Raw genomic sequence first — 55,416 nt, 5'->3', positions numbered from 1 at the left:
GCGAAACACAGGCGAGGATTTGAGCGCCCAGCAGATCGCAGACGCCGCCGCAGAAGGCGATGAAGCGTGTCTGGCGAGCCTTGAGCGCCACGCCCAGCGCTTCGCCCGCGCGCTGGCCAGCGTGGTCAATATCGTTGATCCGCAAATGATCGTTCTGGGCGGCGGCCTGTCCAACCTGCCCGGTTTCGCGCGGCAGCTGGAAACGCATCTTCATCACTGGGCCTTCACCGATGAGCTGGTGACGCAGGTGCGCCCCGCCCTGCATGGCGACAGCTCCGGCGTACGCGGCGCCGCGTGGTTATGGCCATGACCGCGCCTGCAACCTCTCAGAGCTATTGCCGCAGCTGCCTCAATCCCGCCGCGCCCGGCGCGCAATGCCGGTCATGCGGCGGCGGGCCGGTGCTCAGCCATCCAGAGCTTGACGCCCTGTCGATCGCGCATATCGATTGCGACGCCTTTTTCGCCTCGGTGGAAAAGCGCGACAATCCCGAGCTTGAAGACCAGCCGGTGATCATTGGCGGCGGCCAGCGCGGCGTGGTGTCCACCGCCTGCTATATCGCGCGTCTGTATGGCGTGCGCTCGGCCATGCCCATGTTCAAGGCGCTCAAGGCCTGCCCGGACGCGGTCGTGGTCCGCCCGCGCATGGCGGTCTACGCCGCAGACGGCAAGCGCATCCGCGCCATGATGGAGGATGTCACCCCGCTGGTGGAGCCGCTCTCCATCGACGAAGCCTTTCTGGACCTCTCAGGCACTGACAAACTGCACGGCGCCTCGCCTGCGCAGACCTTGCTGAGGCTGCAGCGCCGCATTCTGAATGAGGTGGGCGTCACGGTTTCAGTGGGGCTCAGCTTTAACAAGTTCCTCGCCAAGACCGCCTCCGATCTCGACAAACCCAACGGCTTCTCGGTGCTGGGCCGGCAGGACGCGACCGCCTTTCTGGCGCAGATGAAAGTGGGTGATGTCTATGGCGTCGGGCCGGTTCTGGGCAAGAAACTCAATGCGGATGGGCTTTACACCCTGTCTGACGTGCTCAAACGTTCGGAAGGCGACCTGGCGCGCAAATATGGCGAGTCCGGATTGCGCCTCGCCCGACTGGCGCGCGGAGAGGATACGCGCAAGGTCAGCCCGGCGCGCGAGCGTAAATCAGTCTCGGCGGAGACAACGTTCAATGACGACGTGTCTGACAAGGCGGTTCTCAAAGACCGGCTCTGGCCGCTGTGCGTGAAGGTCGCCGACCGGATGAAAGCCCAGGGCGTGGCGGGGCGCGTGGTGACCCTGAAAATCAAGACCGACCGCTTCAAGACGATCACCCGGCGGCGCACCCTGACCGACGCGGCCCAGCTCGCGGACACGCTCTATCGCATCAGTTCTGACATGCTGGACAAGGAACCTGAAGGCGTACGCTACCGCCTGATCGGCGCAGGATATTCGGTGCTGGAGACCGCGATCGCGGATGCGGGCGATCTGCTGGACCCCAATGCGCTCAAACGCGCTGCGGCGGAACGCGCCATGGACGCCGCTCGCGCGAAATTCGGCGACGCCGCCATCATCAAGGGCCGCATGTTGAAGAAGGACCGCGATTAGTCTCGGCGTTGCGCCAGATCCGCATCCAGAGACAACCAGCGAAACACTTGCGGCCAGAACACATCCGCCATTTTCGAGCGGAACAGCCCGTCATGGCCCAGGGTGCCGAGTCCGGTATCCTCATGGCGCACCAGCTTCATCTCGGTCGGCGCATTTTCATATCGCTCCAGCAGCCAGCGCACGGTCTGGGGATTGGCGATCGGGTCATCATCCGGCGTCCAGGCGCGCACCGGTGCCGTAAAGCCTTCATAGCGCGAGGTCAGGCCCAGCTCGGCGATGGCGTCCCGGAAGCATTCAGGGTTCACCCCAAACTCGCGCCAGTCTGCGAAAACACGCGGCGGCAGCGGTTCGCCCCGCCAGAGCACGCCCTTGGGAATATGCCCGCGCAGCAACAGATAAGCCGGACCGAACAGGCGCCAGAACGCCCAGGCGAAATATTTCAGCGGCGCGGACTGATCCCCCCAATACCCTGACGAGGCCGAGAGCATGGCCAGTCGGCGCACCGGCAGCGCCGGATCGATCAAGGCTGCGAATTGTCCGCCGATGGAATGGCCGACAATATCCAGCGGCAAGCCGGGAAAGGCCTGACAGGCGGCCTCCGCAGCGGCGGGAATGTCATAGACCGCCCAGTCGAGCATGCGGGCGGTTTCGCGCCTGGGATGGCAGCGCGCGGAGTCTCCCTGTCCGCGATAGTCAAACGTCAACACCGCCCAGCCGTTCTCTGCGGCGGCTTGAGCGAAAGGCGCATAAAAGTCCCTGCGATAGCCCGTGGCTGGGTTCACCACCATGACGGCGCGCGGGTCATCGGGCACGGTGAAACAGGCCGACAGCAATTTGCCGTCCGCCGTCCGCAACCGGACCGGTCTGAGACTTGTCATGCTGGCTGCGTCGCGCGCCATGTGTTCACCTTGTCGCCAATGCGCACCATGCAGGCCGGCCCCACTGAATTCAACCCGCCCGCCTCATTGCCAGACCGGGCCTCAAGCGCCTAACTGACAGTCTGATTTCCCCAACGGAGCGCCCCACATGGCTGATATCGAATCCCGGCTGAAAGACTTGGGTCTGACCCTGCCTGAAGCCGCCGCCCCTGTCGCCAATTACGTCCCCTACGCCCAGAGCGGACAGACCGTGCATATTTCCGGACAGATCTCTCTGGGCCCGGACGGCCTGGTGACCGGGCGGCTCGGCGACGGCGTCTCGCTGGAAGACGGCCAGGCGGCGGCGCGACTGTGTGCGCTGAACCTGATCGCGCAGATCAAGGCGGCCTGCGGCGGCGATCTGGGTAAGGTCAAACGCATCGTCAAGCTGGGTGGTTTCGTCAACGCGCATCCTGACTTTTACGACATTCCCAAAGTCATCAATGGCGCGTCCGACCTGATGGTCGAGGTGTTCGGCGACGCCGGACGGCACGCACGGTCCGCCGTGGGCGTTGCGGTCTTGCCGTTGAACGCTGCGGTCGAAGTGGACGCCGTCGTCGAGATCGCGTGATACGGCTCGAAGATCAGTCCACGCGGCCCTATATCCTGGCTCAGCTGAGACGTCTGGACGGGGCATGACCGACATCACCGTGCGCATGATCAGCCGGATGGCGCAGATTGATCCCGCAAGTTGGGATGCCTGCGCCAATCCGGCGGGTCAGCCTTATGACCCGTTTCTGAGCTGGGATTTTCTCGACGCGCTGGAAACCTCCGGCAGCGCTGTTGAAGAGACCGGCTGGGGGCCGCGTCATCTGATCGCCGAAGATCAGGCCGGTCAGGTCATCGGCGTGCTGCCGCTCTATCTCAAAGGCCATTCCTACGGCGAATACGTCTTCGACCATGCCTGGGCGGATGCGCTGGAGCGGGCGGGCGGACAGTATTATCCCAAGCTGCTGACCGGCGTGCCGTTCACACCAGCGACAGGTCGGCGCGTTCTCTCAAATGATCCCGCTGTCCGTCAGGCGCTGATCAACGCCGCCCGTCACGCCGCGCGAGAGCTGGGCGTCTCGAGCTGGCATGTGCTCTTCCCCGATCCGCAGACCCACTCTGAATTGACAGAAGCGGGTTTGCTCGCACGGCAGGACATCCAGTTCATCTGGGAGGATGACGGGTATGGCGATTATGAGGGCTTCCTCGCCGCCCTCTCCTCTCGCAAGCGCAAGGCGCTACGCAAGGAACGCAAGGCGGCGCAGTCGGGCGTCGTGATCGAACCGCTCACCGGCGAGGCGCTGACCGAGCATCATTGGGACGTGTTCTTCGCCTGTTATCAGGACACGGGAGAGCGAAAATGGGGCACGCCCTATCTCAATCGTGAGTTCTTCGCCCTGATCCACGAACGGATGGCGGACAAGGTCTTGCTGGTGATGGCGAAAGACGGCGACCAGTATATCGCCGCCGCCCTGAACTTCATCGGCTCTGACACGCTCTATGGCCGGTATTGGGGCGCGCTCGCCTTCTCAGACCAGCTTCATTTCGAGCTCTGTTATCATCAGGCGATCGACTATGCGCTGAGCTGCGGGCTCAAACGCGTCGAGGCCGGCGCCCAGGGCGGCCACAAGCTGGCGCGCGGCTACCGGCCCCAACTGGTCTATTCCGCCCATGACATCCTGCATGAAGGCCTGAGCGGCGCGGTGGACCGTTTCCTGCGCTCGGAACGCCGGGCGGTGGAAACCGAACGCCTGGCGCTGGATGCGGAGTCTCCCTATCGCAAGGACGGTTAGCCCTTGGACCCGCTGAAGGTCTGGTCTAGGACTTCTGGGACTTAAAGCTGAGCAGGAGCGCGATCCATGAGCCTTCACGGGACCTATGACGACCAGAACATCTTCGCCAAGATCCTGCGCGGGGAAGCGCCGTGCGTGAAGCTCTATGAAGACGAGCACGTGCTGTCCTTCATGGATATTTTCCCGCAAAGCAAAGGCCACACGCTGGTGATCCCCAAGGAAGCCGCGCGCAATCTGCTGGAAATGTCAGACGCCGGCGCCGCCGAGGCGATCAAGCGCGTCAAGAAAGTCGCGAAAGCCGTTGAAAGCGCGCTCAAGCCTGACGGCGTCACCATCGCCCAGTTCAACGGCGCGCCGGCGGGCCAGACCGTCTACCACATCCATTTTCACATCATTCCCCGCTGGGACGGCCAGGACATCGCCGGCCATGGCAGCGCTGGACAGGCGGACATGGATGAGCTGAATGCGCTGGCGGACAAGATCAAGGCCGCGCTCTAGGCCTTATCCGCACCAGACGCCCGGCATGTCATAGGGACCATGCCGGGCCGCAGGCGCCCCCTCTGGATCACGCTCCAGAATTTCAAACTCCGCCGTATCCACCGGCAGGATCGCGTCGGCGTCTTCAAGCGGCTCATCACCCAGCCCGGCGCTGGTCCGCGGTCCCAGAACGCCGCTTTCATCCACCGTTTCATGGCCGCCGCTGCTCCAGCGCGGATCAAACGGGTAGGTGCGCGCCATGACCTCGCCCTGGCAATCATAGGCGATCCACTCAAGCCGCGAATGCGGCGCGCCCATATCGTCTTCGACATAAAAACGCCGACCGCCGAACGCCTCCACAAGCGCGGGCTCTTGCGTGAAATCGACCGCCACCACACGGCCCGTAACCGCGCTATCAGACGCCGGATGAGCCAACATGGCCGTCAGCACGCTTGCGGTCGTTAAGAGGCTCATCTGAATTCTCCCAGTCTGATCAGCGGTCAATCACTCCAGGATGCAAGCCATGCATAACCTTGGCTTCACGCTCAAGACCAATCGCCCTAGCGTGGAAAAAATTTTCCAATTGAGATTTGACGCATGACCTCCGCCTTCTCGCTCGCAGCCAACTCCACCGCAGCCCTGTTTCCGCGCACCTTCAAGGCGTCCGTGGCCCGTCAGTTCACGCGTCCGCGGGTGAAGCAGCAAACCGATCGCGGTCGGGACTGGCTGGAGAGCCTGGACAAACAAACCTTCACCGGGCCTCAGGGCGAACAGCGGGTCTATCGCGGCGGCGACGGGCCGCTGGTGTTCTTCCAGCATGGCTGGGAGGCAGACAGCGCGGATCTCTCGACGCTGGGGCAAGCGGTGATGGAGGCCGGCTTTTCTGTCGCCATGATCGACGGGCCGGCCCACGGCCAGAGCGAAGGCCGTAAAGCCCATATCCTGCTCTTCGCCGAAGGCCTCGGCGCGGCGGCCGCCCAGCTGGGTCAGCCCCATGCCATACTAGCCCATTCCATGGGCTTACCCGCGACCGTCCTCGCCAAGGCGCGTCACGGGCTGGATCCGGGCCGCGTGATCGGGCTGGGAGCGCCAGACGCCCTGCCCCGCAATGTGGAGTTTCAAAGCCAGGCGATGGGGCTGTCAAAACGCGCCATCCGCCTGATGCTCGAGTCAGTCAGCGAGCAGTTTGGCGAACCCGCGACCAATCTCGACATCAGTCTGGACGCGCCGAATTTTGACACCCCCGCCCTGATCCTGCACGGCGCCAATGACCAGATCGCCCCGCCCGAAGCCGCCGAGCGCATCGCCGCCTCATGGCCAGGCGCCCAATGGGAAGTCTTTGACGGCATCGGCCATCGCGGCGTGTTGCGCGATGACCGAGTGGTCGAGAAAGTGCTGGCGTTCCTGGGCTAGAGGTGTGGCCCCCACATGATCAGCGTCGCGCCGACTGCGCCGAGCGCTGTGACGCCCGCCCCTGCGAAGGTGATGATTGCGCTGGTCCATTTCAGAGACGCAGACCGGCTGGCCTGAGCCAGGAGATACAGCTCAAGCACGGCCAGAGGCAGCAGGTAGGACGCGAAATTCACGGTATAGTCGAACCAGCCGTCCATGCCGCGCGAGACGCCCACCGCCCCAACGCTCAGAAACCAGGCGCTGTAGAAAATCCGCAGATACCACACCGCGCTGGCGGCGATGAACAGACGCATCGCCCAGGGCCGGTGACGGGCGATCTGTCGCTTGAGCGCAAAATTAAGCGTCATGCCGGCGAAAAACAGGATCAGCAGCCCATCCAGCGTGGTCGACAAACCCGTCAGATCACTGATCCGCGAGCCCCGCATCCAGATCATCCAGATCCCGCCAAGCGCCAGATAGACCGCCAGCGCCAAAAACACGCGGCCGCTCATCCGATGAAGCCTTGGCGCCCAATTGCGCAAGGGCGCCGTGAGCTGCATCAGCCCCGCCAGCGTCATGATCGCAGCGAGCAGGACATGGGTGATGAACATCAGATTGCCGAAGCCGTCGCCCGGCACATGCCCGGTGATCAGACCGGTCTCGTCCCAGCGTTCGAACTGGCCGCCAATCGTCCTGGGGATATAAGCCACCAAAATATAATAGATGAACATCAACTGTCCGGCTGCGGCGGTCAGGAACCAGAGCTTGCCGGACAGGCTTTGCACGGTCGTCGCCAGCTTGACCGGCGCGCGTGCGGTTACAGGGGGGACCAGGGTTTGCGTCATCGAACCAACTCCTAACGTCGCCCGATCTTTGCGCCGGGCCGATAAGAGCGATTTGCTGAAATGAAGGCCTTTCGGTCTTGCCGATTTGCATTTCGGCCAGAAAAAGTCGCAGATGGAGGACAGAATTCGTCGCTACCGACGTCACGTGGACCATCGCCATGCTCGCTTTCGGCCTGGGCCTGAAACTTTTTTGCGCTGTCTGGGCGCTCGCCTGGGCGGGCTGGGTGCTGGTGCGTGGCCAGCGCACCGAGCTTCATCTGAGCTGGGGCGTGTTCACCCTGTGCATGGGCGCCTTGCTGGTCGCTGAAGGTCTGGGCGACTCGCTGGGGTCGGCGCGCCTCTGGCTGCTGATGCTCAGCGGCGGAACCTGCTCAGTGTTCTGGCTGTTCACCCGCGCCCTGTTTCGCAAGAGCGCCGCCATCGGCCCGTTCGAACTGATGCTGGTCGCCGGGATCATCGCCCCGTCTATGATCAAACCGGTTTTGATCGTCTCTGGCTTTAACGCGCCGATTGAGAGTCTTGTGAATGCCCAAACCATGCTCAGCTCGACGGCCTTGATGCTGTCGGTCTGGGAAGCCGCGCGCAACTGGCCGAGCGCCGAGCACCTGAATGAGCGACGCCTGCGCATTGGATATCTGACCGTGTTCGTCTCCGGGGTGTTTCTGTGCGCGATTGTGTTCAACACCGGCGCGCCGATTTCCCCTCAACTGGTCACGTTGATTCAAGCCTTGTGCGCAACCGCGATTCTCGCCGTCGGCAGCGTCGCAATTATCTACAGGCGCGCTCACCCCGCACCCGATTGGCGGCCTGCGCCAGAGGCGACCGAGACTGACACGCAACTGGGCCAGCGTCTGATCCGTCTGATTGAGCGTGAGCAGATGTATCTGGATCCCGATTTGAACTTGCGACATCTGGCGCAGGCTCTGGGGGAGCCGCCCAACAAGGTCAGCCGCGCCATTACCGCCGGTCTGAAAGCCGCCAATGTGAACCAGTTGATCAATGCGCGCCGGATCGCGCATGCCCAAAGCTTGCTGCGGGATCCGGATCGGGATTCGCTGACCATTCTTCAGATTGCGCTTGAAAGCGGTTTCAATTCGATCGGCCCGTTCAACCGGGCCTTCAAGGCGATCACCGATCAAACCCCACGCGAGTATCGGCGGGACCGGACCACAGCAGCGCAAGGATTAGCGGCCGAGTAAGCGAGCGCGGCTAGCGCATCTCCACGCCGAGGGCTGCAAACGCCTGCTCAAGCGCCAGATCCTCGCCGTTCGGGCCGCGCCTGTCCGCGCTGTCGAGCACGATGTCGGCGCGATAGGCTTCGCGCGGCGTGCCGTCCACATGATACAGCGTTTCGGTCGGCAGCTTCACCGTCCAGCCGGTTTGCGGCAGGTCATAGTCGTAAATCGCCCCCAGTAGCCCTGCCATCGGTGCGGCGATCGTCACGGCGTCCGCGACGGCGTCAAGGCCCAAGGTCAAGCCTTCGCCCATGGACCCGGTCCAGCGCCCCGCCAGCACCACAACCGGAACGCCCAACAGGCTGTCGCCGCGCGGCAGGACCTCTTCGACCCATTGCCGGGCGACGCCGGTGTCGCGCTCGATCTGGGGCAAGGCATGACGTTGATAGGGTTTGGTCTCATCCACCAGGCGCCCCATCAGGGCGCGGGCGTAGAGCGTATCGCCGCCGCTCGGGGTGTCGCGCAGATCGATGATTAACCCATCCGGGCGTGGGCCGGACAAGGCCTCATCAATGGCGGCGATCAGCCCCTCATCGCCCAGCGAGTCGTTAAACCGCAGCACGCGCACGCCGTCACGATCTGTGACGTTGATCAGGGGGCGTTCCGGTGTCTCGACCTGATAGAGATTGGGCAAGGTCAGCGCTTGCGTCTGGCCCTCAGCGTCAAAAAAGACGAATTCGCGCGCCTGATCGCGCGGTCCCGCCGCGAGCACGCGGGCGGCGAAGCCTTTTGCGGCGTCAGTCTCGAAAGGGCCGCCACAGAGGCCTGTGACCGCCTCATTGATCGGCAAACCCGCGACAGAGCTGATGCGCCATCCTGGCTCAACGCCGGCGACCTGGGCCGGAGAGCCGGCGCGCACATCGGTGACCACATAGGCGCCCTCGCGCACCTCGACCCAGAGATCATTATAGCTGGGCGTCAGCCCGTAAGAGCGCGGCGAAGAGACGCCCAGAATGGCGTGATGGTCTTGCAGCGCGTTCACCGCGCATTCCGCAAACCGTAACAGACTGGCCGCATCGGTGACGCTGTCAGGCTCGACGCCCTGCGCGCCGCGCGCCGGGTTTCGCCCGTCAAAGCGGTGCGCATAGGCGTACTCAGCATCGATCAGCTCCAGCAGATAAATTGCGTCTGCGCGATAATCGGGCGTTTGCGCAGACGCGCTCGCCCCCAGAAAAAACGCGCCGCTGAGAACCAGCGACGCGTTTTGAAAGCTCAGTAGCTTCACTTGACCGGCTCTTCGGTCTTTTTCTTTTTGCGCTTGGGTTTGGCGTCATTGAGACGGTCGCCCGGAATGATCTCGAAATCGAGACGTTCAGGATCCGCCGCATCCACATCCACCTTCACCACGCCGCCCTTTTTGAGCTGACCAAACAGGATCTCTTCCGCCAGCGGCTTCTTGATATGATCCTGGATGACCCGGCCCAGCGGACGGGCGCCGAACTTCTCGTCATAGCCGCGCTCGCCGAGCCAGCGATTGGCGGCCTCGGTCAGCTCGAACGTGACACCGCGATCGGCCAGTTGCGCCTCAAGCTGCAGGACGAACTTCTCGACCACGCGGCCGATCACGTCGAGTTTGAGCCCAGCGAATGGAATGATGGCGTCCAGACGGTTGCGGAATTCCGGCGTGAACAGACGCTCGATCGCGGCCTGGTCCTCGCCGTCGCGCTTGCCGCGGCCAAAGCCGATGGCTTCCTTGGCGGCGTCGGCGGCGCCCGCGTTCGAGGTCATGATCAGGATGACGTTGCGACAGTCCACGGACTTGCCGTTGGCGTCGGTCAGCTGACCATTATCCATCACCTGCAACAGGATGTTGAAGATGTCCGGGTGCGCCTTCTCGATCTCATCAAGCAGCAGCACCGAGTGCGGGTGCTGGTCGATGGCGTCCGTCAGCTGGCCGCCCTGATCATAGCCCACATAGCCCGGAGGCGCGCCCAGAAGGCGGCTCACCGTGTGACGTTCCATGTATTCGGACATGTCAAAGCGCAGCAGCTCCACGCCCAGCGTGTCCGCCAGCTGGCGGGCCACTTCGGTCTTGCCCACCCCGGTCGGGCCGGAGAACAGGTAAGAGCCGATGGGCTTGTTGGGTTCACGCAAGCCGGCGCGCGCCAGCTTGATGGCGCTCGCCAGCTTCTCGATGGCGTCGTCCTGGCCAAACACCACGCGCTTCAATGAGGTTTCAAGATCGCGCAGCACGGACTCATCGGACTTGGAGACCGACTTCGGAGGGATGCGGGCGATTTTGGCGACCACCGCCTCGATCTCTTTGACGCCGATCGTCTTCTTGCGTTTGGACTGCGGCACCAGACGCATGGAGGCGCCCGCCTCGTCGATCACGTCGATGGCTTTATCGGGCAGTTTCCGGTCGCCGATATAGCGGTCTGACAGCTCAACGGCGGTTTTCAGCGCCTCGGCGGTGAAGCGGATATCGTGGAAATCCTCGAAATAAGGCTTCAAACCCGCCAGAATTTTGATGGCGTCAGGAACAGACGGCTCTTTCACGTCGATCTTCTGGAAGCGACGCGCCAGGGCGCGGTCTTTCTCGAAATGCTGACGGTATTCCTTGTAGGTGGTCGAGCCCATGCAGCGCAGGCCGCCTTGTTGAAGGGCCGGCTTCAAAAGATTGGACGCATCCATCGCGCCGCCAGACGTGGCGCCGGCGCCGATGACTGTGTGGATCTCGTCGATGAAGAGCACCGCGTTCGGGCGCGCTTCGAGCGCCTTGACCACCTGTTTGACGCGCTCTTCAAAGTCGCCGCGATAGCGGGTGCCCGCCAGCAGAGCGCCCATGTCGAGCGAATAGATCGTGGCTTCCGCCAGAACCTCAGGCACCTGGTGCTCGACGATCTTGCGCGCCAGACCTTCAGCGATGGCGGTCTTGCCAACGCCGGGATCGCCCACCAGAAGCGGGTTGTTCTTGCGGCGACGGCACAGAACCTGAATGCAGCGCTCGACTTCATGCTCACGCCCGATCAGCGGATCGACGCCGCCCTCGCGAGCCTTTTCGTTCAGATCCACACAATAAGCCGACAGCGCGTCATCCTTCTCCTCGGCGCCCTCGCCCAGCTCGGCGGCGTCCTCGTCCGCGCCCCTGGCGGGTCGCGCTTCGGATTCGCCGGGCTTCTTGGAGATGCCGTGGGAGATGTAATTGACCGCGTCATAGCGGGTCATGTCGCGTTCAGCGAGGAAATAGGCGGCGTGGCTTTCACGCTCGGCGAAGAGCGCGACCAGCACGTTTGCGCCCGTCACTTCATCGCGACCGGAATTCTGGACGTGGATGACCGCGCGCTGGATGACGCGCTGGAAGCCGGCTGTGGGCTTGGCGTCCTCGCCATCGTCCACGATGAGACTCGCCAGTTCTTCGTCCACATACTCGTTGAGCGTGTCGCGAAGTTCGTCCACATCCACGTCGCAGGCGCGCATCACCGCGGACGCATCCACGTCTTCACACAGCGAGAGCAGCAGATGCTCCAGAGTTGCGTATTCGTGCTTGCGTTCGGTCGCGGCCGTCAGGGCGCGATGCAGGGAACGTTCGAGAGTGGGTGAGAAAGAGGGCAAGGCCTAATCCTTTTCCATCGTGCACTGTAACGGGTGCTGAGCACGGCGCGCAGCGTCCATGACCTGGGCCACCTTGGTTTCGGCGACCTCGTATGTGAAAACGCCACACACGCCGACTCCATGTTGGTGCACATGGAGCATGATGCGAGTCGCGTCTTCTTGCCCCTTGTGAAAAATACGCACCAGAACCTCGATGACGAACTCCATGGGGGTGTAGTCGTCATTGAGCAGCAAAACCTTGTACATCGACGGACGCTTGGTCCGAGCGCGCGGCTTTACTGTTACGCCGGTCTCCTGATCGGGCAGGTCTGGCTTGTTCGGCTCACTCATGGGCAGTCTGGCGTCTCGCTAGCGTTACGCCCCAGCTTGATCCGGTTTTTCAGCCGCGGCAATCAGTCTTGATATTAAATAAGCGCAGGAAGGTTACAGAGAACCCCCTCAACTGATCACAAGACAGTTCGCAGCCCAAATGTCCGTGGAAAGCGGACAAAAAAATGGTCCGACGCGGACGCCGGACCAGTCAGGGAGGACTTGGGGCCGGGCGACGCGTCGAGGCGACGCCCGGCGATAAGGTGCGCCTAGCGCTGGGACTGCATCAGTTCCAGGGCGGCGGAGAAGCGCTCGTTGATCGGCTTGAAGGAGTCCTTGAACAGGCTCGACATCAGGTCGGAACTCTTGTTCATCTCAGCCAGCAGAGCGTCCATGGACGACTTGGTGTAGTCGGACTGGATCTCGATCAGTTCCTGAACCGATTTCGCGCCAGCCATGGATTTGGCGGCGGTCATGCCGTCTTCCATGGTTTTCTTGGCGAAAGCCAGATTGGCGGCGTTCAGTTCTTCGATGGATTTGGCGGCGGTGGTGCTCGACGCGATCACGGCGTCAACGCTGTCCTTGTGGAACGCGCTGAATTCGTTCACCGCGTTCATGGACTTTTCAAAGCCGTCTTTCAGGGCTTCGTTGGACGCGGTGGTCATGGTTTCGATCGTGTCTTTGGCGGTGTTTTTGGTTGCGGTCATCGACTTGTCTCCAGAATATTTGCGCGGGGGCGAGGGTTTTCGGGCTTTGCTTTGACCCGTCGTCTTCTTGGCGGCCCGTTTCGCCGGCGCTTTCGCGACCGGTTTTGCGGGTAGAGCCGATTGCTTGGCCGGCTCGGCAGCAGCCACAGACTTCGCTTCCGATTGAGCCGCCTCGCCGGTTTTCGCTGTCTCAGCGTCCGTTTGAAGCGTCTCTGACGCAGTAGAATTCGGAGTCGCGTTCGCCATTTTGGGCTCCATGCGTTTCCTGTTGTGTTAGCAGGTGCAGCATATATGCCTCCTGATCAGCGCCTCGTCAAGCATTTATTGTGCGCTGCACAAAACGCCGCACCCCTGCACAGACAGAGAATCCGGCACAGTTAACGCTCGAGCAAGGGGTTAGCGGCGACACTGCCCCTATGGCACGCATTTTCCTCGTCTTGCTTTGCTTCAGCGCCGTCATCGCCCTCGCCCCCCGCGCCGAGGCGAGCGAGCGTTACGCCGCTTTCGTGGCGGATATGCAGACGGGTGAGATTCTGCACGCCCGGCGGGCGGATGCGTTACGGTATCCCGCCTCGCTGACCAAGATGATGACCCTCTACATGCTGTTTGACGCGCTGGAGCGCGGCGAGCTCGCCCTGGATGACCCGATCACTGCGTCGACTGAAGCCGCCAGCCGTCCGGCCTCCCGGCTGGGCCTGCAGGCGGGGCAGACGCTGACCGTAGAAACCGCGATCCGCGCCCTGATCATCCAGAGCGCCAATGACGTGGCGGTCGCCGTGGCTGAACATCTGGAGGGCGACGAAGCCCAATTCGCCGCAGTGATGACAGCGCGCGCCCGAGAGCTGGGCATGGCGAACACCGTGTTTCGCAACGCATCGGGACTGCCCGATGCGCGACAGCAGACCACGGCGCGCGACATCGCCCGCCTGGCCTATGCGCTTCACCGTGATTTTCCTCAGTATTACGCTTACTTCAGCGAGACCCGGTTCCGATGGAACGGCGTCACCCATCGCACCCACAATACGCTGGTGGGCGACCAACCCGGCGTGGACGGCCTGAAAACCGGCTATATCCGCGCTTCAGGTTTTAATCTCGCCGCCAGCGCCGAGCGTGACGGTCATCGCATCATCGCCGTGGTGATGGGCGGGGCCTCCGCCTCTGTGCGCGACGCTCATGCGCGCGAACTGATCGAAGCCGCCTATTCCGCCATCAACGCCCGCTCCGAAAGCCGGATGCTGGCGGCGTTGAACATGCCGCGGCTCAATCCCGTGCGTGAGCAAGAGATTCTGACCGCCGAACTCACCACGCTCCCCGCCCAGACGGCGCAGGGCTCGGCGCCTGGCGTCCCGGCGGCGCGGGTCGAGCTTGAGCCGCTCGACGGTCTGCGCACCTTCAGCGCGCCTGAAACGCCTTCAGGCTGGGCCGTGCAGGTTGGCGCCTACACGTCACAAGCCGCCGCTTCCGCTCGCCTTGAAAGCGTTGCGATGATGGGACTGCATACCTTGCTGGGCGATGCGCAAGCGCGTGTGGAGCCGATGCAGCGCAATGGCCGCCAGCTCTGGCGGGCGCGCTATGCCGGCCTTGACGGCTCTCGCGCGCAATCCATCTGCCAGCGCCTGGAAGCGAGCGGCGAATCCTGCTTCGCCGTCCCCCCGGCCGCTTAATCGCCAAGCAGAACGTCGCGCGCTTCCTGAACCTTGGCGGCGAGCGCATCTGTACCGCCCTGATCGGGATGGACCTTCTTCATCATGGCGCGGTGCGCCTTGCGGATAGCCTCTTCGTCCGCATCGGCCTCGACGCCCAGAATGGCGCGCGCCTCCTCCACGCTCATGCCCGTTCGCGAGGGCGCGGAGCCTGTGTTGCCATGGCCATCGCCCTGGCCCGGCTTCCCGCCGCGCATGGCGACGCCCAGAAAGCCCAGGGACGCCCCGATCAGCGGCACGCCCGCCACCGCCAGGCCGCGCACGGTCAGCAAGGCCCCCAGCACAACACCGCCAATTCCCAGAACCCAACGCAGCAGCCGCGCCGCATCTTTCGACGGCAGGCGCGTCATCACCACGAGGAACACGATCGCCAGGGCCGCCAGCGCCAAAAGTCCGTAAAGGATCATCAATCGTCCTCAGATCACCATCAGAACGGAAACGGCTTTCCGCTCAGTCCGGGCAGTTTGAGCACGATCAGCAGCTCGCGCAATTCCTGGCGCGCGGCCACATGGCTCATGGTGAAGGTCATTGACGAGCCTGCCTCGGTCAGATCCAGCAAGGTCAATCCGGCCGGAAACAACTCGCGATAGATCACACGCTCGGAAAAGCCCGGCGCCAGGCGGAAGCCGACGCGCTCTGACAGGGCTTTCAGACCTTTGCCCACACGGCGCTTGTTGCGGGAATCCAGATTGGAGATGCGGTTGCGCATGACCAGCCAGTCTATGGATTTGCGCTCGCGCATGGCTTTGCGCTTGCGGCATTCCCAGACCATTTCGGAATAGACGCTGGGGCGGCCCACTTCAAAGCTGTCGCCGTCAATCTCCGCCAGCAAGGCGAAGTCTACAAAGCTGTCATTGATGGGCGTGATCAGCGTGTCGGCGCTGGCATGGGCGAGCCGGGCGTAATGCGTGTCGCCGCCGGGTGAATCCACAATGATGAAGTCACAGCCGCGTCTGAGCTGGCCCAGGGTTTCCTCCCAGGCGGCCCGTTCTTCGGATTCCACATCATCAAGAGAACGCGATTGAGAGATCGGCAAGCGCCCCTGGACCGGCATGGGCAGGGTGACGCCGCGGGCATCGGCCCACCGGCGGCGATTATCCAGATGTCGGGTCAGGCTGGCCTGGCGCAGGTCGAGATCGATCACGCCCACCGTTTGGCCCATGCGCATCAGAGCCACGGCCAGATGAATAGCGACGGTGGACTTGCCCGCGCCGCCCTTCTCATTTCCGACCACGATCACATGCGCGCCCTCAGCGGCGCGACCTGGTGACTCAACGGCGCCAGCAGACACGGTTACGACTCCCCAAACCCTTATTGCCTGCGGCGCTAGCACGCTCCGCAGATATTCGAAAGGTCTGTTATGGACCTAACCGGGCAGCGCTTCACCGGTAAAGTGCGTGGCCTGACACCAAAGCCCGGCCGCTTCCGCTTGCGCACACAGGGCCTGTGCTTCGGACCGGCTGTCAAAGGGGCCCGCTTTCAGGCGCAGGAACTCGCCCTGATCCAGTTGCACGCGCTCAACGCGCGGCTCTGTATCTGACAGGGACGGCAATTGCACGCCCAGTTGTCGCCAGCCGATCTCGGCGTTGCTCAACAGCCGGTAGGACGCCAGATGCGCCGCGTACAGAAGGCTTTGCGCGTCCTCAAGATCCGGCGCAGAGGCGAAAGACATCGACGGGGCCGCCGTTTGGGGCGTCATGGATGCGGTTTGCGGAGGAGCCAGCAGCGCGGCCCGCAAGGCCCCCATTTCGGCGCTGGCGGCCTCGACGCGGTCCGGATGACGGGCGGCTGTCTCTTCCAGAAGCTGCGCCAGTTCAAGCGCAGGCTGGGCGCGTCCCTCGATCGAGGGAGAGCCCATGCTGACACAGCCCATCAGACCCAGCGTCGCTATCATGATCAAGACCAAGCGCATGCTTTATTCCCTAAACCGAGTCGCACGCTTGCGAGACTGCCACGGCTAAGGCTAGCGTGCAGCCGCTATTTTCGCCCAGGAGGCCGCCGTGACACACGGTCCCGAACTCGCCCTGCCCGCCGCCTATTCCATCGCCGCTGTCAGAGACCAGGTCCGTCAATGGCGCGCCGAAGGTCTGCGCATCGGTTTCGTGCCGACCATGGGCGCCCTGCATGCAGGGCATCTGGCGCTTGTAAAGCAAGCGCTGGCCTCGGCGGATCGCGTCGTGGCGAGCGTATTCGTAAACCCGACCCAGTTCGCGCCTGGCGAGGATTTTGACGCCTATCCGCGGACGCTGGAACAGGATGCGGACAAGCTGGCGGAAACGGGCGCCCATCTGCTCTACGCGCCGGATGCGCGTGAAATGTATCCCGAGGGGTTTGTCACCAGCGTTTCGCTGACCGGCCCGTCGCATGGCATGGAAAGCGTGTCACGCCCGCATTTCTTCAACGGCGTCGCGACTGTGGTCTGCAAGCTGCTCAATCAGGTCCAGCCGGATGTGGCCGTGTTTGGGGAGAAGGACTACCAGCAGCTCATGGTGATCCGGCGCATGGTCACAGACCTCAACCTGCCCGTCGAGATCCAGGGCGGCGAGACCGTGCGCGAGGCCGACGGCCTCGCCCTCTCCTCGCGCAATGTCTATCTGAACGCCACCGAACGCGAACGCGCTGCGCGGCTGAATGTGATCTTGCGCGAATTCGCGGACGCGTTGTCGAGCGGTGCGAATGTGGCGGACGCCCAGCATCAGTCCCAGCTCAAGGCGCAATCGGCGTTTGACGGCGTGGATTATGTGGTGGCGCGTGACGCCGACAGCCTGGAAGCCTTGCCCTCAGGTCCGATTGACCGGGATGCGCGCGTGCTGGCGGCAGTGCGCGTGGGCAAGACGCGCCTGATCGACAATCGCCCAGCTCCGAAACAGTAGGCTACCAGGCGCCCAGCTCGATCAGCTTGAGACGTAGATCCTCTGGCAGGTCCTCGCCGCCCGCATGTTCTGTCAGGTCGGCAGGCGCATCTTCCGCTTTCAGATAGCGCCAGCCCTGAAACGCGCGCCGGGGCGACGGCGCCGTACGCACCAGCTTGTTCTCAAGCCAAATATTGCAGCGCTTGATCCCTTCGGAATCAGTGAACTCTTCCAGATCGAGCACGGTCTGGCGCACCTGGATCACGCGTTTGATCACCCAGTACAGAGAGCCTCCCGCCAGGATTTCATCCTTGCGCTTGGGCGTCATGCGCGTGGTGTGCTTGGTGGGCTGTCCGTCATGACGGTCGAGCCAGCCTTGCAGCTGCTCAACCGAGTCCACGCCCACGCACAATTTGACAAGATTCAGCGCCATACCGCCGAATTAGTGCGACTCCGCCGCCTCAACAACCGGTCCGCCTGCAGCCGGCGCAGCCCATTCAATGTCGAGAATCTCGATGGTCATGTTCTCGTCAAAGGACTGGAACGCCGCAGACCCGGCGATGTTGAAGTGCAAGCTCGCAAGCCGCGGGCCGTTCACCGCTTCGTCAAAGACGTAATCCTGCAGGAACTGGAAGCCGTCGATGCGAGCCGCGAAATTGGGCTTCACGCTCTCTTGGAGCCTGAGATGGAACGCCTGCACATGGCCGTTGGCCGCATTGACGTGAACTTCACCCTGCATCGCCTCGAGCATCCGCTGCTCGGTCCGGTCCGGCTCGCCCTCTGAATCCGGCATGGCGAGCGGCACGAAGCCATAGATCAGGCGACCGTCTTCTTCGCGCAGCAGGCTGACATCCTCGCCCATGATCCGGCGCAGCTCTTCAGGATCGAAATCCTCGGCGCTGAAGCCGCCCTCTTCGTCCGCGGTTTCATCTTCGTCGTCATCCAGAAGATCGTCCCACAGCTCCCGCTGGGCTTCATTGAGGGTGTCTTCCGGCGGCGCCAGCAGCGTGTAATCGCTGTCACCGGTCTCGGATTCGACCATACGCACCATGATGCGGTCGTTATTGACGCCAATGCGCATATCTATGCGCGCCGCCTCACGGTCATTGATCGGCGCGGAAAGCGCCTGCTCAAGCGGCTCAGGCAATTGGGCGAAGGCCGTGGCGGAAAACAACGCGGCGCAAGCGCCCAGCATCAGGCTGCGAACCATGGGGGCAAACCCTCTTCTCATCTCGGAAGCGACACTGTCGTCTTCCTAATGCGGCGAGACTAGGGCGGACACCTGACAAAACGCCTCGGGTCGCAGCGCCCGGGTCAGGCAGGGGCGCGATCGGTCAATCCATCCTTGCGGGCCAGGTCCACGTCGAACGTGGTTTCGCTCTTGGGCGCCGGGCGCGCTTGGGCGCCGAACGCGCCCTGATACGCCTTGAAGGCTTTTGACAGCCCCAGCTTGGCGTAAGCCTGCACGCCGCGGGTCGAGGCTGTACGCGGGGTCCAGCCGGCCTGACGCATGACGCCATTGGCGTGATAGACGCCGTTTTGAAGCGTGGATTGCGGCGTCACCATCTCGACAGTGATCGACACGTTCAGCCCTTCGAGATTCTCCACCCGGTGCGGCGAATGCAGCGGCCAGGACACGAATGCGCCCGGATCAAGGTCGATCTGGGCGGCCTGCGCGTCCCAGGACGGATCAAACGGCACGTCCTCGGTCTGGGTCTTGTGAAGGATCGCCTCCATGGACTGCTCATCCACGAACGGCGCGCGCGGCGGATAAATCCGGAAGCGCTTCTTACCCTTCACGTGCAGCAGCAGGGTCTCGGAGACGTCGGAATGGTAAAACACCTGGGCGCGCGGGCTGGAAATCAGAATGCCGCCATAGGCGCGCAGCGGGTTGAATCCCGGATTGAGACGCTTGAGCTGAGCGATCAACGCCTCGAAAATGGGCTTGTAGATCGCGTCCGTATCCATTGCCTGGCGCAGATTGATCCACAGCTTGCCAGCGCGGACGGCGTCAATCAGCTCACGGCCTTTCAGATCGCCGCCCTCTCCCGCTCGCCAGCTTTCGCGGTCGGTCGGGTCATCGCCCATGGTGCAAATATCTGTCAGGTCTTTGGGATGACGGTTCAGAAGCGCGGCCAGCGCCAGCTCGCTGAAGGCCGGATCCATATGAAGCCGATGGCGTGCAGTGACGACGCCAGCACGGAAATCCTTCCGCTTGTCTTCATTCCAGTCGATCAAAACAGGGTCGGTCATCACAAGGCTCCGTCGCAATCTGGGACGCCTTGACGTCCCTGATCACAAGCCGTGCATCAGATGGGCCAACCCCTAACCTGACGGCGTTATTCGTCCGTGAGAGTCACCAGGATCGCGCCATCGCCGACCTGATCGCCCTCTGCGGCATCCACGCTTTCCACCACGCCATCGCGCGGCGCAGACAGAGCGTGCTCCATCTTCATCGCTTCCAGCACGGCCAGGGTTTGCCCCTTTTTGACAGAGTCTCCGGCTTTGACCGGCACAGACAAGACCTTGCCGGGCATGGGCGCCTTGACCGCGCCGCCCGCCTCCAGCGCATCCGCCAGAGCCGCCGGGTTGAACAGGCTGATCAGATGCGTTTCACCCTGAGTGGCCACAAGCACGCCGCGATGGCGCGTCTCGACGCGCGCCGAAACAGTCCGGCCATCCAACCGGGCGTGCACCTGCTTATCGGTCAGGCACAGATCAGACAGCCCATGGCGCTGTTCGCCCAGCTGAGCGGCCACCCTGCCCCCCTCGGGCGATAGCGAAACAGGCAGACGTGTTTCATCAGCCTGAAACCCCAGCTCGATGAGCGCGTCCGAGTTGGCGCGGAAACCGTCCGCGACAGCCCAGGGGTCCGTGTTCGAGGTGAATGCGCCCGCCCCGTCCGTCAGGCTCAAAGCGGCGGCGATATAGCTGAACGCCGGCGGCGATTTGGGGGCCAGCTCTTCCAGTCTCGCGTCGATGAAGCGGGTATCCACCTCGCCGGCGCGGAAATCGGCATGGGTCAGGGCCCGGCGCAGGAAGCCGGCATTGGTCTTGACCGGATAGACGCGCACTTGCGTATCCAGCACATCCACCAGACGGTCGATCGCGTCCTCGCGCGTGTCGGCGAAGGTGATCAGCTTGGCGATCATCGGATCGTAATGCAGCGAGACTTCGCCGCCCTGACGCACGCCGGAATCGGTGCGCACGCCATTGGCGAGATCGGTGTCAGGCAGATCGAGATAATCCAGCGGCCCGATGGAGGGCAGGAAACCGGTGGCGGGGTCCTCGGCATAGAGCCGCGCTTCCATCGCCCAGCCCTTGAGATGGATCTGGTCCTGTTCCGGCACTGAGCCGCCTGACGCCACGCGCAATTGCAGCTCCACCAGGTCGGTGCCGGTCACGGCTTCGGTCACCGGGTGTTCGACCTGAAGACGGGTGTTCATCTCCATGAAGTAGAACCCGTCTTCGCGCAGCGGACCGGAGCCGTCGACGATGAACTCCACCGTGCCGGCGCCGACATAATCCACAGCCTGAGCCGCGCGCACCGCTGCTGAACACATGGCCGCACGCACATTCGGCGTCATGCCCGGCGCAGGGGCTTCCTCGATGACTTTCTGGTGACGGCGCTGCAGCGAGCAATCGCGCTCGAAGAAATGCACCACCCGTCCGCGAGAATCGCCGAACACCTGCACCTCGATATGGCGCGGGCTGGAGATGAATTTCTCGATCAGCACCCGGTCATCGCCAAAACTCGAGGCCGCTTCGCGTTTGCAGCTTTCCAGCGCTTCCAGAAAAGCGTCCGACGCCTCCACCTTGCGCATGCCCTTGCCGCCGCCGCCGGCGACCGCCTTGATCAGCACCGGATAGCCGATCTGATCGGCCTGGGTCTTGAGATGGTCGGGGTCTTGCTCCGCGCCGTGATAGCCCGGCGTCACGGGCACGCCCGCCTTCTCCATCAGCGCCTTGGCGCGGTCTTTCAGTCCCATCGCTTCGATGGCTTCCGGAGACGGCCCCACAAAGGTCACGCCCGCCTTGGCGCAGGCGCGGGCGAAGTCAGCGTTCTCAGACAGAAAGCCATAGCCGGGATGAATCGCGTCAGCGCCAGTTTTCTTCGCTGCAGCGAGAATCAGGTCTGCTTTCAGATAGCTCTCCCGCGCCGGCGCAGGCCCCAAAAGGACCGCTTCGTCGGCCAGACGCACATGGGGCGCGTCCGCATCGGCTTCGGAATAGACCGCGACAGTGGCGACGCCCAGCTTGTGTGCGGTGCGCATCACGCGGCAGGCGATTTCGCCCCGATTGGCGATCAGAAGCTTTTTCATCATGGGCTGGCATCCATTGCGGTGAAAGCTGTTGGCGCGGTTTTGGGGCAAGCCGTGCCTGTGTGCAAGCTTAGCTCTGTTTATCAGGACGTTCGGCGCCCCGGGTCAGCACCACCAGAACAAAGCTGATTTGCATCAACAAGAACCAGCTGCCCAGCTTGGCCAGCGACACCATTGTCCACTGATGCTCCTGGCCCGGATAGCTCCAGGCGCGCGCATAGGTGCCGATATTCTCGGCGAACCAGATAAACAGCGCCACCAGCACCAGCCCCAGCAATAACGGCATGAACCGATGCTTTCGGTCCGGCCGGAACCAGATCACGCACGGCCCGTAGATCAGCGCGCTGGCGGCGAACAGCGCCCAGCGCGTATCGATCACATAATGATGGCTGAAGAAGTTGATGTAGATGGCGAGCGCCAGCGCCGCCTGCGCCCAGACGGGCGGGAACCGGTCAAAGCGGAAGTCGAAAATGCGCCAGACCCGGGTCATGTAGCTGCCGACGCTGGCGTACATGAATCCCGAAAACAACGGCACGCCCCAGATGGCGAACAAAGCCTGATCCGCGCCGGGATAGACCCAGGAGCCCGCATGCACCTTGAAGACTTCCATCGCGGTGCCGACGACGTGAAAGACCGCGATGACGCGCACTTCCGCCCAGCTTTCGAGACGAAACGCAATCATGCCCAGCTGGATGGCCACCGCGCCCAACGTGATGACGTCAAACCGGTGCAGCGGCGCGCTATCAGGGTAAAACAGATAGACGCCAAGGATGAGCGCCAGCATGAGCCCGCCAAACAGGCAGGCCCAGCCCTGCTTGATCCCGAAGCTGAGAAACTCGAAGCCGGCGAGCGACCATGGCCCCCTCACCCAGCGGGCGCGCAAGGCCTCCCGCTCACGGTGAAACCAGGCTTCAAGCTCACGCAGACCCAAGCGCGTCAGTCCGCCCAGAAGGGTTTGCGCTTTTCGAGGAAGGCGGCGAGGCCTTCTCGGCCCTCTTCGCTGACCCGGCGATCGGCGATCTGATGGGCGGTCTTGCGCAGAAGATCGTCGTTGATCTCGTGACCGGCGACCATGTCCACCAGGTCCTTGGCGTCGCGCACCGCGCCCGGCGCGGTCTGGAAGGCCAGCTTGCCCAGGTATTCCATCATGTCGTCAAGCTCGTCCGCGCTTTCGACCACATACTGGGCGAGGCCCATCTTGTGGGCGTATTCGCCGTCAAAGCCTTCGCCGGTCGCAAAAAGGGCGCGCGCATAGCGCGGACCGATGGCGCGCACCACAAACGGAGAGATCGTGGCGGGCGTCAGCCCCAGGCGCACTTCGGAGAAGCGGATCTTGGCGTCTTTCACCGCCACGGCCACATCACACGCCGCCATCAGGCCGGCGCCGCCGCCCATGGCCGCGCCCTGCACCAGGGCGATGGTGGTTTGGGGCAGGTCGTAGAGGCGCTTGAGCATCCGCGCGAGGTTCAGCGCATCGGCCTGATTGTCGTCATGGGTCCAGTCGGCCGCGGCCTTCATCCATTCCAGATCCGCTCCGGCGGAAAAGCTCTTGCCCGCGCCGCGCAGGAACACCACGCGCACTTCATCGGTGTTGGCGCGCAAGGTTTCAAAGATGTCGGACAGGCGGGCGATGATGTCAGCGTTGAACGCATTGTGCTTGTCAGGACGGTTCAGCGTCACGATAGCCGCGCCGCCGGGGGTCACATCGAGCAGAACTTCATTTTCAGCAGCCATCAGACATCGCCTTTTTGTTATCGCCGGTGGAGTTCCCTGATTACAGCGCCGCGCGGTCTGGGCCAAGCCGTCAGCTCTGCGTCCAAATGACGACAGCCCGCCGCCGGGTCCGGCGACGGGCTGTTTTGACCGCAGAAAGCGGACGCGTTAGCGCGGCATTACGATGGACTTGATGATGAACAGCACCGTCAGGCCGACCAGATAGGCCGCGCCCAGAAAGGCGATGTACTGCCAGTACAGCATGTCCGTCACGGGCGGGATCGAGAAGGCGGCCCCGTCGCGCACCATGGGCAGCACCACATCAACGATCACATGCACGATCGCCGCCATCACCGTGAAGATCAGGATTGCAGCGTATTCCTGCATCAGCAGGGCCATCACCAGCCCGATCACCCCCATTTGAACGCCCAGGAAGATCCAGTTGATGGATCCGCCGTCGCCATGAATGGAGTATTGCAGGCCGGCCATCAGCCAGGCCCAGACAGGCTCGATATAAGCCCAGATTTGATCGATAAATTCCATAGTCATCCCCTCGCCAGCCAGCCTGATACAGGCCGTCACTGAGTGAAGCGTGCCAAGAAGTTAACAAAAATCAAGCAAAACTCTTGTTGCAGCGCCCAAAAAGCGACACTGCAGACAAGAATCCTCAGGTTTTTTCAGCACACAGGGTTAACGCTTGAAGAGCAGACGTTTGATGATCGCAAAGATTGAAATGACCACCAGATACCCCACCAGCACGACGGCGGCGTAGCGCCAGTACGTGCCTTCCAGGATCGGCGGCAGACGCAAGGCCGCTCCGTTGGCGATCACCGGGATCAGAACATCCACCGCCAGATGGATCACCGTGGCCGCCAGAACGATGACAGGCAAGCGCTTGAGATCAGGCAACACAAACGCCGCGATCAGAGCGATCAGCAGCCCCTGCACCGCGTTAATTTCGTTAAAGCCAGCGCGCATGAACGCCAGCACGTCGTTTAGAATGTCCATGATTGTCCCCCAGACCGAATAGAGCTTCAGGACGCCAGTCTGCCCAGATTGCGCACGGCTTTGAGCATGCGCTCTCGCCTTTGGGGGCTGGACTCGACCAGACCGAAGACGCTGTGACGGACGGGTCCGAATCCCGAGATCTTGAACATGCCGGATTCCAGCCCCTTTAGCGAGTGAGCGCCGAATAAAAGCTTATAGGCCGCTCCGGGCATGCCCATGGTCACGATCAGGCGCGCGGACTTGCCTTTCATCTTCTGGGTCGGCCAGCCGGCGCCTTCCTTGTTCTGATCGAGAAAGAAGCCGCCGCGAGCAAGATGCTCCAGCACCGTGCGCGACTTGGCCGGCAGGCCGCCCAGCCAGAGCGGGAAGATCATCGTCACATGATCCGCGTCGCCCATCGCATCCCGCAGAGGATTGAGCATCAGGTCGGGCGGGGTCAGGAAATCCTCCGCCCGGTCGAGCGCCGGCAACTCCAGCTCGCCCAGATTGAAGCGTGAAACCCGGCACCCCGTTTCCAGCGCCGCCTCTTCATAGGCGTCTGTCAGCGCCGAACAGAAGCGCTCCGGCGACGGATCGGGGTGGGCGTTGAGAAGGCAGACTTTGCGGATCATGGCTCTCTCCTCTGTTAAGGAGAGAATACCGCCATTCATTCCGCTCTTGCATGCGACACAGAGCCCGAGTCTGAGCGCTTAACTCGCGGCGATCTCCACCCAGACCTCGTTGCGCCGGAACGGCCCCGGAATCCAGGGCGGATCATATGACGCGTAGGTCGGCGCACTGAGCGGCTCAAGGCCGCGCTCTTGCAGATACGCGTCCAGCGCCTCGCGCCCCCTTTGGGCGCGGGCGTCGTTCATCATGCCGGAAAACTGATAGACCGCCATGCGCCGCGCCGGTTGTTCGCGCAGGGTGACGTCATCATTCATGGGTTCGGGAAGCGTCTGCATGGTCCATTCAGACGGCATGATGAAAGCCACTGTCCAGCGCCCCTCAGCGTCGGCTTCCGTGGTCACCGGCGCCGTCATGGCGATCTCCTGCCCCGAACGGGTGGAGGTGACCGGCGCGGTCATCGCGATCTCTTCGCGCGGCTGGTTATCGCCAAAGATATACCCGGCCAACGGACGAAACCCGCGGCCGCTCGCCTGGCGGCGATCGCCGTCGACCACCACTTCAGCAATGATCTGGGGCGCATAATCACGGATCTCTATGGGGCCGTCGCGCTCCACCAGCGTATAGGCGGGTTCTTCAGCGGCCATGGCCGAGCCGGTAGCCAGAGCTGAGACCAGCCCGATCAGGCAAGCGAAGAGACGCATGGTTGAGTTCCTTGTGTGTCATAGAACTCTATACGCGACGCCGCCCGCGACGGATCAGCGCCTACATCCGGAAGACGCCGAATTTCGTGTCCTCGACCGGGGCGTTGAGCGCGGCGGACAGGGCCAGGCTAACCACGCGGCGGGTGTCCTGGGGTTCGATCACGCCGTCATCCCAGATGCGGGCGGTGGAGTAATAGGGCGAGCCCTCTTCCTCGTACTTCTCACGGATCGGCTGCTTGAAGCTTTCCTCGGCCTCGGCGCTCCACTCTTCCCCACGCAGCTCCATGCCGTCGCGCTTGACGGTGGCGAGCACGCTGGCGGCCTGTTCGCCGCCCATGACGGAAATGCGGGCGTTGGGCCACATGAACAGGAAGCGCGGGCCGAAGGCGCGGCCACACATGCCGTAATTGCCGGCGCCGTACGAGCCGCCGATCACCACGGTGATCTTGGGCACCTTGGCGGTGGACACAGCCGTGACGAGCTTTGCGCCGTCCTTGGCGATGCCGCCCGCCTCGTATTTCGAGCCCACCATGAAGCCGGTGATGTTCTGCAGGAACAGCAGCGGGATCTTGCGCTGGCAGCACAGCTCGATGAAGTGCGCGCCTTTCAAGGCGCTTTCGGAGAACAGCACGCCATTGTTGGCGATAATGCCCACCGGCATGCCGTGAAGGCGCGCAAAGCCGGTGACGAGGGTCTCGCCATAGAGCTTCTTGAACTCGTCAAATTCAGAGCCGTCCACCAGACGCGCGATCACTTCGCGCACATCAAAGGGCTGACGGGTGTCCGCCGGGATCACCCCGCCCAGCTGTTTGGGGTCCAGACGCGGGTCGCGCGGCTCTTCCAGGAACATCTGTTTGGGTTTGACGGTGTTGAGTCCGGCAACGATGCGGCGCGCAATCTGCAGCGCATGGTCATCATCGGCCGCGTAATGGTCCACCACGCCGCTTTCGCGCGCATGCACGTCCGCGCCGCCAAGATCTTCCGCCGAGATCACCTCGCCGGTCGCGGCTTTCACCAGCGGCGGACCGCCCAGGAAGATCGTGCCCTGTTTGCGCACGATGACGCTCTCATCCGACATGGCCGGCACATAAGCGCCGCCTGCGGTGCAGCTGCCCATGACGACCGCGATCTGGGGGATGCCTTCAGAGGACAGATTGGCCTGGTTGAAAAAGATGCGGCCGAAATGCTCCTTGTCGGGGAACACCTCCGCCTGGTGAGGCAGGTTCGCGCCGCCGCTATCCACCAGATAGATGCACGGCAGGCGATTCTCGCGCGCGATCTCCTGCGCGCGAAGGTGCTTCTTCACCGTCATCGGATAGTAAGTGCCGCCCTTCACCGTGGCGTCATTGCAGACGATCACGCATTCACGGCCCGACACCCGGCCAATGCCGGTGATCATGCCGGCGCCGTGGACATCGCCCTCATACATTCCGTTCGCGGCCAGCGCGCTCAGCTCCAGGAAGGGCGAGCCCGGATCGAGCAGACGTTGCACCCGATCGCGGGACAACAGCTTGCCGCGCTTGAGATGCTTTTCGCGCGCTCGCTCATTGCCGCCCTTGGCGGCTTCGGCGGTCTTCTCCCGCAGCTCGGCGACCAGCGCGTCCATGGCCTGTGAGTTGGCCTTGAAGCTGTCTGAGGACGTGTCGAGCTGGGTGTGAAGTTCGGTCATGGCGCGATTTTTCCGTCTGGTGAAACAAGACTGACGCGCTGCTTAGCGCGCCGCGCCCCCCTCGCGCAACGCTTTGCATCCGATCGGGCGTCCACTTGCATCATCCAGACATTAGAAGACTAGAAACTCTGGAAGGTTGTCATGCTTGCTACGCTTTCACTCGCTTTTTCCCTCCTCTCCTCCCCGGTTCAGACCGAATGGATTGAAACTGACGCCGCGCCCATCGAGGTGATGGTTCTGGGCAGTTATCACTTCACCGGCGGCGGTCAGGACCTGCACAACGCCCAGGTCGACGACCATCTGGCGCCTGAGCGCCAGGCCGAGATCGAGCAGGTGATCGAGGCGCTCGCCGGATTCGCGCCGACCAAGGTGATGGTCGAGCTCACCCCTGACTACGAAGACTCGTTCAACGCCGAGTATCAGGCCTATCTGGCGGGCGAGCACGCTCTGACGGTCAATGAGCGCCAGCAACTGGGCATGCGTCTGGCCGCTCGACTGGGCCATGAGCGCCTGTACGCCATTGATCGGGCGTCCGGTATGGATTTCGAGGGCATGATGACGGCGGCTGATGAGGCGGGCCAGACCCGGCTGCTGGGCGAATTCGGCAATTTCAACGCCGCCATGCCCGACGTGATGGCGCATATGGAGAGCGGCTCGGTCGCCGCGCGCTTGCGGGCGTCCAATGGTCCCTTCGTCCATGACTCCCACGGGCTTTACCTGACGCTCGCGCAGATGGGCTCGGCGGACGCTCCCATCGGAGTTCAGGAAATGGGCACCTGGTGGACGCGCAATCTGGCGATCTTCGCCAACGCCGCCCGTCACGCCGAACCCGGCGATCGCCTCCTTCTGATCTACGGCGCTGGTCACAAGCACCTTCTGGAACAATTCTTTGAAGATGCGCCCGGTTTCCGGGTGGTCGACCCGCTCGACACGCTGCCGCAATAAGCAGGCGCGCGCAGCCGCAACGCTTGTTCACGCCTTAAGGGCTCGGCATGGTGTCTCCACGGAGGAGATGCCATGACCGAGTATACCAGTTTCAAAGTCACACAGGACGGGCCGATCGCCCGCATCACCCTGAACCGGGCGGACAAGCGCAACACCATGACGCCCGCCTTCTGGGCGGAACTGCCCCATGCTGTGGGCACCCTGTCTGATGCCGGCGAAACCCGCGTGCTGATCCTGGACGCGGAAGGCCCGGTCTTCACCGCCGGCATGGATATCTCGGTCTTCACCGATCCCAATGCGCTGAAAACCGACTCAGCCTCGATGCGCGAAGCCTTCATGACCGCTGCGACGGCGCTGCAAGACAGCTTCACCGCGTTTGAAAAAGCCCGCTTTCCGGTGATCGCCGCCATTCAGGGCCCGTGCGTGGGCGGCGGCGTCGACATGATTTGCGCAGCGGACATGCGCTATGGAACCCAGGACGCCTGGATGCGGATTGAAGAGACCAATATCGGCATGTTCGCCGATGTGGGCACGCTGCAACGCCTGCCGGGCCTGATCCCCGAAGGCGTGGCGCGGGAGCTGGCCTATACCGGTGAAACCCTGAGCGCTGAGCGTGCAGAAAAGCTGGGGCTGTACAACGAAGTCCTTGAAAGCCCTGAAGCGCTGAAGGCCCATGTGGACGCAGTGGCTGAAAAAATCGCCAGCAAGGCGCCGCTGACCATCTCCGGCGTCAAACGCTCCTTCCTCTATGCGCGCGATCACACCGTGGCTGACAGCCTCGAGCACGCCATGACGCTTCAGGCCTCGCTCTGGTGTCCTGAAGACATCATGGAGGCGATCACCGCCCGTGGTGAAAAGCGCGAGGGTCAGTTCCAGGCTTTGACGCCGGTCAGGCGGATGGGGCAGTCTTAACCCTGGGAGGGCTTGAAAGAAGGATCACGGACCATGGCTTTGGGACTGCGCTTTCTTCCATTTTTCAACCGCGTTGAAAAAGCCGCGCTGTCCGCTGTGGAGGCGGAGGTGGAATGGTTCTGCCTGCCCGCCGGCCAGACCCTGTTTGAAGAGGGCGAGGTCGCGGATTCCTTCTATCTGGTCCGCTCCGGCGCCCTCGCCGCCTTTCGCACCGGCGCCGACGCCCGTCCCGAACTGGTCGGGCATATCCGGGCGGGCGAGCCGATTGGCGAGATGGCGCTGGTCGAGGACCGCCCCCATTCCGCCAGCGTCTACGCCCTGCGCGATTCAGAGCTGGTGCGCCTGCCCAAGGCCGCTTTTGACAAGCTGACCAACAAGCATGCCTCGCTGATGCGCGAACTGAGCAAGATGATGCTGTCGCGCATCCGGACGGGGGAGTCCTATCGCCGGTCCGAGCCGCGAGTCTTCGCGCTGATTTCCACCTCGCCGACGATTGATCTCGAGTATCGCAGCGATCTTCTGAAAACCGCGCTCAAGGAGATGGGCGTATCCGCGGTCGCTTGCGGACTTGAGTGCGCGGACTGGCCCGGTCCCAAACTCGATGTTCTTGAGGCCGAGTATGACATCGTCATCCTTCAGGCCCGACTGGGAGATTCCAACTGGGCCCGCCGCGCCATGGCGCGGGCGGACCGGATCTGGATGATGGCGCGCGCCGATGCACGTCCGTCCATCCCCTTGATGCCTGAAGACCCCTCGCCCGCCGCCAAGCTCAAGCTGATCGACGTGGTGATGGTCCACAATGAAGGCGTGCGCAAAGCCGCTGCGCCGTCCGAGTGGATCGACGCCGCGGACGCCGCCCGGTGTTTCCACTGGCGTCAGCACAACGCCAGCGATGTCCGCCATATGGCGCGCACCATGGCGGGGAAATCGGTGGGACTGGTTCTGTCGGGCGGCGGCTCGCGCGCCTACGCCCATGTGGGCGCGATCCGGGCCTTCAAGGAAGCCGGTGTGGAGTTTGATTTCTTTGGCGGCGCCTCCATGGGCGGCATCATCGCGGCGGGCGCAGCGATGGGCTGGGACAATGAAGAGCTGGAGGACCGGATGCGGCGCGCCTTTGTCGCGTCAAATCCGTTGAGCGACTGGGTGATGCCCGTGGTCAGCCTGACCCGTGGCAAGCGCGTGGACCGTCGTCTGAAAGAGCATTTCGGCGATGTGGATATCGCTGAGTTGCCGCGCCCGTTCTTTTGCGTGTCCTCAAACCTGTCGACTGGCGCGACCCGCATTCACCGGTCCGGCTCGCTGTCGCGCGCGTTACGGGCTTCCATCGCGATCCCGGGCCTGTTGCCGCCCATCGTTGACGGCGACGATGTGCTGGTGGACGGCGCGGTGTTCAACAATTTCCCGATCCAGGAGCTCAAGGCCTATCACCGGGGCGTCAATGTGGGCTCTGACGTCACCCGCAATAACGCCATCAACGCCGACGATTTCCGCGATCCGCCCAATTTCGCCGGCTGGGTGGCGCGCCATGGACTGTCAGATCCGCCGCCCATCGCGTCTCTGCTGATGCGCGCGGCGACCGCCGGCACGCTGGAGCAGCACGCCCTCACCCGGCGCGCGGCGGATATTCTGGTCCTGCCCGAGCTAAATCTCGACATGCGTGACTGGAAGCGGTTCGATGAGGCGGTGGAGGCCGGATATAACAGCGCCAAGCAGATGCTCGAGCAAATGCCATCGGCCTTGGCGAGCCGCTTCATCTAGACCTCAGCTGACGAACAACGGCGCCGGAATGAAACTTCCGCCCTTCCTTGCGCGTTCCTGATGCTGACGCCCCCCGGACACGCAAACAAGGAGCGCACGATGATCGAGCGGACCCAAGCCCATGGCGCAGACATTCCCAAGCTGGGTTTCGGCACCTGGCAGCTGAAAGACGAGGACGCCACACGCGCTGTCGCCCATGCGCTCAAGACCGGTTACCGGCATATCGACACCGCCCAGATTTATGACAATGAGACGGAAGTCGGCGCCGGGCTTCATCAATCCGGCGTGGCGCGCGAGGATATCTTCCTGACCACCAAGGTCTGGCGCGACCATTTCAAGGACGGCGACCTTCAGGCTTCGGTTCGGGACAGCCTCAACAGGCTCAAGACCGATTATGTGGACCTGCTGCTCCTGCACTGGCCCGTGCCGGAAGTCCCGCTGATCGAGACCATGCAGGCGATGAACGCGGTTGTGGACTCAGGTCAGGTTAAGCACATCGGCGTGTCGAACTTCACCGTGGACCTGATGGATGAAGCGCGCGCGCATTCCAAGGCGCCGCTTGCGGTCAATCAGGTGGAATATCATCCCTTCCTCGACCAGAGCGCCGTGCTCAACGCCTGCCGCAGCGCAGGCATGGCGATGACCGCCTATTCCCCGATCGGGCAAGGCAAGGTGTTTGAGGATGACGTGATCAAGCAGATCGCCAGCAAACACGGCGTCTCGCCCGCCCAGATCGCCTTGCGCTGGCTGGTGGACCAGGACAGCGTCGTCGCCATACCGCGCAGCTCCAGCGAGGCGCATATCGAGTCCAATTTCAAGATCTCTGAGATCAAGCTGAGCGAAGAGGATACGGGGCGCATCGACGCCTTGCGCAGCCCGAAAGGCCGTCTGATCGATCCTGACTGGGCCCCGGACTGGGACAAGTAAGATCAAGAAAAACCCCGCGCCCATCGCGCGGGGTTTTTTGTGTCTAGCGTGACAGCTCTTGAAGCTGGCTTTCCAGCTCCAAAGCGCGGCGCGCCGTGAAGCCGCTGAAGCACGAATTATGAACCACGCCCCTCATGGTGCCGCCTTCATAGGCCAGCCCACGCTGTTCACACTCGGCGTCCCGGTATTGCAACCAAAGCCGTTGCGCCGCCAGCAAGGCGTCTCTCCGCGTCGTCATCTCACGTTCCAGCATCATCTCGCGCATCCGGGAGTACGCCGCATTCAGGCGCTGATCCCACAGCTCATTCTCACGACGCTCGCATTCCATCATGCCATAGGTCGTATACCCGCCCGGATCTTCTTGACAGGCGTTCGAGACCGCGCCGATGCAGCTTTCTGCGAACTCCGCCTGCGCCAGGCAGGCGTTCAGACGCGCCTCATCGGAATGGGCGTCCGCCGGAGGGGATTTCTGCACGCTGAAGGCCAGCGTCAGGGCGAGAAGTTCAGACAACATGGCGGATCCCATTCTCTCACGAAGATTGTCGGCTGCTTGCTTCCGCAAGCCCTAACCTTATGAGACCCTAGGATGATTGGCCGCTTCTTGGCGACCAGAAAGACTCTCGAGCACTGCAGGCTCGCTCATTGACCCACACAAGAAAAAGCCCGCGCCGAGGCGCGGGCTTTAAAGTCAGGGGAGCGTCGTGTTGTTCGACAGGCAAACAACGGCTCAGCCCTTAATAGGTTTCAAATTTTGTTTAACAATCATTCTCAAACGCCCTCATTGCCCATACGTGAGAAATCAAAAATCGTAGTTACCAACAATTAAGATAAGGTCATCCTCATCTATATAAACTCTCACCTCATCACGACCGGCATTAAATGAAACAAAGTGCTTTATATCCAAAGGAAAACCGTAATTATTTACGACATGCCGTAAATAATCAAAATCAATCAAGCCGCCGGGAGATATATTTTCAACTATGCTTTCAATTCCACTAGAAATTTCACTATTCGCCGAAGAAATATCAATCGACAATCTATTTTCGTCTATAGAATATCTCAGGCCTTTAGATTTATTATTTATATTTTTTATATGATTTGAATTCTCTAAACTCTCAACACGCCGCATCAAATCGAATACAATCTGATCCTCCGGATCGTCAGATCGAACAATGTCCCGCATAGCCTTAGCATGGGTTACGGGGTTGGAAACTTCGTATCCCTCTTTTTCTACTTCCAGCAAAGAACGGTGCAAACTTTTTCTCGCTTGTTCTTGGCTCTCCCAATCCATTAGATCGAAAAATATTGTTCGTGCGCCAACGTTGTCAAAGGGAAGCGCAGTTCCTTTTGACGCCATATGAATGGTAGGGAGCCCCACGTAGTGACGAATACCCAACTCATAAAGCACGTTTGGATTTAAAAAGGACAAATCTACAATGCAAACAACGCTATCAACTACAGATGTGATTATGTGGTCCGTAATTATACCGGGCTTGTCTACTTGATCAGCCCTTATGGGTTGATACCCCAGCCTTGCAACTACAGGCTTTACAATGGCATTGAAAAATAAATCGGCATGCTTTCGCTCATCAGTTCCAGCCCCTCCGATAGGGGATATTACAAACAGAGACTTCTCTTTTTCTATTTTACCCTCATCCAAATGAGCACTGGCATCAATTTCGGTCATAACGGTCACCACACTCACAAAGAAGCTAAATTAAGCGAAATAAAAAGGCCCGCAGTAATCTATGCGGGCCTTTTTATCAGATCAATTGCCGGACCACCTATCGGGTTGCATTAAACAACTCGCGGCCGATCAGCATGCGGCGCACTTCGCTGGTGCCCGCGCCGATCTCATAGAGCTTGGCGTCGCGCAGCAGGCGGCCCGTCGGGTATTCGTTGATATAGCCGTTGCCGCCCAGAATCTGGATGGCGTCGAGCGCGCACTGGGTCGCCGCTTCCGCGGCGAACAGGATGGCGCCCGCTGCGTCCTGACGGGTGGTCTTCTTGGCGTCGCACGCCTGGGCCACCGCATAGACATAGGCGCGGCTGGCGTTCATGCGCGTGTACATGTCCGCGATTTTGCCCTGGATCAGCTGAAACTCGCCGATGGGCTGGCCGAACTGTTTGCGCTCGTGAACATAGGGCATGACCACGTCGAGACAGGCCTGCATGATGCCCACAGGGCCCGCCGCCAGCACCGAGCGCTCATAATCGAGCCCGCTCATCAGAACGCGCACGCCGCCGCCGATCTGGCCCAGCACGTTCTCTTCAGGGACTTCGCAGTCTTCAAACACCAGCTCTCCGGTTTCAGAGCCGCGCATGCCCAGCTTGTCGAGCTTCTGGGCGACAGAGAAGCCCTTCATGTCCTTCTCGATCAGGAAGGCGGTGATGCCCTTGGAGCCCGCTTCGGGATCGGTCTTGGCGTACACCACGAGGGTATCCGCGCTCGGACCATTGGTGATCCACATCTTGTTGCCGTTCAGGACGTAGTGATCGCCCTTTTTCACGGCTTTCAGACGCATGGAGACCACGTCAGAGCCCGCGCCGGGTTCAGACATGGCCAGCGCGCCCACATGCTCGCCGGAGATCAGCTTGGGCAGGTATTTCTGCTTTTGCGCCTCAGACCCGTTCAGCCGGATCTGGTTGACGCACAGATTGGAGTGCGCGCCATAGCTGAGACCCACAGACGCGCTGGCCCGGGAGATCTCCTCCATGACGATGCAGTGCTCGGTATAGCCCAAGCCCGAGCCGCCATACTCTTCCTCGACGGTCAGGCCCAGCAGGCCCAGTTCACCCATCTTGGTCCAGAGGTCGGAGGGAAATTCGTCCTTGGCGTCGATTTCAGCGGCGCGCGGAGCGATATGATCGGACGCGAACGACTGCACGGTATCGCGCAGCATGTCCGCGGTGTCGCCCAGAGGGAACTCGAGCGAAGGATACTGGTTCGAAATCATAGACCGCGAGATACCACGCGCGGGCGGCGCGTCAAGTTCGCACAAATCTCGCCAGTTCAGGCGCGTTGCGCTACTTTTCGTTGCGGCGACCGATAATGAACCAGGCCGAAGCCGCGCTCAGCAGCACGCCGGCGCCGAACACGATCGGCCCCAACGGCGAGTAAGACAGGCCCAATTCCATGTACGCGTCCATGTTCGCGGCGATATCCCAGCCGCCCAGCCCCACCATGGCGCCGCCCACAGCCAGCGAGGAGATGAACATCACATCCCCGCCCTTGGACTGCGTCGGCTCGGCTTCCAGCGCCGCAGGCGCTTCCGTACCCGCCACAACCGTCGGATCGAGCTCTTCGCTGTCTTCATGAAGGTCGTGATGGGGGTCTTCGTCACCCTTGTCAGGGTGATCTGGGCCTTCGACATCGCCGGACAGACCCGCCGCAGACGCAGGCGCGAGCGCAGGATGCGGCGGTGCAGAGAAGACCTGGGCGTCGTTCGTCGCCTCATGTGAGCTTGTCAGCGCTTCGGGCGAAGACTCTTCATCAGTGGGCGCTTCAACCGAAATCACATCATCTGAATCCGACAATTGCGCAGCGGCCTGAACACTTTGCGCATCCTCGCCGGCTTCAGCGTCTTCCGCGTCAGAGCCCTGCGGGAGCGCTTCAGGCGCAATCGCGGTCACTTTGATGGAAGAGACCTGCAAGGCGCCATGATACGGCCCCATCGGCACGGCGGGGCTGCTGAACAGGCTGCGCGGTTTTGACGGCGCGCCTTGTTGTGGCGTCTCGGGGTGAGCAGGCTGAGGCGCGATACGGGGCGCGGACTGCGCGGCGAGCTCCACATGTGCTGTCGACAGGAAGCTGTAGCCCAGCTTGACGGAGGCGTCAGACTCCGTTGCCTCAGCCGCCGGTGGCGCAATGCTGGCGGAAACCTGCTGGGCCATGCGCGCCATGACAGCGGCGATGGAGGCGTCTTGCGCCTGTTTCACCGCATCCAGATCAGGCTGAGCGTCATCAACCTCAGGCGCGTCCATTGTCTCAGGCGCGTCTGGCGCAGCATCAATCTGCTCGGATTCTTCAGCAAGTTCGCTGAGCGCCTGAGTTTCAACAGGTTCGGCGTCTGACGCCTCCGCCTCAACCATCTCAGGCTCAACCGTCTCGGATTCAGCGTCCAGCTCGTCTGCTTGCGCGTCGTTTTCCGGCGCATCAGAGTCAGGCTCTACAAGGCTCTCAATCGCCGCTTCCTCGTCCGGCGTTTCAAAAGCAATATCGAGCTCAACCCATCCAGACGAGGCATCCTGCTCTTCAGGCTCAGGCCCGGATTCGGCTTCCGCTTCGGCAAGAGGCTCGGCTTCAGGCTCGGGCTGATCATCCGCCAGCTGAGACGGCGCAGGTTCAGCAACCGGCGCTTCAGCAGGCGTATCGGTCGAGTGTTCTGAGTCCGCACCGGATGCAGGCTCGGGCTCAGGCTCGGGCTCAGGTTCAGAAGCCACAGACGGCGCATCCACATGCGCCGCGCTGTCTTCCAGCCCGGACAGATAGAGCGCCTTTTCAGCGGCGCGGCGGGTGACCAGACGATCGGATACGACCAGCCGGCCATCCTGATCCGCGCGCACCCAGGTCTCGATGGCGGCTGCGGCGTCACGATGGCGACCGGCTCGCGCCAGACGCGCGACGTCTGACACCTTGAACGCCCGCAAGCCCACCGAGAGGGCGAAGGACACCAGCGCATCGCGCATCGGCGCCGCCATCTCTGCGCCAACGCTGGCGTCGATGGTCTGTTCGGCGCGCATCACGTCGTAGATCAGCAGAAGGTCGGCGTCTTCGGGCTTCAGCGTGACGCCTTCCTTCGCGGAAGCCGTATGGCCGTAACCGACCGTCCAGCGTTTACCACGCCGTTCAGCCTCCGCCAGGAAGGGCTCATGAGCCTTGATCAGGTCGCGCGCGGCGCGGGTCGATTTCAAACGCGGTGTCATCGCTGTCCCGTTTCGAAACGGTTGGATCTTCAGTCAAGAAGCGCGATGCAAACTCAGGACCGTCAGCGCTCTGAGGCTGAGAAAATGTCCACCGCGTCCAGAGCGGTAAAGGGCGCAAAGAAGCCTGCGCCTGATCCGCCGCCAATTAACCAGATCGCGCCGTTAACGCTGACCACCCCTGCCTCCGTACGGGCGGCGGGCATGTCAGACAGGCTGTTCCAGCTCTCGGAACCGGCGCTGAGCGTGATGTGGCTGGCCAGAGTTCGGCGCATGTCTGCGCTGCGTCCGCCAAAAACATGAAGATCGCCGCCCAGCGCGGCCGCGGCATGGCCGGCCCGCGGTTCAGGCAAATCCGGGCCACGGCGCCAGGTTTGAGACAGTGTATGGTAAACATCCACGCGCGATGTCGCCTGCCCGTTGCGGGCGCCGCCGATCAGCCAGATTTCATCATCGAGCACGACCGCCGCCGCGCCCCGACGATTGATCTCGTCAGGCGCTTCCGCAGCGTTCCAGCTCTGCGCCTCGGGATCATAAACAAACAGGCCCGGCGCGCCGTCCTCGCCGCCCAGAGCGTACAGTTGATCATTTACAGCAACCAGCGACAGGCTGGCCTTGGCGCCGGGCAGCGCCGTCTCTGCGCTCCATGCATCGGTCTCGGGGTCATAAGACCAGACCTGATCAATCGGCTCTGCGCCGGCTTCGGACGAATAGCCGCCCGCCACGTAGATCTTGCCGTGCAGAACCGCCATGCCGAAACGCTCCAGGCCCACAGGCAGGGGCTTGAGCACGCGCCAGACGCCGCTTTCAGGGTCATAGACTTCCAGGGCGTCACGCGGGTTTGCGAGGCCGGCGCCGCCAGCGGCGTAAATCCGACCGTCCAGCACCGTGGCGGACAATCCAGCCCGAGCCTGATCCAGACGCGGTCCGATCGCCCACGGGCCTGACAGGCGCAACCCGCTGTCAAAGGACGGCGCTTGCCCCCCCGCATCCTGAGCGGCCAAAGGTGATGCGCCCGCAAGTGCGATTACAAGCGCCAGAGCGGCATGTTTCATGGCGAAGGCCTCCCTCAGGATCGTCATCTGACAAACGTCGGATCAGATTAAAGCAGAACAAGGGCGCCCAGGCCCAAAAACACGACAAATCCCACCACATCGGTCACGGTCGTCACAAAAACCGAGGACGCGACAGCCGGGTCGGCGCCAAAATGCTTGAGCCCCAAGGGCACCAGCACCCCGGCCAGGCCCGCGATGGCGAGGTTGATCACCATGGCGACCGCGATCACCCAGCCCAGATCTGGTTCCTGGAACCACACGGCGGCGATGATCCCCATGATCACAGCGAAAATGACGCCGTTCACAACGCCTGCCGCCGCTTCACGCCAGACGAATCGGAGCGAGTTCGCCCCGGTCAGATCGCGCGTCGCGAGCGCGCGCACAGCGACCGCCAGAGATTGCGTGCCGGCGTTTCCGCCCATGGAGGCGACGATCGGCATCAGCACCGCCAGCGCCACAAGCTGGGCGATGGCCTGATCAAACAGCGCGATCACCAGCGAGGCGAGCACCGCCGTACCCAGATTGACCAGCAGCCAGGGCGCGCGAGACTTCACCGATTCCCAGACCGTATCGGCCAGACCGGCTTCATTCACCCCGGCCAGCGCCAGAAGGTCTTCCTTGTTCTCTTCCTGGATGACGTCGACCATGTCGTCGACCGTCAGCATGCCTTTCAAGCGCCCCGAATCATCAACCACGGGCGCCGAGATCAAATGGTATTTCTCAAACAGATAGGCCGCGTCTTCCTGATCATCCTCTGGGCGGATCGTGATCTTGGCCGTTTCCATCAGTTCAGACAGCGGCGTATGGCGTTGCGAGCGCATCAGACGGCTGACAGGCACCGCGCCGATGGGACGGAAGCCTTCATCCACAATGAAGACCTCGAAGAAGAGGTCCGGCAGTTCCTCGCCTGCAAGCCGCATATGGTCGATGGTGTGCCCCACCGTCCAGAATGACGGCGCCGCGACGAACTCGCGCTGCATGAGGCGACCGGCGGTCTCCTCTTCAAAAGCGAGCGAGGCTTCAAGATGTTCGCGGTCTTCGGCGGATACGGCGGCCAGAACCGCTTGGCGCACCTCCGGCTCGAGCTCCTCGACGACCATGGTCTTGTCATCGGAATCAAGACCATCCAGCGCGTCGACGATCTGCTGGGTCTCCAGCAGGTCAAACAGACCCGCGCGCGTATCGTAGCCGATCTCCGCCAGCACTTCGCCGGTCAGCAGCGACGCGTCGAGTTCAGCCAGCAGACGCTGCTGATCCCAGCTGAGCTGCTCGATCAGGTCCGCAATGTCCGCCGGGTGAAGGGGCGCGAGCAATTGCCGGATCAGGGTCGGATCGCGATCCGCGATCGCGCCGATCAATTCGACAAGCACCCCTTCAGGCAAATCCATACCGGTCGTCACATCGTCACGGTGCAGCTCTTCAACCGGTTGCGTCATGGCGTCTCGCGTTTTTCTGGAATGGGGGGCAGTGCGTAAGACACGATAGTCGCGGGCGCCGATGAAATCGAGATGGCGCGTGCTGTTGTCGCGAAAAAACAAAAAAGCCTGACGCGTCAGCGTCAGGCTTGTCTGTCAGCGCTTGCAGAAAGCGCGAAAGATGGTGCGGCCGAGAAGACTCGAACTTCCACGGGTTTTACCCCACAGCGACCTCAACGCTGCGCGTCTACCAATTCCGCCACGGCCGCGAATTCGGGAAGCGGGCGTGTACCAAGCCCGGCCCCTCTTGTGAAGCCCTTATGTGAGGTGCTTATGCAGCGAAATAGTCGTGAACGTCTGCTGCGTCAGTGATTGAAACCGCCACCCGGTCGCCCTGAATGATGATTTCACCGCGTGCGATCGGATGGTTATTGGCCAGAATCCACACTTCGTCATGCTCGGCGGCGTCCAGGGGAATCACCGCGCCCCGGCCCATGCGCAGGAATTGGTGAATCGGCAGCTTGGACCGGCCCAACAGCACGGAGATTTCGACCTGAACGGCGCCTAATTGGCTCATGAAACGTGCATCACTGTTGCTCTGTGGCGCATAACCCTTGTCATGCGCGTTCAGCCTCACGATGTTCCGCTACGGTTTCTCGACAGTTAAAGGCCTGCAAGATCATGACAGACGCGACCATCGGCTGGGCGGTCTCTCAGACCCGCATCCCCTACCCCGACGCCGTGGCCGCCATGGAGGCTCGCGCCGAAGCGATCGCCAGGGGCGAAGCGGGCGAACTGATCTGGCTGCTCGAACACGACCCGCTTTACACCGCCGGCACCAGCGCCAAGCCTGAAGACCTGCAAGACCCTGAGCGCTTCCCGGTCCACAAGACCGGGCGCGGCGGCGAATACACCTATCACGGTCCCGGCCAGCGCGTGGCCTATGTCATGCTGGATCTCAGGACGCGCGGCCGGGACGCGCGCAAATTCGTCCGCGATCTGGAACAGTGGATCATCGGCACGCTCGACAGCTTCAACGTCACCGGCGAGCGCCGCTGCGGGCGTGTGGGCGTGTGGGTGGACCGCACCCAGCCCGGCGGGCCGGAACGCGAAGACAAGATCGCCGCCATCGGCATACGTTTGCGCCGCTGGGTGTCGTTTCACGGCATCGCGCTGAATGTGGAGCCGGATCTGTCGCACTTTGGCGGCATCACGCCCTGCGGCATCTCTGATCCGCGCTACGGGGTCACGAGCCTTGTGGATCTGGGACTGCCCGTGACGATGGAGGACGCCGACCTGGCGCTCAAGCGCGCTTTTGAAGACGTGTTCGGCGCCGTCCATCGCGAAGACCCGCCGGTCTAGAGCGGACGAATCTCAGCTGAGAAACAGCCATGCTTGGCGTTATGGGCGTGGATATAGGCGACGTCCGGACGGTCGAGCGCGGTCTTGATCGTCTCAACGCCGGCCGCTTCATCAAGAAACATGTCGGCGCCGACCAGCTGGCCGTCCGCATCAAAGAACCGCAAGGCGATGGGACGCCCGCTCATCACAGGCGGCAAGGCGTTCTCAAACTGCGCCGCGGCGTGCGCGTGCTCTCGCACATAGATCGCAAAAGCGTGACGATACGGCGTTGAAACCGCGTGACTTTCATAGTTCAGCAGCAAGACGGTTTCCCCCACAGGCGCGTCTTCCAACGTGATGCGGCAGGGATATCCGGGCTTGGCGTCAACTGTTTTGCGTTGCACCCCACGTTCAGCCAGAGCGGCAGCGGAGAGGTCAATTAGCGGCTTGAAGAGATCAGGGTTCAACCCGGTGATCTGAAATGCCATGTCTATGCTCCTGTGATCAGAAGCCTAGCGATAGCGTCAGACCGTCATCGGCGCATTCCGATCCTTGCTCAGCCTGACATCTCAGCGCGGTTTGCTGCGCGCGGTCCAGTACCCCACCGCCGCCAGCACCAGCCAGAAGCCCCACATAGACGGCCAGGCGCCCGCATGCAGGATCGTCATGGCGAACTCCGGGTCCGAGGTCAGCCGCTCCTGGTAGGCTTGCTGGATCGCGGGGTCATAGGCCGCCGCCTGCACCGCAGCCGGATCGTCCATGTTCACGCCCTGGCTTTCAAGAAAGGCGACGAATTCCGGATAGGCGCGCATCGCCATGCCGAACAGGCCGGTGATGATCTTGACCACGGTCGCGCCAGCCAGCGCCGCCAGGGCCAGCGCCGTAGGTTTGCCAAGCGCGCGATAGCGGTTGATGAACACCGTGCCGGCGAAAAAGGCGATGACCAGCCAGGACAGAACGCCCGCAGCCGGAGAAAAGCTGATGCGCAAGGCGTCCAGCGCCGCAATCACCCCCAGTCCGATCCAGAATTCGTCCTCGGTGGAGCGAAAGACCGGCATAAAGGCCGTCTTCAGATCAAAACTGGGTTGGGTCACGCCGGCTCCTCACAAAATAAACGCGCGCCCCGGTATGAAACGGAGCGCGCGTCCATGGCAAGCCCGCCCTGCGTCGCAGGGCGATCAAGTTCAGGTCTTCTGATCCGGATCTTCGGCCGGCGCTTCGGCAGGAGTCTCGGCTGGCGCTTGAGCGGGCGCTTGCGTTGCCGGGTCCATCGCAGCCGCAGCGCCTTCAACGCCAGGAGGCGGGCCATAGCGGTTTTCTTCCGGATCGGACTTGAGAATAGCGTTGGCGCCAAACACCACGACCAGTCCAACAACCAGCGATGAAATCGCATTGGGCAAGGCCAGCGCTTCTGCGAGCTGCGCCTGAGCCTGCATCATCTGCGAGAAACCGGTGACATCCTCCATGGCCTGCATCATGTCGCCGGCGAACATCATGGTGATGATCTGGCTGGCAATCATGCTGATGATGAACCAGACCAACACGATCAGCAGCAGGAACCAGCCGCTTTTGCCACTGTCATGCAAGCGTTTGCGCCACAGCACGACCCACGGATAAATCATCGCCAACCCAACCAGCGTCTGCACGCCGATCAGCGCGCCATTGCCGGTCAGCGGCACCAGGGCCAGCACGAAACCGATCCCCAACAGCACCAGAGCGCCAGTCTGGAACTGGCTGGGATTGATGCGCCCGTTCGGCGCAAAAAGAACACTCATCAAACTCATGGGTCGCCCTCCGTCACTTCCCCTGTCGTCCAGCCGCAATGGCTAGCCGACCTTCATATCAGTCTTTGGTTTCGTCCGGATTCGCCTCGGTCGGCGCAGCCGCCGGCTCAACCGGAGCCGCAGTCGCATCGATCACCGGGGCCGGACCATAGGCGTTGGCGCCTGCATCGCTTTTGAGCACCCCCACCCAGATCGTGTAGGCGATCCAGACCAAGGTGCTGAGCAGGAAAAAGACGCTGGCCAAGCCGCCGCCGGCGACCAGCGCGCCGACATTGACGTCGCCCTCGCCGGCCAATGCTGCGATGAAAACGCCGCCCAACATGACGGAGCCAATCACCCCAAGGACAATCGAGACAGCCCATGGCACGGCATGCAGCCAGGCGCTGTTGCCGGCATCATGCAGACGTTTGCCATAGACCGCGACGCCAACCCAGAGCAGCGCCAACCAGATCAGCGTGCCCAGAAACGGGATCCAGGTGAGCAGCAAATTGCCGCCGAAAATGATCGCCACGCCAATCCAGAAATCTTTCTGGCCGATTCGACCGTTCGGATTGAACAGCAGATTTCCAATATCCATGATGTCCCCAGGCTTTGAAGTAGAAATGCACGTGACCAGCGTTCGTGTTTCGGCGACGCGCGTCAAGAGAAACCGGCTCAGCCTTCAGCCGGCGGCGCTCCGGCGGACCGGGTTGCGGCCTGGGCGTACACAGCCTGACGCGGCGCGGGGCCATACACATTATCGTCCTGATCAGAACTCAGAACGCCCACCCAGATGGTGTACACAACCCAGGTCAGCGCAGAAAGCGACCAGAAGAGCAGCAGGCCGCCCGCCGCCAGCAATCCGCCACTGACCAGCTGGGCCGTGGCTTGCGGGGTGAGATCGCCGGATTCCAGCATCTCCCAGCCCCCCGGTTTTCCGACCATGTCCAGAACAGGCGCAAGCGCGGCGCCGCCTGCGGCCACTACGCCAAATCCCATCAGAGACAGCGAAATGACCCAGGGAATGAGATGAATCCAGCCGGTCTTGCCCGCGTCATGCAACCGTTTGGCGGAGACGACGGCGCCCACATAGATCAAGCCGATCCAGAAGATCGCTCCGACGACCGGCAAAGGGGCGAGAAACAGATTGCCAAGAACGACGATCAACATGCCCAACCAGTACTCATTCTGGGTGCTACGACCGTTGGGGCTGAACAGGGTGTGTCCGAGATTCATCCAAGACTCCGTTTCTTTACGCCCTGAGTGTGCCTGCGCCACACGGCTCGCGTCAAATGAAGTCTGGGTAAGTTATCGGGCAAGGACACTGAAAAACAAAAGGCTGCAGTGTTCAAAACTGCAGCCTTCTGAAACAGCCTGTATGCACACTTTAGTCGAATTCGATCAACAATTCATCGGCGGCGACTGAAGCGCCCGCGTCGCAATTGACCGACTTGATCACGCCGTCGAGTTCCGCGCGCAGAACATTCTCCATCTTCATCGCCTCGACCACCATCAGCGCCTCACCCGCCTTGACCTCCTGACCGGCCTCAACCGCGATCGAGACCACAAGGCCCGGCATCGGGCTGGTGACCAGCTTGGCGGTGTCCACGGGCTCTTTCTCCGGCAGGCGCGCGTGCAGCTCGGCTATGCGCGGCGTACAGACCAGGGCGTCCGCCTGATAGCCCCGATGACGCAGCTTGTAGCCTTCGGTGCGGTCGGCGACGAAGACCGCGAAATCCTGGCCGTCCAGCGTGCCTTCAAACATGTGATCGCCCGGCTTCCAGCTGGTGGTCAGCACCACCGGCTCCGCGATCAGGCCCGGCGCCCAAAGCTCGGCGCCCGCCTCGTCCAGATCCATCGCGCCTTCAGGGATGCGCAGCTCCACCGGGAAACGCTGATCATTGAGGATCACCACCCACTCATGGGCCAGGCCCTCTTCAGGCAGAGGCGTGATCCGGCCAGACACACGCGCCGCGCGCTCCACAAAAACAGTGTGGATGAAGGCTGCGGTCGCACACAATGATTTGAGCTGGAACTCGGTCGGCGCGGTGCCGTTGAAGCCTTCGGGGAAGTGCTCGTCGATATAGCCGGTATGGATCCGGCCGGACTTGAAATCCGCCTCGTCCAGCACCGCGGACAGGAAAGGCGCATTGGACTGCAGCCCGTCCACATAAAGCCGGTCGAGGGTTTCTGACAAAGCGTCAATGGCCGCGTCGCGATTGTCGCCATAGCCGATGACCTTGGCGATCATCGGATCATAGAACATCGAGATTTCATCGCCCTCGCGAACGCCGGAATCAATGCGCAGCGCGCCGCGTCCGATCGGGCCTTCCAGCGGCTCGACATAATGCTTGAGACGGCCGATCGACGGCAGGAAGCCGCGATAGGGATCCTCGGCGTACAGGCGCGCTTCCACCGCCCAGCCCTTGATCTGCATATCGGACTGCTTGAAGCCGAGCTTTTCGCCCGCCGCGACGCGGATCATCTGCTCAACAAGGTCAATCTCGTGGGTCAGTTCAGTGACCGGATGCTCCACCTGCAAACGGGTGTTCATTTCCAGGAAGTAGAAATTGCGATCCGGATCGACGATGAATTCGACCGTGCCGGCGCTGTCATAATCCACCGCTTTGGACAGGGCGACTGCCTGGTCGCCCATCTTCTTGCGGGTCTCGGGGTCAAGGAACGGCGACGGCGCCTCTTCCAGCACTTTCTGGTTCCGACGCTGGACCGAGCATTCGCGCTCATTGAGGTGCACCACATTGCCATGCTTGTCGCCAAGCACCTGGATCTCGATATGGCGCGGCTTTTCGACGAATTTCTCGATCAGGATACGGTCATCGCCGAACGAGGATTTCGCTTCGTTACGAGCGGCCTTGAAGCCTTCACGGACTTCTGATTCTGAGCGCGCGATGCGCATGCCCTTGCCGCCGCCGCCGGCCGACGCCTTGATCATCACCGGATAGCCGATATCGCCCGCCACCTCGACGGCCTGCTGATCGTCCTCGATCTCGCCCTTGAAACCGGGAACGGTGCTGACGCCGGCTTCGGCGGCCAGTTTCTTGGATTCCAGCTTGTCGCCCATGGCCGAAATGGCGTGCGGGTTCGGACCGATCCAGGCGATGTTCTTCTCGGCCAGCGCCTTGGGGAAGTTCGCATTCTCGGACAGGAAGCCGAAACCGGGATGGACGGCGTCCGCGCCGGTGTCCAGGCAGGCTTGGATGATCTTGTTCATGTCGAGATAGGATTCGCCCGGCGCCGGCGGCCCGATGAACACGGCCTCATCCGCCATCTCCACAGCCAGCGTATCCGCGTCCGCTTCGGAATAGACCGCCACGGTGGGAATGCCCAACCGCTTGCAGGTCTTGATGACGCGCACAGCAATTTCGCCGCGGTTGGCGATGAGGATCTTGTTGAACATGCCCGGTCCTGTCGAACTTTCTGAAATGTGCGGATGGTTTAGCGCGCTGCGGAGCACGGGGGCAAGTCGGACGGGATGCTAGGGCTTCCGATCCGCGTCGTCCGTGTGGCTGGCCTTGCGGGTTTGAAACAGTTCCGCCTCGTCCTCCCGACGGTCCAGCCAGCGAAACTCCACCGAGCGCAGCCGGCTCACCACTTGCAGCAGGAAGGCGGTCGACCAGCCCAGCAGCAGGAAGCCGTTCGCGCTCTCAATGCCCGACAGCACTCGCCAGCCCGGCTCAAGCACAATGTCGCCATAGCCCACAGTGGTGAAGGTTGAGGTTGAGAAATACAAAGCTTCCTCAAAGGTTTCGATCACGCCGCCAAACCGGTACAGCGCCGCGTACACCCAGATCTGGACAGCGTGCAGCAAGAACAAGCCCTGCACCACGCCGAGGATGAGCGCCATCTGCCACCAGGCGGACGTCACATGGTTGGAATGCCCTTCCCGCCAGCGCATCAACGCGATCAACGCCGCCAGGCCGCCCAGGTGAATGGATGTGGTCAGCACCACCATACCCGTCGCCAGGGCGAGAAAAGAAAACAGCTCCAAGGTTCTTCCCCTGAGTGATCAATCGCCAACCCTATCCAGCCGCCGGCCCGACCGCTAGCGGGTCTATCGTGACAGGACCGGCTTGAGGTCCATCACGTTGCAGAACTGCTCGAAGCGCCGCCAGGCCCGTTCCACCACCAGGTCTTCAGTGTCCGGACGCGCCGTAATGCGCATCTCTGCCGCTTCACGCGACAGGCTGAACGCTTTCAAGAGCTTTGCGGTGCGGCCTGACAAGGCCGCGCCAAAGCGCAGACCGAGCCCCACCCGAACCGCCGCTGCGCGCTGTTCTTCGGTGAGCAGATGGCTGGAGACACAGTCTTCAGAGCGGGCGGATTTGCCTTCATAGCGATGGTGCAGGCAGAGCGCGAGAAACGCACGCTCATCATGGCTCAGACCACCGATTGGCGCATACAGCACCTGCGTGAACGCCAGGTCGCCGCGGTGGTCGGGGTGAAGGCGCGCGCCAATATCACACAGACGGGCCGAGGCGGCGCGCAAGCGTTTGTCCCGCGCCTCTGAGAACACAGCCCCCTCACCGTCAAAAGCGGGCTCCAGCCAGTCCGCAAGCGCGAGGCCGAATTCGGGCTCGGGCGAGGCGGAATGGGACATCGCCTCCGCGCCGCTCAACAGCGGATCGCCCTCCTCCACAAGGCTCAGATCGCTGACGCACACCACGCCTTCGCGCAGGCCGTTGGCGGAAAAGACGACGCGGGAAAATCCGCCCGCCTTCATCACCCGGTCGAGCAGCATGGCGGCGTAGGGCAATGTGGCCGCCCGTTTGGAGGCCACGCCGGGCACCGAGGCCAGCGAGCTTTCGCTCTGGCTCATGGCGAAATCGACGGCTTTGCGCACCTGTTCGGGCGTCATTTCGTATTCATGCAGCAGGCGCAATGGATAATTGCGCAAGGTCATCGAGAGGTTGGCGAAGGACCGCCAGGCGCCGCCCACGGCGTAGAAGGTGTCGCCGGCATCCTTGAAGACCTCGCCAGCGTTGGCCAGTTGTTCATCCACATGAGCGCGCAGCGCCTGCGGCTTGGCTCCCGCTGCATTCACCGCCAACGGCCCCAAAGGCAGTGTGACCGCGGACAGCGTGGTGCGATTGTCCAGACCGGTCAGCTCCAGGCTCGACCCGCCCAGATCACCCGCGACGCCCCAGGCTTCACCCACGCCGGCCAGCACCCCCAGCGCGGAATACCGTCCCTCTTCCTCACCACTGAGCACGTCAATGATCAGTCCGGTTTCGTTACGAACCCTCTGGACGAACTCCGGCCCGTCTTCACATTCACGCACAGCAGCGGTGGCCACGGCGCCGCGCGTGCTGACGCCCTTGGCGTCCAGAAGCTGGGTGAAACGCTTGAGCGTGCGCAGGGCGGCCTCGACGCCTTCGGGGTTCAGCCGTCCCGTCTCCGCCGCGCCGCTGCCAAGCCCCGCCATGGTCTTTTCATTGAACACGGGCCACAGCATCCGCCCTTCAACCCGGTATTGCACCAGGCGCACCGAGTTGGAGCCCACATCGATCACCGCAACATCGCGGCCTTTGAGCTGAGGCTCGGCGCTGCCGAAGCCGAAAATGTCACGGACGCCCATCAGTCGCGCGGACCCACATGGGGAAAGGCGGGCGGCTGATCCTGTTTGAGCGCCTCGCCCCGGCCAGACAGGGAGGGGTTGGTCATGAAATAGGCGTGCGCCGAGAACGGCTCGTCCACGCCCTCTGTATCAAAGCGCGTATAGGAGCCGTCGGCGTTCATGTACCAGCTCTGGGTTTCGTCGTTGAGATTGGCGACCATGATCTGATCGAGCACCTGCCGGTGCACGGTCGGGTTCTCGATCGGGCACAGGGTCTCGATCCGCCGGTCCAGATTGCGCGGCATCCAGTCGGCCGACGAGATATAGATCTCCGCCTGCGGGCTGGGCATGGGCGCGCCATTGGCGAAACAGGCGATTCGCGAATGCTCCAGGAAGCGTCCGACAATGGATTTGACACGGATATTCTCTGACAACCCCGGAACGCCGGGTTTCAGGCAGCAGATGCCGCGCATGATCAGCTCGCACCTGACCCCGGCCTGGCTGGCTTCATACAGCTTGTCGATGACGCGCGGATGGACCAAAGAATTCATCTTCGCCCAAACGCCGGCGGGCTTGCCCGCTTTGGCGTTCGCGATCTCGCGGTCGATCTTTTCGCAAATGAATTCGAGCATGTTGATCGGGCTGATCACCAGCTTTTCAAGCTGCTGCGGTCGGGCATAACCGGTGACGTAGTTGAAGATCCGTCCCGCATCCCGGCCAAAGGCGGGATCGGCGGTGAACAGCGACAGATCGGTGTAAATGCGCGCGGTGATCGGATGGTAATTGCCAGTGCCGAAATGGGCGTAGCTGCGCAGATCCGCGCCTTCCCGGCGCACCACCAGCGAGATCTTGGCGTGGGTCTTGTACTCGATGAAGCCATAGACGACCTGCACGCCGGCGCGTTCCAGATCGCGCGCCCAGCGCAGATTGGCTTCTTCGTCAAAGCGCGCCTTGAGCTCGACCAGCGCGGTCACGTTCTTGCCCGCCTCCGCCGCCTCGATCAGAGCCGCAATGATCGGAGAATCCTTGGAGGTGCGATACAGCGTCTGTTTGATGGTGATGACATCGGGATCACGCGCCGCCTGACGCAGGAACTCCACCACCACGTCAAAGCTTTCATAGGGGTGATGGACGATCAGGTCTTTCGCCCGAATGGCCGCGAACACGTCCCCGCCATGATCCTTGATGCGCTCGGGGAAGCGCGGCTCATAGGGCTCGAACTTCAGCTCCGGCCGCTCATCAGGGATCATCTGGCTCAGCTGCGCCATGCCCAGAAGACCGTCGACCAGCTGCACATCCTGTTTTTCAGCGTGCAATTGCTGGGTGATGAAACGGCGCAGCTCTTCGGGCATGCCCGCTTCGATCTTCAGGCGCACCAGCACGCCGCGGCGGCGTTGTTTGAGAAGCGCTTCAAATTCGCGCACCAGATCTTCGGCTTCCTCCTCGATCTCGATATCGCTGTCGCGGATGATCCGGAACGCGCCCTTGCCCACCAGATCAAAGCCGGGAAACAGCGCGTCCATGAACAGGATGAGGATGGTTTCAAGCGCGATGAAGCGTTTGACCGGACGGCCCTGCTCATCCACCCGCTCGGTGGGGATCTCGATGAAGCGCTTCACCCCGGCCGGCATGGGCAGAAGCGCATTCATGATCCGGCCGTCGCGCTGGCGCCGGAGCTTGAGCATCAGGGCGAACCCCAGATTGGGGATGAACGGGAACGGGTGCGCGGGGTCGATCGCCAGCGGCGTGATCACCGGAAGGGTGTGCGCCAGAAAATCGTCGCGCAGCCATTCGCGCTCTTTCGTTGTCAGATTTTGCTCATCCACCAGCTCCACGCCTTGTTCGGCGAGAAGGTCCTGCAATTCGCGCCAGGTCTCCTGCTGAGCGGACATCAGCGCCGTGGCGGCCTCATTGATCTGGTCAAGCTGCTGGCCGGGAGTGCAGCCATCCATGCCGGGCCGGTCCATGCCGTTGCGCAGCTGGGCGCGCAGGCCGGCCACCCGCACCATATAGAACTCATCCAGATTGCTGGCCGAGATCGACAGGAAGCGCAGGCGCTCCAGCACAGGATGATGGGGGTTGCGCGCTTCCTCGATGACCCGCCAGTTGAACTGCAGCCAGGAGAGCTCTCGATTGAGGAACCGATCCGGAGACGCCATCAGCGCCTCTACATCGGTCGGGGATCCGGAGGATGAAGGCGCGGCGTCGGTCATCACAGGGCTCCAAACAGGCGAAGGGCGCGTCGGGTCAACTGGATAGGACTGACAGCCCCTCGCGCGCAAGAGTGCGAGTGACCGGGCCTTTGCGCGCCAGCGCTTCGCGGTCGAGCCAGGCCGTCAAACGCCGCGCGTAATCCACAGATCGTTCCATGCGATCAAGGAGATACTCAAGAACGCCTGGGGAGAGCGGCGTGCGTTTGTCACGGAAAAGTTTTTCCATCACCTGACGCAGCAAGGCGTCATCAGGCTCATGCAGCACCGCGGTCTCCGTCGCGATCAGGCGCGACGCCAGGTCAGGCAACGAGACCGGCCATTCCGCCGGCGCTTTGCCCGCCGTCATCAACACGGTCACGCCGGCATCGCCAGCCGCCCGGTTCAACAGGTGAAACAGGGCGTTCTCATCCACGCCCTTGTCGCAATCCTCGACCAGGACCGCCGCCCCGCGCCCGACACTCTTCAGACCTTTGGTCAAATCAGAGGCGTCAAGTTGCATGGCGCGCGTCCGTGCGGTCCACATGTGAGACAGATGGGTCTTGCCGCTGCCCGCCGGTCCGACCAGCAAGAGATGGCCCTGCCGCCAGCGCGGCCAGCGATTGACGAGCGCCAGGGCGGCGGCGTTGGCTTCACTGACCGCAAAGGCTTCGGCCCGGTAATCGGGCTCAAGCACCAGATCGAGCGCGAGTTGTCCTGGCTTCATTAGCGGCTGCGTACCGTCCAACCCAGAGCTTCATCCTCGGCCAGAACCGCGCCCCGGGCGCTGAGTTCGGCCATGACCTGTTCGCGCGCGCCCCGATGGGTGATCGTCATCGCGGCGCCCGTGCGCGAAACGGCGTCCAGGCGCGCATTCTGGATCAAGGACGCGCCGGTCACCGCCTGTTGCAGCTCTCGCCATTCGGCGAGATTGTCAAAAAGAATGCTCAGATCGAGCTCGGCCACGGTCGTGTCGCGCACCACGCTGGCGCGTTTCCAGTCCTGCTCGCGACGCTCCACAATGGCGCGCGCCGCATCCTCGAATCCGCCCGAAAGGCTGATTGGAGCCACGGTTTCACGTTGCAGGCCGCCCTCGCCGTCAAAGCTGACGATCACGCCGCCCGCGCGCACTGAACCTGGCTCCTGGCGCGCGACCAGCACCATGGCCCGCTCAAGACCCATCTCATCAAGGACAGAGCGAAGCGCGGACACATTCAAAGACACCACAGCGCTCGCCGAGATCGCATCGTCTTCGACCGCCAGCATCGGGGTCAGCGCGTGCTGAAAGCCGCCCTCACGCCACGCGTCAAGCCAGTCTCCGCCCAAGACCCGCTCACCCGAGCCAAGCTCGGTGACCGGAATCACGGCGATGGGCGCGGACTGGGATTCCACGAAAGGAACGCCCAGACCTGACAGATAGCGGCGCACGGCGCGGGGATCAAAATCCAGGCTGAGCACGCCGCGATAACGGGTGGCCGAGCGCTGTTCGTCAGAAATCTGCAGGCCCGCAATCAGAGACGCCGCGTCCTCCGCCGAAATCAGCATCAGGTCTGATTGCATCCGGTCTTCAGGCAGCGTCAGGCGCTCGATCAGTCTCAAGGCGCCCTGGGTCTGGCCCTCTTCCATGGCCGTGCGCTGGGCGTCGTAGGCCGTGTCCGCACGGGCATCAATGGCGACGCCGTCGATGGTGAAGGGCCCGTCCGCCAGGGCCGAGGCGGTCATAACGCCAGCCGCCAGCCCCGCAAAAGCCCATTGCACTGCCTGCCTGATCGCTTGCATGGTGATCCCCTGATGCGTCATTTCTGTTCGCGACTATACGCGGATGCGCGCTGCGGTGAAGCCTATTGCGGCGCCCCGCCCTCTCGCACTTTTGATAATTGCACGCTATGCACGCCTGAACTGACGATATGGCCAAGGGAGCCGCACGTGTCACACTCCGACCCGAGCCCGAAATCCGGACTGACCTACGCTGACGCCGGCGTCAGCATTGATGCAGGCGACGCCCTGGTTCAGGCCATCAAACCGCTGGCCAAATCCACCGCCCGCCCTGGCGCAGACACAGGCCTTGGCGGCTTTGGCGGCGCGTTCGATCTCAAGGCCGCAGGCTTTCAGGATCCGGTTCTGGTGTCTGGCACGGACGGCGTGGGCACCAAGCTCAAGCTCGCCATCAGCTCGGGCATCGTCAACACGGTCGGGATCGATCTGGTGGCCATGTGCGTCAACGACATCCTGGCCCAGGGCGCCGAGCCTTTGTATTTCCTCGATTATTTCGCCACCGGCAAACTCGACCCGACACGCGGCGCCGCCGTCGTCGAGGGCATCGCCGAAGGCTGCCGCCAATCGGGCTGCGCGCTGATCGGCGGCGAAACCGCTGAAATGCCGGGCATGTACACAGGCGATGATTTTGATCTGGCCGGCTTTGTGGTCGGCGCCGCCGAGCGTGGGGCGCTCTTGCCGCGCCATGACCTGATGAAGGAAGGCGATGCGTTGATCGGCCTCGCCTCTTCCGGCCCGCACTCGAACGGTTATTCCCTGATCCGCCGGATCATCGACCATGCCGGGCTCGATTTTGACAGCGACGCGCCCTTTGCTCCGGGTCGCAAGCTGGCGGAAGCCCTGCTCGAGCCGACCCGCATCTATGTCAAAGCGCTGATGCCCCTGATCCGCGCCGGCCGCATCAAGGGCCTGGCCCACATCACCGGCGGCGGCATCACCGAAAACACGCCGCGCATGCTGCCGGACCATCTGACGTTCGAGGTGGATTATGGCAGCTTTGAACGCCCCGCCGTGTTCAACTGGCTGGCGGAAGCGGGCGATGTGGCCGAGAGCGAAATGCGCCGGACATTCAATTGCGGCGTCGGCATGATCCTGGCGGTCGACGCCAGCGAGGCGCACTCGGTTTGCGAGGCGTTAAACGCAGCAGGCGAGAACGCCAGTATTATCGGCGCGTTGAAGGCGAACTAGAGAATGGCGAAAACCAAAGTCGGCGTTTTGGTCTCTGGCCGGGGATCAAACCTTCAGGCCTTGCTTGACGCGGCCCATGATCCGGACTTCCCCGCCGAGGTCGTGCTTGTTCTGTCCAACAAGGCTGGCGCGCAAGGGCTTGAGCGCGCCCGCAAGGTGGATGTGCCCACAGGCTTTATCGACCACACGCTGTATGACGACCGCGAGGACTTCGAAAAGGACCTCGACGCCAAACTGCGCGAAGCGGGCGTCCAGATCGTGTGCCTGGCCGGATTCATGCGCATTCTCACGCCCTGGTTCGTCGAGAAATGGCGTGACCGGATGCTCAACATCCACCCCTCGCTTCTCCCCGCTTTCAAGGGCGTGCACACTCATGAGCGCGCGCTTGAAAAAGGCGTGCGCGTGCATGGCTGCACCGTGCATTTCGTCCGCGCCGAAATGGATGACGGTCCGATCATCGGTCAGGCCGTGGTGCCGGTTATGGCCGGCGACACGCCCGACAGCTTGTCCGCGCGGGTTCTGGAAGCCGAACACAAGCTCTACCCCGCCTGTCTGAAACTGGTGGCGGATGGCAAGGCGCGCGTCTCGGCGGAAAGCGTACGCATCGCCGAAGGCAGCGAGCCGGACAGCGAAACTGTTCTGATCAACCCTGCGGTCTAGCTCACGCTCACGCATGGCCGTGACAGGAGACACCGATGAGCGAGACGCCGGCAGACACCCTTTCCGAGACTGTCTACTCCGCGCTGTACGATGATGACGAAGCGCGGGTCTGCAAGGACGTGCCGGAAAGCGCCTGTCAGCATCAGCCGCGCAACTGGGTCTTCTCCACCCTTTCACTGAGCCTGACCAAGACCGGCGATGCGCTGGTCGATCCCAAACTCACCCTGACCTGGCTGCTGGGCGCTCTGGGCGCCCCCGCCTTTCTGGTCGGGCTGCTCGCCCCGGTGCGCGAAGCCGGGGCGCTCCTGCCTCAGCTTTTTATCGCGACCGCCATCCGCCAGCGCGAAAAGCGCAAATATGTCTGGGCGGCGGGCTCGGTGGGTCAGGCTCTGGCGCTGGTGATCATGGGTGTGATCGCGCTGACGCTCGAAGGCGCGCTGGCCGGCTGGCTGTTGATCGCCATGGTCGCCCTGTTCGCGACAGCGCGCAGCCTGTGCTCGGTCAGTCACAAGGACGTGCTGGGCAAGACCGTGTCCAAAACCCGGCGCGGCGCGGTCAGCGGCTACGCCACCACGATTTCAGGTCTGGTGGCGCTGGTCTTCGGGGGTCTTTTGGTCGTCTCTCCCGATACCGGGGCGCCGGTGATTGCGGGCCTCCTGTTTCTCGGCGCCGCGTTATGGGTGACCGCGGCCTTCATCTATCTGCAGCTCGCTGAAGCGCCCGGTTCGACCGAGGGCGGGGCGAACGCCTTTCCCGAAGCGGTCAAGCAGATCCGTCTGCTCTGGACCGATCGCGATTTTGGTCAGTTCGTCGCCGCGCGCACCTTGATGATCGCCACCTCCATCGCCCCGCCCTTCCTGGTGTCCGCCGCACAGAACCGCACCGGGGCGGAGCTCGCCGGCCTTGGCGGGTTTCTGGTGGCGTCCGCCAGCGCGGGCTTTGTCAGCGGCTGGGCCTGGGGGCGGCTGGCGGATAAATCCAGCCGCTGGGTGCTGGCCGCCGGCGGGCTGGCGGGCGCTGCCGCGTGCCTTGCAAGCGGGGCGAGCCTTCTGATGGATGCGCCCTGGTCCGAGCTGATGATCTTCCATGCCGGCGTCCTGTTCGTGCTCGCGTTCGGGCACCAGGGCGTGCGTCTGGGACGGTCCACCTATCTGGTGGATCTGGCCGATGAAGACACGCGCGCCAGTTACACCGCCGTCTCCAACACCGTGATCGGCGTCTTGTTGCTGGTCTATGGGCTGATCATGGGCGGGCTCTATCAACTTAGCGGTCCCTGGGTCATGATCGGACTGGCCGTCAGCGCCCTGGCCGGCGCGGCGCTCGCCGTTTCGCTAAAACCCGTGTCTGGCTGACATGCGCATCACCGACGATCTCAGCATTGATGAAAGCCTGATCACCGAGCGCTTCGTGCGATCCTCCGGGCCGGGCGGCCAGCATGTGAACAAGACTGAAAGCGCGGTGCAGCTGCGCTTTGATGTCAGCGCCAGCGCCCTGCCCGCCGCGATCAAGCAGCGCCTGGTGCGCCTCGCCGGCACGCGGATGACCCAGGACGGCGTGCTGATCCTGCATGTGGAAGATCACCGCTCTCAGGAGCGCAATCGCGCCGAGGC

Annotated in this window: 57 protein-coding genes and 1 tRNA gene (1 of these 58 cut by a window edge); 18 read left to right on the top strand and 40 right to left on the bottom strand. The window is 62.6% G+C overall.

Annotated features, from left to right (window positions below; genetic code table 11):
* Both B3M53_RS07690 and B3M53_RS07685 read left to right on the top strand, forming a co-directional pair.
* A partial coding sequence (locus tag B3M53_RS07690; protein WP_286800036.1) for an ROK family protein occupies positions 1 to 310 on the top strand: 310 nt, incomplete at its 5' end.
* Complete coding sequence (locus B3M53_RS07685) at positions 301 to 1,584, top strand: DNA polymerase IV (protein ID WP_414690712.1); 1,284 nt, start codon at positions 301 to 303, stop codon at positions 1,582 to 1,584. The genes B3M53_RS07690 and B3M53_RS07685, both read left to right, overlap by 10 nt.
* Here B3M53_RS07685 and B3M53_RS07680 read toward each other — a convergent pair.
* A complete protein-coding gene (locus B3M53_RS07680) occupies positions 1,581 to 2,483 on the bottom strand; it encodes an alpha/beta fold hydrolase (protein WP_286800034.1) in 903 nt (300 codons plus the stop codon). The two genes, B3M53_RS07685 and B3M53_RS07680, sit on opposite strands and share 4 nt — an antisense overlap.
* A 127-nt stretch (positions 2,484 to 2,610) precedes the next feature.
* Here B3M53_RS07680 and B3M53_RS07675 point away from each other — a divergent pair, with 127 nt between their 5' ends.
* The 3 genes from B3M53_RS07675 to B3M53_RS07665 all read left to right on the top strand — a co-directional run bounded on the left by B3M53_RS07675 (position 2,611) and on the right by B3M53_RS07665 (position 4,780).
* Positions 2,611 to 3,072, top strand: a complete 462-nt coding sequence (locus B3M53_RS07675; protein WP_022702074.1) for a RidA family protein — start codon at positions 2,611 to 2,613, stop codon at positions 3,070 to 3,072.
* Between the two features lie 64 nt (positions 3,073 to 3,136).
* On the top strand, positions 3,137 to 4,282 hold the full coding sequence (locus B3M53_RS07670; protein ID WP_273020472.1) for a GNAT family N-acetyltransferase: 1,146 nt from the start codon (positions 3,137 to 3,139) through the stop codon (positions 4,280 to 4,282).
* A 66-nt stretch (positions 4,283 to 4,348) separates the two neighbouring features.
* Positions 4,349 to 4,780: an HIT family protein gene (locus B3M53_RS07665; RefSeq protein WP_273020470.1), complete on the top strand. Its 432-nt coding sequence runs from the start codon at positions 4,349 to 4,351 to the stop codon at positions 4,778 to 4,780.
* Between the two features lie 3 nt (positions 4,781 to 4,783).
* On the opposite strand, the gene B3M53_RS07660 is transcribed toward B3M53_RS07665, so the two are convergent.
* A complete protein-coding gene (locus B3M53_RS07660) occupies positions 4,784 to 5,233 on the bottom strand; it encodes a hypothetical protein (RefSeq protein ID WP_273020468.1) in 450 nt (149 codons plus the stop codon).
* A gap of 123 nt (positions 5,234 to 5,356) precedes the next feature.
* Between B3M53_RS07660 and B3M53_RS07655 the strand changes: the two genes are divergently transcribed.
* Complete coding sequence (locus tag B3M53_RS07655) at positions 5,357 to 6,172, top strand: alpha/beta fold hydrolase (RefSeq protein ID WP_273020466.1); 816 nt, start codon at positions 5,357 to 5,359, stop codon at positions 6,170 to 6,172.
* On the opposite strand, the gene B3M53_RS07650 is transcribed toward B3M53_RS07655, so the two are convergent.
* The gene (locus tag B3M53_RS07650; RefSeq protein WP_273020464.1) at positions 6,169 to 6,996 is read right to left on the bottom strand and encodes a DUF2306 domain-containing protein; all 828 of its coding nucleotides are present in this window, start codon (positions 6,994 to 6,996) and stop codon (positions 6,169 to 6,171) included. The two genes, B3M53_RS07655 and B3M53_RS07650, sit on opposite strands and share 4 nt — an antisense overlap.
* Positions 6,997 to 7,154: 158 nt before the next feature.
* On the opposite strand from B3M53_RS07650, the gene B3M53_RS07645 reads away from it, so the two are divergent.
* Complete coding sequence (locus tag B3M53_RS07645; RefSeq protein WP_273020462.1) at positions 7,155 to 8,195, top strand: helix-turn-helix domain-containing protein; 1,041 nt, start codon at positions 7,155 to 7,157, stop codon at positions 8,193 to 8,195.
* 10 nt (positions 8,196 to 8,205) lie between these two features.
* Here B3M53_RS07645 and B3M53_RS07640 read toward each other — a convergent pair whose 3' ends face one another.
* The 4 genes from B3M53_RS07640 to B3M53_RS07625 form a co-directional block, all read right to left on the bottom strand.
* A complete protein-coding gene (locus tag B3M53_RS07640; protein WP_273020460.1) occupies positions 8,206 to 9,456 on the bottom strand; it encodes a S41 family peptidase in 1,251 nt (416 codons plus the stop codon).
* The gene (gene clpA / locus B3M53_RS07635) at positions 9,453 to 11,786 is read right to left on the bottom strand and encodes an ATP-dependent Clp protease ATP-binding subunit ClpA (RefSeq protein ID WP_022702068.1); all 2,334 of its coding nucleotides are present in this window, start codon (positions 11,784 to 11,786) and stop codon (positions 9,453 to 9,455) included. Before clpA ends, B3M53_RS07640 begins: the two co-directional genes overlap by 4 nt.
* A gap of 3 nt (positions 11,787 to 11,789) precedes the next feature.
* The gene (gene clpS / locus B3M53_RS07630; protein WP_107713385.1) at positions 11,790 to 12,116 is read right to left on the bottom strand and encodes an ATP-dependent Clp protease adapter ClpS; all 327 of its coding nucleotides are present in this window, start codon (positions 12,114 to 12,116) and stop codon (positions 11,790 to 11,792) included.
* A gap of 248 nt (positions 12,117 to 12,364) precedes the next feature.
* On the bottom strand, positions 12,365 to 12,802 hold the full coding sequence (locus tag B3M53_RS07625; RefSeq protein WP_028284821.1) for a phasin family protein: 438 nt from the start codon (positions 12,800 to 12,802) through the stop codon (positions 12,365 to 12,367).
* A gap of 416 nt (positions 12,803 to 13,218) precedes the next feature.
* Between B3M53_RS07625 and B3M53_RS07620 the strand changes: the two genes are divergently transcribed.
* On the top strand, positions 13,219 to 14,466 hold the full coding sequence (locus B3M53_RS07620; RefSeq protein WP_022702065.1) for a D-alanyl-D-alanine carboxypeptidase: 1,248 nt from the start codon (positions 13,219 to 13,221) through the stop codon (positions 14,464 to 14,466).
* Here B3M53_RS07620 and B3M53_RS07615 read toward each other — a convergent pair.
* The 3 genes from B3M53_RS07615 to B3M53_RS07605 form a co-directional block, all read right to left on the bottom strand.
* Positions 14,463 to 14,912 (bottom strand): DnaJ domain-containing protein, encoded by a 450-nt coding sequence (locus B3M53_RS07615; RefSeq protein ID WP_273020457.1) that lies wholly within the window; start codon positions 14,910 to 14,912, stop codon positions 14,463 to 14,465. The genes B3M53_RS07620 and B3M53_RS07615 overlap by 4 nt on opposite strands.
* 20 nt (positions 14,913 to 14,932) lie before the next feature.
* A complete protein-coding gene (locus B3M53_RS07610; protein ID WP_028284820.1) occupies positions 14,933 to 15,796 on the bottom strand; it encodes a division plane positioning ATPase MipZ in 864 nt (287 codons plus the stop codon).
* 75 nt (positions 15,797 to 15,871) lie between these two features.
* Positions 15,872 to 16,417, bottom strand: coding sequence for an SPOR domain-containing protein (locus B3M53_RS07605; protein WP_273020456.1), 546 nt, complete (start codon positions 16,415 to 16,417; stop codon positions 15,872 to 15,874).
* A gap of 88 nt (positions 16,418 to 16,505) precedes the next feature.
* Between B3M53_RS07605 and panC the strand changes: the two genes are divergently transcribed.
* Positions 16,506 to 17,378, top strand: a complete 873-nt coding sequence (gene panC, locus B3M53_RS07600) for a pantoate--beta-alanine ligase (protein ID WP_273020455.1) — start codon at positions 16,506 to 16,508, stop codon at positions 17,376 to 17,378.
* 1 nt (position 17,379) lies between these two features.
* Here the strand turns inward: panC and B3M53_RS07595 are convergent, their stop codons facing one another.
* The 11 genes from B3M53_RS07595 to B3M53_RS07545 form a co-directional block, all read right to left on the bottom strand.
* The gene (locus B3M53_RS07595) at positions 17,380 to 17,790 is read right to left on the bottom strand and encodes a DUF1489 family protein (protein WP_022702060.1); all 411 of its coding nucleotides are present in this window, start codon (positions 17,788 to 17,790) and stop codon (positions 17,380 to 17,382) included.
* Positions 17,791 to 17,799: 9 nt separating this feature from the next.
* Positions 17,800 to 18,567 carry a hypothetical protein gene (locus tag B3M53_RS07590; RefSeq protein WP_022702059.1) on the bottom strand — a complete coding sequence of 256 codons (768 nt, stop codon included), beginning with the start codon at positions 18,565 to 18,567 and terminating at the stop codon, positions 17,800 to 17,802.
* Positions 18,568 to 18,671: 104 nt separating this feature from the next.
* The gene (locus B3M53_RS07585) at positions 18,672 to 19,610 is read right to left on the bottom strand and encodes a cupin-like domain-containing protein (protein ID WP_273020453.1); all 939 of its coding nucleotides are present in this window, start codon (positions 19,608 to 19,610) and stop codon (positions 18,672 to 18,674) included.
* An 86-nt stretch (positions 19,611 to 19,696) separates the two neighbouring features.
* Positions 19,697 to 21,682, bottom strand: a complete 1,986-nt coding sequence (locus B3M53_RS07580) for an acetyl/propionyl/methylcrotonyl-CoA carboxylase subunit alpha (protein ID WP_273020451.1) — start codon at positions 21,680 to 21,682, stop codon at positions 19,697 to 19,699.
* Positions 21,683 to 21,749: 67 nt separating this feature from the next.
* Positions 21,750 to 22,610, bottom strand: coding sequence for a DUF817 domain-containing protein (locus tag B3M53_RS07575; RefSeq protein WP_273020449.1), 861 nt, complete (start codon positions 22,608 to 22,610; stop codon positions 21,750 to 21,752).
* 5 nt (positions 22,611 to 22,615) lie between these two features.
* On the bottom strand, positions 22,616 to 23,413 hold the full coding sequence (locus tag B3M53_RS07570; RefSeq protein ID WP_022702055.1) for an enoyl-CoA hydratase-related protein: 798 nt from the start codon (positions 23,411 to 23,413) through the stop codon (positions 22,616 to 22,618).
* 147 nt (positions 23,414 to 23,560) lie between these two features.
* Complete coding sequence (locus B3M53_RS07565) at positions 23,561 to 23,935, bottom strand: hypothetical protein (protein ID WP_022702054.1); 375 nt, start codon at positions 23,933 to 23,935, stop codon at positions 23,561 to 23,563.
* Between the two features lie 147 nt (positions 23,936 to 24,082).
* Entirely contained in the window at positions 24,083 to 24,400 is a 318-nt protein-coding gene (locus B3M53_RS07560) for a hypothetical protein (RefSeq protein WP_273020448.1), read from the bottom strand.
* Between the two features lie 26 nt (positions 24,401 to 24,426).
* Entirely contained in the window at positions 24,427 to 25,011 is a 585-nt protein-coding gene (locus B3M53_RS07555; protein WP_273020447.1) for an NAD(P)H-dependent oxidoreductase, read from the bottom strand.
* 78 nt (positions 25,012 to 25,089) lie between these two features.
* Positions 25,090 to 25,710, bottom strand: a complete 621-nt coding sequence (locus B3M53_RS07550; RefSeq protein ID WP_273020445.1) for an SOUL family heme-binding protein — start codon at positions 25,708 to 25,710, stop codon at positions 25,090 to 25,092.
* Between the two features lie 61 nt (positions 25,711 to 25,771).
* Positions 25,772 to 27,379, bottom strand: a complete 1,608-nt coding sequence (locus B3M53_RS07545) for a carboxyl transferase domain-containing protein (protein ID WP_160091853.1) — start codon at positions 27,377 to 27,379, stop codon at positions 25,772 to 25,774.
* Between the two features lie 141 nt (positions 27,380 to 27,520).
* Between B3M53_RS07545 and B3M53_RS07540 the strand changes: the two genes are divergently transcribed.
* The 4 genes from B3M53_RS07540 to B3M53_RS07525 all read left to right on the top strand — a co-directional run bounded on the left by B3M53_RS07540 (position 27,521) and on the right by B3M53_RS07525 (position 31,921).
* Positions 27,521 to 28,324 carry a DUF5694 domain-containing protein gene (locus tag B3M53_RS07540; RefSeq protein WP_286800030.1) on the top strand — a complete coding sequence of 268 codons (804 nt, stop codon included), beginning with the start codon at positions 27,521 to 27,523 and terminating at the stop codon, positions 28,322 to 28,324.
* A 72-nt stretch (positions 28,325 to 28,396) separates the two neighbouring features.
* Positions 28,397 to 29,236, top strand: coding sequence for an enoyl-CoA hydratase-related protein (locus B3M53_RS07535; protein WP_273020210.1), 840 nt, complete (start codon positions 28,397 to 28,399; stop codon positions 29,234 to 29,236).
* Between the two features lie 33 nt (positions 29,237 to 29,269).
* The gene (locus tag B3M53_RS07530) at positions 29,270 to 30,994 is read left to right on the top strand and encodes a patatin-like phospholipase family protein (protein WP_273020209.1); all 1,725 of its coding nucleotides are present in this window, start codon (positions 29,270 to 29,272) and stop codon (positions 30,992 to 30,994) included.
* A 99-nt stretch (positions 30,995 to 31,093) separates the two neighbouring features.
* Positions 31,094 to 31,921 carry an aldo/keto reductase gene (locus tag B3M53_RS07525; protein WP_273020208.1) on the top strand — a complete coding sequence of 276 codons (828 nt, stop codon included), beginning with the start codon at positions 31,094 to 31,096 and terminating at the stop codon, positions 31,919 to 31,921.
* Positions 31,922 to 31,964: 43 nt separating this feature from the next.
* On the opposite strand, the gene B3M53_RS07520 is transcribed toward B3M53_RS07525, so the two are convergent.
* From B3M53_RS07520 to B3M53_RS07485, 8 genes are all read right to left on the bottom strand, one after another.
* Positions 31,965 to 32,435 carry a lysozyme inhibitor LprI family protein gene (locus tag B3M53_RS07520; RefSeq protein WP_273020207.1) on the bottom strand — a complete coding sequence of 157 codons (471 nt, stop codon included), beginning with the start codon at positions 32,433 to 32,435 and terminating at the stop codon, positions 31,965 to 31,967.
* A 285-nt stretch (positions 32,436 to 32,720) separates the two neighbouring features.
* Positions 32,721 to 33,608 (bottom strand): hypothetical protein, encoded by an 888-nt coding sequence (locus B3M53_RS07515; protein WP_273020206.1) that lies wholly within the window; start codon positions 33,606 to 33,608, stop codon positions 32,721 to 32,723.
* Between the two features lie 97 nt (positions 33,609 to 33,705).
* Positions 33,706 to 34,878: an isovaleryl-CoA dehydrogenase gene (locus B3M53_RS07510; RefSeq protein WP_349678826.1), complete on the bottom strand. Its 1,173-nt coding sequence runs from the start codon at positions 34,876 to 34,878 to the stop codon at positions 33,706 to 33,708.
* A gap of 70 nt (positions 34,879 to 34,948) precedes the next feature.
* Entirely contained in the window at positions 34,949 to 36,835 is a 1,887-nt protein-coding gene (locus B3M53_RS07505; protein ID WP_273020204.1) for a lysozyme, read from the bottom strand.
* Between the two features lie 74 nt (positions 36,836 to 36,909).
* Positions 36,910 to 37,899, bottom strand: a complete 990-nt coding sequence (locus tag B3M53_RS07500) for a Kelch repeat-containing protein (protein WP_273020203.1) — start codon at positions 37,897 to 37,899, stop codon at positions 36,910 to 36,912.
* Between the two features lie 47 nt (positions 37,900 to 37,946).
* Complete coding sequence (mgtE, locus tag B3M53_RS07495; protein WP_160091859.1) at positions 37,947 to 39,335, bottom strand: magnesium transporter; 1,389 nt, start codon at positions 39,333 to 39,335, stop codon at positions 37,947 to 37,949.
* Between the two features lie 161 nt (positions 39,336 to 39,496).
* A tRNA-Leu gene (locus B3M53_RS07490) sits at positions 39,497 to 39,583 on the bottom strand.
* Between the two features lie 62 nt (positions 39,584 to 39,645).
* The gene (locus B3M53_RS07485) at positions 39,646 to 39,891 is read right to left on the bottom strand and encodes a FliM/FliN family flagellar motor switch protein (protein ID WP_028284815.1); all 246 of its coding nucleotides are present in this window, start codon (positions 39,889 to 39,891) and stop codon (positions 39,646 to 39,648) included.
* 104 nt (positions 39,892 to 39,995) lie between these two features.
* Between B3M53_RS07485 and lipB the strand changes: the two genes are divergently transcribed.
* A complete protein-coding gene (gene lipB, locus B3M53_RS07480) occupies positions 39,996 to 40,676 on the top strand; it encodes a lipoyl(octanoyl) transferase LipB (RefSeq protein ID WP_273020202.1) in 681 nt (226 codons plus the stop codon).
* Here the strand turns inward: lipB and B3M53_RS07475 are convergent.
* The 11 genes from B3M53_RS07475 to B3M53_RS07425 form a co-directional block, all read right to left on the bottom strand.
* Positions 40,673 to 41,143 (bottom strand): DUF1203 domain-containing protein, encoded by a 471-nt coding sequence (locus B3M53_RS07475; RefSeq protein WP_273020201.1) that lies wholly within the window; start codon positions 41,141 to 41,143, stop codon positions 40,673 to 40,675. The two genes, lipB and B3M53_RS07475, sit on opposite strands and share 4 nt — an antisense overlap.
* Before the next feature lie 81 nt (positions 41,144 to 41,224).
* A complete protein-coding gene (locus tag B3M53_RS07470) occupies positions 41,225 to 41,749 on the bottom strand; it encodes a hypothetical protein (RefSeq protein WP_273020200.1) in 525 nt (174 codons plus the stop codon).
* 90 nt (positions 41,750 to 41,839) lie between these two features.
* Positions 41,840 to 42,478, bottom strand: coding sequence for a DUF805 domain-containing protein (locus tag B3M53_RS07465; protein WP_286800027.1), 639 nt, complete (start codon positions 42,476 to 42,478; stop codon positions 41,840 to 41,842).
* 19 nt (positions 42,479 to 42,497) lie between these two features.
* Positions 42,498 to 43,082, bottom strand: coding sequence for a DUF805 domain-containing protein (locus tag B3M53_RS07460; RefSeq protein WP_286800026.1), 585 nt, complete (start codon positions 43,080 to 43,082; stop codon positions 42,498 to 42,500).
* A gap of 11 nt (positions 43,083 to 43,093) precedes the next feature.
* Positions 43,094 to 43,654 (bottom strand): DUF805 domain-containing protein, encoded by a 561-nt coding sequence (locus tag B3M53_RS07455; protein WP_160091865.1) that lies wholly within the window; start codon positions 43,652 to 43,654, stop codon positions 43,094 to 43,096.
* 151 nt (positions 43,655 to 43,805) lie between these two features.
* On the bottom strand, positions 43,806 to 45,836 hold the full coding sequence (locus tag B3M53_RS07450) for an acetyl-CoA carboxylase biotin carboxylase subunit (RefSeq protein WP_273020199.1): 2,031 nt from the start codon (positions 45,834 to 45,836) through the stop codon (positions 43,806 to 43,808).
* 78 nt (positions 45,837 to 45,914) lie between these two features.
* Positions 45,915 to 46,427: a potassium channel family protein gene (locus B3M53_RS07445; RefSeq protein ID WP_273020198.1), complete on the bottom strand. Its 513-nt coding sequence runs from the start codon at positions 46,425 to 46,427 to the stop codon at positions 45,915 to 45,917.
* A gap of 63 nt (positions 46,428 to 46,490) precedes the next feature.
* Entirely contained in the window at positions 46,491 to 48,014 is a 1,524-nt protein-coding gene (locus B3M53_RS07440; protein WP_273020197.1) for a Ppx/GppA phosphatase family protein, read from the bottom strand.
* Positions 48,014 to 50,206, bottom strand: a complete 2,193-nt coding sequence (locus B3M53_RS07435; RefSeq protein WP_273020196.1) for an RNA degradosome polyphosphate kinase — start codon at positions 50,204 to 50,206, stop codon at positions 48,014 to 48,016. The genes B3M53_RS07440 and B3M53_RS07435 overlap by 1 nt, the downstream gene beginning before the upstream one ends.
* Positions 50,207 to 50,240: 34 nt before the next feature.
* Positions 50,241 to 50,909: a hypothetical protein gene (locus B3M53_RS07430; protein ID WP_022702027.1), complete on the bottom strand. Its 669-nt coding sequence runs from the start codon at positions 50,907 to 50,909 to the stop codon at positions 50,241 to 50,243.
* On the bottom strand, positions 50,909 to 51,961 hold the full coding sequence (locus tag B3M53_RS07425; RefSeq protein WP_273020195.1) for a DUF2066 domain-containing protein: 1,053 nt from the start codon (positions 51,959 to 51,961) through the stop codon (positions 50,909 to 50,911). The genes B3M53_RS07430 and B3M53_RS07425 overlap by 1 nt, the downstream gene beginning before the upstream one ends.
* 147 nt (positions 51,962 to 52,108) lie before the next feature.
* Here B3M53_RS07425 and purM point away from each other — a divergent pair, with 147 nt between their 5' ends.
* The 4 genes in view from purM to arfB are tightly spaced (at most 35 nt apart) and all read left to right on the top strand, a layout consistent with a single transcriptional unit that may run on beyond the window.
* Positions 52,109 to 53,146, top strand: a complete 1,038-nt coding sequence (gene purM, locus B3M53_RS07420) for a phosphoribosylformylglycinamidine cyclo-ligase (protein ID WP_273020194.1) — start codon at positions 52,109 to 52,111, stop codon at positions 53,144 to 53,146.
* A gap of 3 nt (positions 53,147 to 53,149) precedes the next feature.
* Entirely contained in the window at positions 53,150 to 53,806 is a 657-nt protein-coding gene (gene purN, locus B3M53_RS07415) for a phosphoribosylglycinamide formyltransferase (RefSeq protein WP_273020193.1), read from the top strand.
* A gap of 35 nt (positions 53,807 to 53,841) precedes the next feature.
* Positions 53,842 to 55,158, top strand: coding sequence for an MFS transporter (locus tag B3M53_RS07410; protein ID WP_273020192.1), 1,317 nt, complete (start codon positions 53,842 to 53,844; stop codon positions 55,156 to 55,158).
* Between the two features lies 1 nt (position 55,159).
* A protein-coding gene (gene arfB / locus B3M53_RS07405) for an alternative ribosome rescue aminoacyl-tRNA hydrolase ArfB (RefSeq protein ID WP_273020191.1) crosses the window boundary here: on the top strand, positions 55,160 to 55,416 show its 5' portion. 154 nt of this gene lie beyond the right edge of the window; only the first 257 of its 411 coding nucleotides appear in the window; its start codon is at positions 55,160 to 55,162; its stop codon lies off the right edge, out of view.

This window comes from Oceanicaulis sp. UBA2681, from assembly GCF_002354675.1.
Lineage (GTDB): Bacteria > Pseudomonadota > Alphaproteobacteria > Caulobacterales > Maricaulaceae > Oceanicaulis > Oceanicaulis alexandrii.
Note: the sequence above shows the minus strand (reverse complement) of the source record. Positions and strands in the feature narration are given on the sequence as shown.

Excerpts from the sequence above, each read along its gene's own strand:
- B3M53_RS07425 (WP_273020195.1), bottom strand. The coding sequence starts at position 51,961 with ATGCAAGCGATCAGGCAGGCAGTGCAATGGGCTTTTGCGGGGCTGGCG.
- B3M53_RS07520 (WP_273020207.1), bottom strand. The coding sequence starts at position 32,435 with ATGTTGTCTGAACTTCTCGCCCTGACGCTGGCCTTCAGCGTGCAGAAA.
- B3M53_RS07650 (WP_273020464.1), bottom strand. The coding sequence starts at position 6,996 with ATGACGCAAACCCTGGTCCCCCCTGTAACCGCACGCGCGCCGGTCAAG.
- B3M53_RS07455 (WP_160091865.1), bottom strand. The coding sequence starts at position 43,654 with ATGAATCTCGGACACACCCTGTTCAGCCCCAACGGTCGTAGCACCCAG.
- B3M53_RS07440 (WP_273020197.1), bottom strand. The coding sequence starts at position 48,014 with ATGGGCGTCCGTGACATTTTCGGCTTCGGCAGCGCCGAGCCTCAGCTC.
- B3M53_RS07500 (WP_273020203.1), bottom strand. The coding sequence starts at position 37,899 with ATGAAACATGCCGCTCTGGCGCTTGTAATCGCACTTGCGGGCGCATCA.
- B3M53_RS07685 (WP_414690712.1), top strand. The coding sequence starts at position 301 with ATGGCCATGACCGCGCCTGCAACCTCTCAGAGCTATTGCCGCAGCTGC.
- B3M53_RS07655 (WP_273020466.1), top strand. The coding sequence starts at position 5,357 with ATGACCTCCGCCTTCTCGCTCGCAGCCAACTCCACCGCAGCCCTGTTT.
- B3M53_RS07525 (WP_273020208.1), top strand. The coding sequence starts at position 31,094 with ATGATCGAGCGGACCCAAGCCCATGGCGCAGACATTCCCAAGCTGGGT.
- B3M53_RS07590 (WP_022702059.1), bottom strand. The coding sequence starts at position 18,567 with ATGGTTCGCAGCCTGATGCTGGGCGCTTGCGCCGCGTTGTTTTCCGCC.
- B3M53_RS07585 (WP_273020453.1), bottom strand. The coding sequence starts at position 19,610 with ATGACCGACCCTGTTTTGATCGACTGGAATGAAGACAAGCGGAAGGAT.
- mgtE (WP_160091859.1), bottom strand. The coding sequence starts at position 39,335 with ATGACGCAACCGGTTGAAGAGCTGCACCGTGACGATGTGACGACCGGT.
- B3M53_RS07595 (WP_022702060.1), bottom strand. The coding sequence starts at position 17,790 with ATGGCGCTGAATCTTGTCAAATTGTGCGTGGGCGTGGACTCGGTTGAG.
- B3M53_RS07645 (WP_273020462.1), top strand. The coding sequence starts at position 7,155 with ATGCTCGCTTTCGGCCTGGGCCTGAAACTTTTTTGCGCTGTCTGGGCG.
- B3M53_RS07625 (WP_028284821.1), bottom strand. The coding sequence starts at position 12,802 with ATGACCGCAACCAAAAACACCGCCAAAGACACGATCGAAACCATGACC.
- B3M53_RS07430 (WP_022702027.1), bottom strand. The coding sequence starts at position 50,909 with ATGAAGCCAGGACAACTCGCGCTCGATCTGGTGCTTGAGCCCGATTAC.
- B3M53_RS07485 (WP_028284815.1), bottom strand. The coding sequence starts at position 39,891 with ATGAGCCAATTAGGCGCCGTTCAGGTCGAAATCTCCGTGCTGTTGGGC.
- B3M53_RS07615 (WP_273020457.1), bottom strand. The coding sequence starts at position 14,912 with ATGATCCTTTACGGACTTTTGGCGCTGGCGGCCCTGGCGATCGTGTTC.
- B3M53_RS07550 (WP_273020445.1), bottom strand. The coding sequence starts at position 25,710 with ATGCGTCTCTTCGCTTGCCTGATCGGGCTGGTCTCAGCTCTGGCTACC.
- B3M53_RS07530 (WP_273020209.1), top strand. The coding sequence starts at position 29,270 with ATGGCTTTGGGACTGCGCTTTCTTCCATTTTTCAACCGCGTTGAAAAA.
- B3M53_RS07665 (WP_273020470.1), top strand. The coding sequence starts at position 4,349 with ATGAGCCTTCACGGGACCTATGACGACCAGAACATCTTCGCCAAGATC.
- B3M53_RS07670 (WP_273020472.1), top strand. The coding sequence starts at position 3,137 with ATGACCGACATCACCGTGCGCATGATCAGCCGGATGGCGCAGATTGAT.
- B3M53_RS07410 (WP_273020192.1), top strand. The coding sequence starts at position 53,842 with ATGAGCGAGACGCCGGCAGACACCCTTTCCGAGACTGTCTACTCCGCG.
- B3M53_RS07555 (WP_273020447.1), bottom strand. The coding sequence starts at position 25,011 with ATGATCCGCAAAGTCTGCCTTCTCAACGCCCACCCCGATCCGTCGCCG.
- B3M53_RS07545 (WP_160091853.1), bottom strand. The coding sequence starts at position 27,379 with ATGACCGAACTTCACACCCAGCTCGACACGTCCTCAGACAGCTTCAAG.
- purN (WP_273020193.1), top strand. The coding sequence starts at position 53,150 with ATGGCGAAAACCAAAGTCGGCGTTTTGGTCTCTGGCCGGGGATCAAAC.
- B3M53_RS07620 (WP_022702065.1), top strand. The coding sequence starts at position 13,219 with ATGGCACGCATTTTCCTCGTCTTGCTTTGCTTCAGCGCCGTCATCGCC.
- B3M53_RS07435 (WP_273020196.1), bottom strand. The coding sequence starts at position 50,206 with ATGACCGACGCCGCGCCTTCATCCTCCGGATCCCCGACCGATGTAGAG.
- B3M53_RS07450 (WP_273020199.1), bottom strand. The coding sequence starts at position 45,836 with ATGTTCAACAAGATCCTCATCGCCAACCGCGGCGAAATTGCTGTGCGC.
- B3M53_RS07535 (WP_273020210.1), top strand. The coding sequence starts at position 28,397 with ATGACCGAGTATACCAGTTTCAAAGTCACACAGGACGGGCCGATCGCC.
- B3M53_RS07565 (WP_022702054.1), bottom strand. The coding sequence starts at position 23,935 with ATGGAATTTATCGATCAAATCTGGGCTTATATCGAGCCTGTCTGGGCC.
- B3M53_RS07560 (WP_273020448.1), bottom strand. The coding sequence starts at position 24,400 with ATGGACATTCTAAACGACGTGCTGGCGTTCATGCGCGCTGGCTTTAAC.
- lipB (WP_273020202.1), top strand. The coding sequence starts at position 39,996 with ATGACAGACGCGACCATCGGCTGGGCGGTCTCTCAGACCCGCATCCCC.
- B3M53_RS07580 (WP_273020451.1), bottom strand. The coding sequence starts at position 21,682 with ATGATGAAAAAGCTTCTGATCGCCAATCGGGGCGAAATCGCCTGCCGC.
- B3M53_RS07680 (WP_286800034.1), bottom strand. The coding sequence starts at position 2,483 with ATGGCGCGCGACGCAGCCAGCATGACAAGTCTCAGACCGGTCCGGTTG.
- B3M53_RS07570 (WP_022702055.1), bottom strand. The coding sequence starts at position 23,413 with ATGGCTGCTGAAAATGAAGTTCTGCTCGATGTGACCCCCGGCGGCGCG.
- B3M53_RS07510 (WP_349678826.1), bottom strand. The coding sequence starts at position 34,878 with ATGATTTCGAACCAGTATCCTTCGCTCGAGTTCCCTCTGGGCGACACC.
- B3M53_RS07475 (WP_273020201.1), bottom strand. The coding sequence starts at position 41,143 with ATGGCATTTCAGATCACCGGGTTGAACCCTGATCTCTTCAAGCCGCTA.
- B3M53_RS07605 (WP_273020456.1), bottom strand. The coding sequence starts at position 16,417 with ATGCGCTTGGTCTTGATCATGATAGCGACGCTGGGTCTGATGGGCTGT.
- B3M53_RS07660 (WP_273020468.1), bottom strand. The coding sequence starts at position 5,233 with ATGAGCCTCTTAACGACCGCAAGCGTGCTGACGGCCATGTTGGCTCAT.
- B3M53_RS07515 (WP_273020206.1), bottom strand. The coding sequence starts at position 33,608 with ATGACCGAAATTGATGCCAGTGCTCATTTGGATGAGGGTAAAATAGAA.
- clpS (WP_107713385.1), bottom strand. The coding sequence starts at position 12,116 with ATGAGTGAGCCGAACAAGCCAGACCTGCCCGATCAGGAGACCGGCGTA.
- B3M53_RS07675 (WP_022702074.1), top strand. The coding sequence starts at position 2,611 with ATGGCTGATATCGAATCCCGGCTGAAAGACTTGGGTCTGACCCTGCCT.
- B3M53_RS07540 (WP_286800030.1), top strand. The coding sequence starts at position 27,521 with ATGCTTGCTACGCTTTCACTCGCTTTTTCCCTCCTCTCCTCCCCGGTT.